Annotated in this window: 68 protein-coding genes, 1 tRNA gene and 1 pseudogene (2 of these 70 cut by a window edge); 66 read left to right on the top strand and 4 right to left on the bottom strand. The window is 70.9% G+C overall.

Annotated elements, in window-relative coordinates:
- The 3 genes from ACIQPR_RS18475 to ACIQPR_RS18465 all read left to right on the top strand — a co-directional run.
- Positions 1 to 886: the end of a HelD family protein gene (locus tag ACIQPR_RS18475; RefSeq protein WP_403649138.1), read on the top strand. Its footprint begins 1,427 nt before the window's first position; the window shows 886 of its 2,313 coding nt (coding positions 1,428-2,313); the start codon falls outside the window, past its left edge; it ends in the stop codon at positions 884 to 886.
- A 317-nt stretch (positions 887 to 1,203) separates the two neighbouring features.
- Positions 1,204 to 2,643: an NAD-dependent malic enzyme gene (locus ACIQPR_RS18470; RefSeq protein WP_403649135.1), complete on the top strand. Its 1,440-nt coding sequence runs from the start codon at positions 1,204 to 1,206 to the stop codon at positions 2,641 to 2,643.
- A 405-nt stretch (positions 2,644 to 3,048) separates the two neighbouring features.
- Positions 3,049 to 3,330, top strand: a complete 282-nt coding sequence (locus ACIQPR_RS18465; protein ID WP_019056394.1) for an HU family DNA-binding protein — start codon at positions 3,049 to 3,051, stop codon at positions 3,328 to 3,330.
- Between the two features lie 114 nt (positions 3,331 to 3,444).
- Here the strand turns inward: ACIQPR_RS18465 and murA are convergent, their stop codons facing one another.
- A complete protein-coding gene (murA, locus tag ACIQPR_RS18460; RefSeq protein WP_403649132.1) occupies positions 3,445 to 4,791 on the bottom strand; it encodes a UDP-N-acetylglucosamine 1-carboxyvinyltransferase in 1,347 nt (448 codons plus the stop codon).
- Positions 4,792 to 5,043: 252 nt separating this feature from the next.
- Between murA and ACIQPR_RS18455 the strand changes: the two genes are divergently transcribed.
- The 10 genes from ACIQPR_RS18455 (at position 5,044) to ACIQPR_RS18410 (ending at position 17,430) form a co-directional block, all read left to right on the top strand.
- Positions 5,044 to 5,619, top strand: coding sequence for a YqgE/AlgH family protein (locus tag ACIQPR_RS18455; protein WP_403649129.1), 576 nt, complete (start codon positions 5,044 to 5,046; stop codon positions 5,617 to 5,619).
- A 29-nt stretch (positions 5,620 to 5,648) separates the two neighbouring features.
- On the top strand, positions 5,649 to 5,936 hold the full coding sequence (locus tag ACIQPR_RS18450) for a DUF3039 domain-containing protein (RefSeq protein WP_026178118.1): 288 nt from the start codon (positions 5,649 to 5,651) through the stop codon (positions 5,934 to 5,936).
- Between the two features lie 236 nt (positions 5,937 to 6,172).
- Entirely contained in the window at positions 6,173 to 7,468 is a 1,296-nt protein-coding gene (locus ACIQPR_RS18445; RefSeq protein WP_403649126.1) for an extracellular solute-binding protein, read from the top strand.
- Positions 7,469 to 7,472: 4 nt separating this feature from the next.
- The gene (locus ACIQPR_RS18440) at positions 7,473 to 8,354 is read left to right on the top strand and encodes a carbohydrate ABC transporter permease (RefSeq protein WP_403649123.1); all 882 of its coding nucleotides are present in this window, start codon (positions 7,473 to 7,475) and stop codon (positions 8,352 to 8,354) included.
- Positions 8,351 to 9,205, top strand: coding sequence for a carbohydrate ABC transporter permease (locus tag ACIQPR_RS18435; RefSeq protein WP_403649121.1), 855 nt, complete (start codon positions 8,351 to 8,353; stop codon positions 9,203 to 9,205). The genes ACIQPR_RS18440 and ACIQPR_RS18435 overlap by 4 nt, the downstream gene beginning before the upstream one ends.
- Before the next feature lies 1 nt (position 9,206).
- Positions 9,207 to 10,832, top strand: coding sequence for a beta-N-acetylhexosaminidase (locus ACIQPR_RS18430; protein ID WP_403649118.1), 1,626 nt, complete (start codon positions 9,207 to 9,209; stop codon positions 10,830 to 10,832).
- Positions 10,833 to 11,066: 234 nt separating this feature from the next.
- Positions 11,067 to 11,960 (top strand): xanthine dehydrogenase family protein subunit M, encoded by an 894-nt coding sequence (locus tag ACIQPR_RS18425; RefSeq protein WP_262061091.1) that lies wholly within the window; start codon positions 11,067 to 11,069, stop codon positions 11,958 to 11,960.
- Positions 11,957 to 13,702 carry a 2Fe-2S iron-sulfur cluster-binding protein gene (locus tag ACIQPR_RS18420; RefSeq protein WP_403649115.1) on the top strand — a complete coding sequence of 582 codons (1,746 nt, stop codon included), beginning with the start codon at positions 11,957 to 11,959 and terminating at the stop codon, positions 13,700 to 13,702. Before ACIQPR_RS18425 ends, ACIQPR_RS18420 begins: the two co-directional genes overlap by 4 nt.
- Positions 13,699 to 16,014 (top strand): xanthine dehydrogenase family protein molybdopterin-binding subunit, encoded by a 2,316-nt coding sequence (locus tag ACIQPR_RS18415; protein WP_403649112.1) that lies wholly within the window; start codon positions 13,699 to 13,701, stop codon positions 16,012 to 16,014. The genes ACIQPR_RS18420 and ACIQPR_RS18415 overlap by 4 nt, the downstream gene beginning before the upstream one ends.
- A 261-nt stretch (positions 16,015 to 16,275) precedes the next feature.
- Positions 16,276 to 17,430, top strand: coding sequence for an SUKH-4 family immunity protein (locus tag ACIQPR_RS18410; protein ID WP_403649109.1), 1,155 nt, complete (start codon positions 16,276 to 16,278; stop codon positions 17,428 to 17,430).
- A 19-nt stretch (positions 17,431 to 17,449) separates the two neighbouring features.
- On the opposite strand, the gene ACIQPR_RS18405 is transcribed toward ACIQPR_RS18410, so the two are convergent.
- Both ACIQPR_RS18405 and ACIQPR_RS18400 read right to left on the bottom strand, forming a co-directional pair.
- Complete coding sequence (locus ACIQPR_RS18405; protein ID WP_403649106.1) at positions 17,450 to 17,881, bottom strand: AQJ64_40280 family protein; 432 nt, start codon at positions 17,879 to 17,881, stop codon at positions 17,450 to 17,452.
- A 102-nt stretch (positions 17,882 to 17,983) separates the two neighbouring features.
- Positions 17,984 to 18,055 (bottom strand) — tRNA-Cys (locus tag ACIQPR_RS18400).
- A gap of 190 nt (positions 18,056 to 18,245) precedes the next feature.
- Between ACIQPR_RS18400 and ACIQPR_RS18395 the strand changes: the two are divergent.
- Positions 18,246 to 18,407: pseudogene (locus ACIQPR_RS18395) on the top strand (MFS transporter); the annotation flags it as partial.
- A 35-nt stretch (positions 18,408 to 18,442) separates the two neighbouring features.
- Positions 18,443 to 20,005, top strand: a complete 1,563-nt coding sequence (locus ACIQPR_RS18390; RefSeq protein WP_403649103.1) for a recombinase family protein — start codon at positions 18,443 to 18,445, stop codon at positions 20,003 to 20,005.
- A 515-nt stretch (positions 20,006 to 20,520) separates the two neighbouring features.
- On the opposite strand, the gene ACIQPR_RS18385 is transcribed toward ACIQPR_RS18390, so the two are convergent.
- Positions 20,521 to 21,018, bottom strand: coding sequence for a hypothetical protein (locus ACIQPR_RS18385; RefSeq protein WP_403649099.1), 498 nt, complete (start codon positions 21,016 to 21,018; stop codon positions 20,521 to 20,523).
- A gap of 178 nt (positions 21,019 to 21,196) precedes the next feature.
- On the opposite strand from ACIQPR_RS18385, the gene ACIQPR_RS18380 reads away from it, so the two are divergent.
- From ACIQPR_RS18380 to ACIQPR_RS18130, 51 genes are all read left to right on the top strand, one after another.
- Positions 21,197 to 21,439 carry a helix-turn-helix domain-containing protein gene (locus ACIQPR_RS18380; RefSeq protein ID WP_403649096.1) on the top strand — a complete coding sequence of 81 codons (243 nt, stop codon included), beginning with the start codon at positions 21,197 to 21,199 and terminating at the stop codon, positions 21,437 to 21,439.
- Positions 21,436 to 21,600 (top strand): hypothetical protein, encoded by a 165-nt coding sequence (locus tag ACIQPR_RS18375; RefSeq protein ID WP_403649093.1) that lies wholly within the window; start codon positions 21,436 to 21,438, stop codon positions 21,598 to 21,600. The genes ACIQPR_RS18380 and ACIQPR_RS18375 overlap by 4 nt, the downstream gene beginning before the upstream one ends.
- An 89-nt stretch (positions 21,601 to 21,689) precedes the next feature.
- Positions 21,690 to 22,670 (top strand): hypothetical protein, encoded by a 981-nt coding sequence (locus ACIQPR_RS18370; protein WP_403649090.1) that lies wholly within the window; start codon positions 21,690 to 21,692, stop codon positions 22,668 to 22,670.
- Positions 22,667 to 23,332: a hypothetical protein gene (locus ACIQPR_RS18365; RefSeq protein ID WP_403649087.1), complete on the top strand. Its 666-nt coding sequence runs from the start codon at positions 22,667 to 22,669 to the stop codon at positions 23,330 to 23,332. The genes ACIQPR_RS18370 and ACIQPR_RS18365 overlap by 4 nt, the downstream gene beginning before the upstream one ends.
- The gene (locus ACIQPR_RS18360) at positions 23,329 to 23,853 is read left to right on the top strand and encodes a hypothetical protein (RefSeq protein ID WP_403649084.1); all 525 of its coding nucleotides are present in this window, start codon (positions 23,329 to 23,331) and stop codon (positions 23,851 to 23,853) included. Before ACIQPR_RS18365 ends, ACIQPR_RS18360 begins: the two co-directional genes overlap by 4 nt.
- On the top strand, positions 23,850 to 24,089 hold the full coding sequence (locus ACIQPR_RS18355) for a hypothetical protein (RefSeq protein ID WP_403649081.1): 240 nt from the start codon (positions 23,850 to 23,852) through the stop codon (positions 24,087 to 24,089). Before ACIQPR_RS18360 ends, ACIQPR_RS18355 begins: the two co-directional genes overlap by 4 nt.
- Entirely contained in the window at positions 24,089 to 24,298 is a 210-nt protein-coding gene (locus tag ACIQPR_RS18350) for a hypothetical protein (protein WP_403649078.1), read from the top strand. Before ACIQPR_RS18355 ends, ACIQPR_RS18350 begins: the two co-directional genes overlap by 1 nt.
- 67 nt (positions 24,299 to 24,365) lie before the next feature.
- Positions 24,366 to 24,959 (top strand): hypothetical protein, encoded by a 594-nt coding sequence (locus tag ACIQPR_RS18345; protein ID WP_403649075.1) that lies wholly within the window; start codon positions 24,366 to 24,368, stop codon positions 24,957 to 24,959.
- Positions 24,956 to 25,228 (top strand): hypothetical protein, encoded by a 273-nt coding sequence (locus ACIQPR_RS18340; RefSeq protein ID WP_403649072.1) that lies wholly within the window; start codon positions 24,956 to 24,958, stop codon positions 25,226 to 25,228. The genes ACIQPR_RS18345 and ACIQPR_RS18340 overlap by 4 nt, the downstream gene beginning before the upstream one ends.
- Positions 25,225 to 25,752 carry a helix-turn-helix domain-containing protein gene (locus ACIQPR_RS18335; RefSeq protein WP_403649069.1) on the top strand — a complete coding sequence of 176 codons (528 nt, stop codon included), beginning with the start codon at positions 25,225 to 25,227 and terminating at the stop codon, positions 25,750 to 25,752. Before ACIQPR_RS18340 ends, ACIQPR_RS18335 begins: the two co-directional genes overlap by 4 nt.
- A 215-nt stretch (positions 25,753 to 25,967) precedes the next feature.
- Positions 25,968 to 26,183: a hypothetical protein gene (locus tag ACIQPR_RS18330; protein ID WP_403649066.1), complete on the top strand. Its 216-nt coding sequence runs from the start codon at positions 25,968 to 25,970 to the stop codon at positions 26,181 to 26,183.
- A 13-nt stretch (positions 26,184 to 26,196) separates the two neighbouring features.
- Positions 26,197 to 26,640, top strand: coding sequence for a hypothetical protein (locus ACIQPR_RS18325; protein ID WP_403649064.1), 444 nt, complete (start codon positions 26,197 to 26,199; stop codon positions 26,638 to 26,640).
- On the top strand, positions 26,630 to 26,872 hold the full coding sequence (locus ACIQPR_RS18320) for a hypothetical protein (RefSeq protein WP_403649061.1): 243 nt from the start codon (positions 26,630 to 26,632) through the stop codon (positions 26,870 to 26,872). The genes ACIQPR_RS18325 and ACIQPR_RS18320 overlap by 11 nt, the downstream gene beginning before the upstream one ends.
- Before the next feature lie 6 nt (positions 26,873 to 26,878).
- Entirely contained in the window at positions 26,879 to 28,252 is a 1,374-nt protein-coding gene (locus tag ACIQPR_RS18315; protein WP_403649058.1) for a hypothetical protein, read from the top strand.
- A 23-nt stretch (positions 28,253 to 28,275) separates the two neighbouring features.
- Complete coding sequence (locus ACIQPR_RS18310; RefSeq protein ID WP_403649055.1) at positions 28,276 to 28,638, top strand: hypothetical protein; 363 nt, start codon at positions 28,276 to 28,278, stop codon at positions 28,636 to 28,638.
- 56 nt (positions 28,639 to 28,694) lie between these two features.
- Entirely contained in the window at positions 28,695 to 29,069 is a 375-nt protein-coding gene (locus ACIQPR_RS18305; protein WP_403649052.1) for a hypothetical protein, read from the top strand.
- Positions 29,066 to 29,245, top strand: coding sequence for a hypothetical protein (locus ACIQPR_RS18300; RefSeq protein WP_403649049.1), 180 nt, complete (start codon positions 29,066 to 29,068; stop codon positions 29,243 to 29,245). Before ACIQPR_RS18305 ends, ACIQPR_RS18300 begins: the two co-directional genes overlap by 4 nt.
- Positions 29,242 to 29,739, top strand: a complete 498-nt coding sequence (locus ACIQPR_RS18295; protein WP_403649046.1) for a hypothetical protein — start codon at positions 29,242 to 29,244, stop codon at positions 29,737 to 29,739. The genes ACIQPR_RS18300 and ACIQPR_RS18295 overlap by 4 nt, the downstream gene beginning before the upstream one ends.
- Positions 29,740 to 29,857: 118 nt before the next feature.
- Positions 29,858 to 30,088: a hypothetical protein gene (locus tag ACIQPR_RS18290; protein WP_403649043.1), complete on the top strand. Its 231-nt coding sequence runs from the start codon at positions 29,858 to 29,860 to the stop codon at positions 30,086 to 30,088.
- The gene (locus ACIQPR_RS18285) at positions 30,085 to 30,396 is read left to right on the top strand and encodes a hypothetical protein (protein ID WP_403649040.1); all 312 of its coding nucleotides are present in this window, start codon (positions 30,085 to 30,087) and stop codon (positions 30,394 to 30,396) included. The genes ACIQPR_RS18290 and ACIQPR_RS18285 overlap by 4 nt, the downstream gene beginning before the upstream one ends.
- Positions 30,393 to 31,499 (top strand): hypothetical protein, encoded by a 1,107-nt coding sequence (locus tag ACIQPR_RS18280; protein ID WP_403649037.1) that lies wholly within the window; start codon positions 30,393 to 30,395, stop codon positions 31,497 to 31,499. The genes ACIQPR_RS18285 and ACIQPR_RS18280 overlap by 4 nt, the downstream gene beginning before the upstream one ends.
- Positions 31,500 to 31,512: 13 nt before the next feature.
- The gene (locus tag ACIQPR_RS18275) at positions 31,513 to 32,004 is read left to right on the top strand and encodes a hypothetical protein (RefSeq protein ID WP_403649034.1); all 492 of its coding nucleotides are present in this window, start codon (positions 31,513 to 31,515) and stop codon (positions 32,002 to 32,004) included.
- Positions 32,005 to 32,226: 222 nt separating this feature from the next.
- Positions 32,227 to 32,463, top strand: a complete 237-nt coding sequence (locus ACIQPR_RS18270) for a MerR family transcriptional regulator (RefSeq protein ID WP_403649031.1) — start codon at positions 32,227 to 32,229, stop codon at positions 32,461 to 32,463.
- 172 nt (positions 32,464 to 32,635) lie between these two features.
- Complete coding sequence (locus ACIQPR_RS18265; protein WP_403649028.1) at positions 32,636 to 32,890, top strand: hypothetical protein; 255 nt, start codon at positions 32,636 to 32,638, stop codon at positions 32,888 to 32,890.
- A 15-nt stretch (positions 32,891 to 32,905) separates the two neighbouring features.
- Positions 32,906 to 33,190: an HNH endonuclease gene (locus ACIQPR_RS18260; RefSeq protein WP_403649025.1), complete on the top strand. Its 285-nt coding sequence runs from the start codon at positions 32,906 to 32,908 to the stop codon at positions 33,188 to 33,190.
- A 2-nt stretch (positions 33,191 to 33,192) separates the two neighbouring features.
- On the top strand, positions 33,193 to 33,420 hold the full coding sequence (locus ACIQPR_RS18255; RefSeq protein WP_403649022.1) for a hypothetical protein: 228 nt from the start codon (positions 33,193 to 33,195) through the stop codon (positions 33,418 to 33,420).
- 2 nt (positions 33,421 to 33,422) lie between these two features.
- Complete coding sequence (locus ACIQPR_RS18250) at positions 33,423 to 33,794, top strand: hypothetical protein (protein ID WP_403649019.1); 372 nt, start codon at positions 33,423 to 33,425, stop codon at positions 33,792 to 33,794.
- A gap of 23 nt (positions 33,795 to 33,817) precedes the next feature.
- Positions 33,818 to 34,258, top strand: coding sequence for an AAA family ATPase (locus ACIQPR_RS18245; protein ID WP_403649016.1), 441 nt, complete (start codon positions 33,818 to 33,820; stop codon positions 34,256 to 34,258).
- Positions 34,259 to 34,551: 293 nt separating this feature from the next.
- Positions 34,552 to 34,857 carry a hypothetical protein gene (locus tag ACIQPR_RS18240; protein ID WP_403649013.1) on the top strand — a complete coding sequence of 102 codons (306 nt, stop codon included), beginning with the start codon at positions 34,552 to 34,554 and terminating at the stop codon, positions 34,855 to 34,857.
- On the top strand, positions 34,854 to 36,410 hold the full coding sequence (locus ACIQPR_RS18235; RefSeq protein WP_403649010.1) for a terminase: 1,557 nt from the start codon (positions 34,854 to 34,856) through the stop codon (positions 36,408 to 36,410). Before ACIQPR_RS18240 ends, ACIQPR_RS18235 begins: the two co-directional genes overlap by 4 nt.
- On the top strand, positions 36,404 to 36,607 hold the full coding sequence (locus ACIQPR_RS18230) for a hypothetical protein (RefSeq protein WP_403649008.1): 204 nt from the start codon (positions 36,404 to 36,406) through the stop codon (positions 36,605 to 36,607). Before ACIQPR_RS18235 ends, ACIQPR_RS18230 begins: the two co-directional genes overlap by 7 nt.
- Positions 36,604 to 38,016 (top strand): phage portal protein, encoded by a 1,413-nt coding sequence (locus ACIQPR_RS18225; RefSeq protein ID WP_403649005.1) that lies wholly within the window; start codon positions 36,604 to 36,606, stop codon positions 38,014 to 38,016. Before ACIQPR_RS18230 ends, ACIQPR_RS18225 begins: the two co-directional genes overlap by 4 nt.
- Entirely contained in the window at positions 37,988 to 38,773 is a 786-nt protein-coding gene (locus tag ACIQPR_RS18220) for an HK97 family phage prohead protease (protein WP_403649001.1), read from the top strand. Before ACIQPR_RS18225 ends, ACIQPR_RS18220 begins: the two co-directional genes overlap by 29 nt.
- A gap of 70 nt (positions 38,774 to 38,843) precedes the next feature.
- Positions 38,844 to 40,097 (top strand): phage major capsid protein, encoded by a 1,254-nt coding sequence (locus ACIQPR_RS18215; protein WP_403648998.1) that lies wholly within the window; start codon positions 38,844 to 38,846, stop codon positions 40,095 to 40,097.
- Positions 40,098 to 40,170: 73 nt separating this feature from the next.
- Complete coding sequence (locus ACIQPR_RS18210; RefSeq protein WP_403648995.1) at positions 40,171 to 40,578, top strand: hypothetical protein; 408 nt, start codon at positions 40,171 to 40,173, stop codon at positions 40,576 to 40,578.
- A complete protein-coding gene (locus ACIQPR_RS18205; protein ID WP_403648992.1) occupies positions 40,578 to 41,024 on the top strand; it encodes a hypothetical protein in 447 nt (148 codons plus the stop codon). The genes ACIQPR_RS18210 and ACIQPR_RS18205 overlap by 1 nt, the downstream gene beginning before the upstream one ends.
- Positions 41,025 to 41,039: 15 nt before the next feature.
- Positions 41,040 to 41,864 (top strand): hypothetical protein, encoded by an 825-nt coding sequence (locus tag ACIQPR_RS18200; RefSeq protein ID WP_403648990.1) that lies wholly within the window; start codon positions 41,040 to 41,042, stop codon positions 41,862 to 41,864.
- The gene (locus ACIQPR_RS18195) at positions 41,865 to 42,344 is read left to right on the top strand and encodes a hypothetical protein (protein WP_403648987.1); all 480 of its coding nucleotides are present in this window, start codon (positions 41,865 to 41,867) and stop codon (positions 42,342 to 42,344) included.
- A 14-nt stretch (positions 42,345 to 42,358) separates the two neighbouring features.
- Complete coding sequence (locus ACIQPR_RS18190; RefSeq protein ID WP_403648984.1) at positions 42,359 to 42,691, top strand: hypothetical protein; 333 nt, start codon at positions 42,359 to 42,361, stop codon at positions 42,689 to 42,691.
- Positions 42,688 to 42,852 carry a hypothetical protein gene (locus ACIQPR_RS18185; RefSeq protein ID WP_403648981.1) on the top strand — a complete coding sequence of 55 codons (165 nt, stop codon included), beginning with the start codon at positions 42,688 to 42,690 and terminating at the stop codon, positions 42,850 to 42,852. Before ACIQPR_RS18190 ends, ACIQPR_RS18185 begins: the two co-directional genes overlap by 4 nt.
- Positions 42,852 to 43,337, top strand: coding sequence for a hypothetical protein (locus ACIQPR_RS18180; protein WP_403648978.1), 486 nt, complete (start codon positions 42,852 to 42,854; stop codon positions 43,335 to 43,337). The genes ACIQPR_RS18185 and ACIQPR_RS18180 overlap by 1 nt, the downstream gene beginning before the upstream one ends.
- A gap of 2 nt (positions 43,338 to 43,339) precedes the next feature.
- The gene (locus tag ACIQPR_RS18175; protein WP_403648975.1) at positions 43,340 to 43,849 is read left to right on the top strand and encodes a hypothetical protein; all 510 of its coding nucleotides are present in this window, start codon (positions 43,340 to 43,342) and stop codon (positions 43,847 to 43,849) included.
- 13 nt (positions 43,850 to 43,862) lie between these two features.
- Positions 43,863 to 44,309, top strand: coding sequence for a hypothetical protein (locus ACIQPR_RS18170; RefSeq protein WP_403648972.1), 447 nt, complete (start codon positions 43,863 to 43,865; stop codon positions 44,307 to 44,309).
- 141 nt (positions 44,310 to 44,450) lie between these two features.
- Positions 44,451 to 47,231: a hypothetical protein gene (locus tag ACIQPR_RS18165; RefSeq protein ID WP_403648969.1), complete on the top strand. Its 2,781-nt coding sequence runs from the start codon at positions 44,451 to 44,453 to the stop codon at positions 47,229 to 47,231.
- Positions 47,232 to 48,206, top strand: coding sequence for a phage tail protein (locus ACIQPR_RS18160; RefSeq protein WP_403648967.1), 975 nt, complete (start codon positions 47,232 to 47,234; stop codon positions 48,204 to 48,206). It begins immediately after the preceding gene.
- Positions 48,203 to 49,381, top strand: a complete 1,179-nt coding sequence (locus ACIQPR_RS18155) for a siphovirus ReqiPepy6 Gp37-like family protein (protein ID WP_403648965.1) — start codon at positions 48,203 to 48,205, stop codon at positions 49,379 to 49,381. The genes ACIQPR_RS18160 and ACIQPR_RS18155 overlap by 4 nt, the downstream gene beginning before the upstream one ends.
- Before the next feature lie 4 nt (positions 49,382 to 49,385).
- The gene (locus tag ACIQPR_RS18150; RefSeq protein ID WP_403648964.1) at positions 49,386 to 50,324 is read left to right on the top strand and encodes a hypothetical protein; all 939 of its coding nucleotides are present in this window, start codon (positions 49,386 to 49,388) and stop codon (positions 50,322 to 50,324) included.
- Positions 50,324 to 51,751, top strand: coding sequence for a hypothetical protein (locus ACIQPR_RS18145; protein WP_403648962.1), 1,428 nt, complete (start codon positions 50,324 to 50,326; stop codon positions 51,749 to 51,751). Before ACIQPR_RS18150 ends, ACIQPR_RS18145 begins: the two co-directional genes overlap by 1 nt.
- Before the next feature lie 12 nt (positions 51,752 to 51,763).
- Positions 51,764 to 53,083 (top strand): hypothetical protein, encoded by a 1,320-nt coding sequence (locus tag ACIQPR_RS18140; RefSeq protein WP_403648959.1) that lies wholly within the window; start codon positions 51,764 to 51,766, stop codon positions 53,081 to 53,083.
- A 74-nt stretch (positions 53,084 to 53,157) separates the two neighbouring features.
- Positions 53,158 to 53,586 carry a hypothetical protein gene (locus tag ACIQPR_RS18135; RefSeq protein ID WP_403648957.1) on the top strand — a complete coding sequence of 143 codons (429 nt, stop codon included), beginning with the start codon at positions 53,158 to 53,160 and terminating at the stop codon, positions 53,584 to 53,586.
- Positions 53,586 to 54,368: the 5' portion of a glycoside hydrolase family 25 protein gene (locus tag ACIQPR_RS18130; RefSeq protein ID WP_403648954.1), read on the top strand. The gene runs 294 nt beyond the window's last position; 783 of the gene's 1,077 nt are visible here — the first part of the coding sequence; the start codon lies at positions 53,586 to 53,588; its stop codon lies beyond the right edge, outside the window. Before ACIQPR_RS18135 ends, ACIQPR_RS18130 begins: the two co-directional genes overlap by 1 nt.

Genomic DNA, 54,368 nt, shown 5'->3' with positions numbered 1-54,368 from the left:
CGAGGTCCGCAGGGTCGCGCGCGCCCTGAAGCGGGACGGCCTCTCCGTCCACGACGTGGCGATCCTCGACGAACTCCAGGCGATCCTCGGCACCCCGGCCCGCCCCCGCAAGCGGCGCGACCTGGACCCGCTGGACCAGCTCACCGGCCTCGAAGAGCTGATGCCCGTACGCGAGGAGACACAGCGCGAACGCGCCGAGCGGCTCGCCCAGGAGCGCGTCGAGTACGCGCACGTCATCGTGGACGAGGCCCAGGACCTCACCCCGATGCAGTGGCGCATGGTCGGCCGCCGCGGCCGGCACGCCACCTGGACGGTCGTCGGCGACCCGGCCCAGTCCTCCTGGTCCGACCCCGACGAGGCCGCCGAGGCCCGCGACGAGGCCCTCGGCTCCCGCCCCCGCCGCCGCTTCACCCTCACGGTCAACTACCGCAACCCGGCAGAGATCGCGGAGCTGGCGGCCAAGGTCCTCGCCCTCGCCATGCCCGGCTCCGAGTCCCCGTCCGCGGTCCGCTCCACGGGCGTACGACCCCGCTTCGCCGTCGTACGGAACTCGCTGGCGGAGTCCGTCCGCGCGGAGGCCGCCCGGCTGCTCGACCTGGTCGACGGCACGGTCGGCGTGGTCGTCGCGATGAACCGCCGCGAGGAGGCCCGCCGCTGGCTGGCCGGCCTCGGCGACCGGGTCGTCGCGCTGGGCAGCCTGGAGGCCAAGGGCCTGGAGTACGACGCGACCGTCGTCGTATCGCCCGCCGAGATCGCCGACGAGTCACCGGCCGGCCTCCGTGTCCTCTACGTCGCCCTCACCCGCGCGACCCAGCAGCTCACGGTCGTCTCCGCCGAGCGGGACGAGCCGGACGCGGACGGGGTGCCGGATCTCCTCAGAGACTGACCGAGGGACCGGCCGAGGGTGCTTCCTATGAACTCTCGGGATGGGAATGGTCTTACGGGATCTGTTTGTTAGCCTGGATGTGACACCGGCCCGATCCAAGCCCCCGGGCCCAACCTTCGTCGCTACGAGCGACCACTTGCCGCGAGGCGAGCATGGCGGGTCGGTGTCATTGACCGTGAAAGAGGCCTCCATGACGGGGGCCTCTTTTTCTTGCGAACAAAACGTTCGCAATCGGGGGCGGCTAACGCCTACCGGGCAGTAGGTGCGACCATCGGAGCGCGTACTCAGCTCAACGGTGAAAGCAGAGGAAGTCGGCCATGGCTACGGCGCCCAGCGTCTCCTACTCGATCACGGTCCGTCTGGAGGTGCCCGCCAGCGGAACGGCGGTCTCCCAGATCACCACGGCCGTGGAGTCCCACGGAGGCTCGGTGACCGGCCTCGACGTGACCGCCTCCGGCCACGAGAAGCTCCGCATCGACGTCACCATCGCGGCGTCCTCCACCGCCCACGCCGACGAGATCGTCCAGCAGTTGCGCGGCATCGAGGGCGTCAGCCTCGGCAAGGTCTCCGACCGTACGTTCCTCATGCACCTCGGCGGCAAGATCGAGATGCAGTCCAAGCACCCGATCCGCAACCGTGACGACCTCTCCATGATCTACACCCCGGGCGTCGCCCGCGTGTGCATGGCCATCGCGGAGAACCCCGAGGACGCGCGCCGCCTCACCATCAAGCGCAACTCCGTCGCGGTCGTCACCGACGGCTCGGCCGTCCTCGGCCTCGGCAACATCGGCCCCAAGGCCGCGCTGCCGGTCATGGAGGGCAAGGCGGCCCTGTTCAAGCGGTTCGCGGGCATCGACGCCTGGCCGCTGTGCCTGGACACCCAGGACACCGACGCGATCGTCGAGATCGTCAAGGCCATCGCCCCGGGCTTCGCCGGCATCAACCTGGAGGACATCTCCGCGCCGCGCTGCTTCGAGATCGAGGCCCGGCTGCGCGAGGCCCTCGACATCCCCGTCTTCCACGACGACCAGCACGGCACCGCGATCGTCGTCCTCGCCGCGCTGACCAACGCGCTGCGGGTGGCCGGCAAGGGCATCGGCGACATCCGGGTCGTCATGTCCGGCGCGGGCGCGGCCGGTACGGCCATCCTCAAGCTGCTGCTCGCCGCCGGCGTCAAGAACGCGGTCGTCGCCGACATCCACGGTGTCGTGCACGCCGACCGCGAGGACCTGGTCGACGCCAAGGCCGACTCGCCGCTGCGCTGGATCGCCGAGAACACCAACCCCGACGGCCTCACCGGCACCCTGAAGGAGGCCGTGCGCGGCGCCGACGTCTTCGTGGGCGTCTCCGCCCCGAACGTCCTCGACGGCGACGACGTGGCCGCGATGGCCGAGGGCGCGATCGTGTTCGCGCTCGCGAACCCGGACCCCGAGGTCGACCCGACGGTCGCCCGTCAGACCGCGGCCGTCGTGGCCACCGGCCGCTCGGACTTCCCGAACCAGATCAACAACGTGCTGGTCTTCCCGGGTGTCTTCCGCGGTCTGCTGGACGCGCAGTCCCGCACCGTCAACACCGAGATGATGCTCGCCGCGGCGACCGCACTCGCGAACGTCGTGTCCGAGGACGAGCTGAACGCGAACTACATCATCCCCAGCGTCTTCAACGACAAGGTCGCCGGTGCGGTGGCCGGCGCGGTCCGCGAGGCCGCGAAGGCCGCGGGAGTGTCCGCGCCCTCCGCGACGCCCTCCGCGTCGTAGCCCGTCCGGCGTCGGGTGTGCGGCGGCTGTGAGGATCGCCACGGCCGCCCGCGCGTCGGCGCGTCGCGGAACCCGGGGCCTTCGGCGGCCGTTTATCGTGGCGGCCAGGCTTCGGGCCTTCCAGGCCCGGTCCGCGCTGCCGGGAGCCGACGGAGCGTCACCACACTGATGCAGTGGCGCTCTTCGTGTGACCCCCACGGGTGTTCTCACGACTCCTACGGGTGCCGGATTGGCTTTCCCGCCGCAGGTAGGGGCAGGATGCGTCTTCGGGCGCGAGGGTCTGGACGACGGACCCGGGTCCGGGGACTCAGTGAGGACCCTGGCAGCATCGGCTTCACCGTGCCCGATATGCGGCTCCGCCGCGTGGCACGCCTCAAACGGCAAGAAGAACACGGGAGTAACAACATGAACCGCAGTGAGCTGGTGGCCGCGCTGGCCGACCGTGCCGAGGTGACCCGCAAGGACGCCGACGCCGTTCTGGCCGCGTTCGCCGAGACCGTCGGCGAGATCGTCTCCAAGGGCGACGAGAAGGTCACCATCCCCGGCTTCCTGACCTTCGAGCGCACCCACCGTGCCGCTCGCACCGCGCGCAACCCGCAGACCGGCGACCCCATCAACATCCCCGCCGGTTACAGCGTCAAGGTGTCCGCGGGCAGCAAGCTCAAGGAAGCCGCCAAGGGCAAGTAGTCCTTCGCGTACGCGACGGGATTGCGTACGAGGCTCAACCAACGCGCATGGGGCGACCACCCGCCAGGGTGGCCGCCCCATCGTCGTACGACGACTGCTTCTGGACGACTGCTGCTATCCGAGCGCCTTGCCCGGGAGTTCGACCTTCGCGCCCAGCTCGACGAGCTTCTCCATGAAGTTCTCGTAGCCGCGGTTGATGAGGTCGATGCCGTGGACCCGGGACGTGCCCTGGGCCGCCAGGGCCGCGATGAGGTAGGAGAAGCCGCCTCGGAGGTCGGGGATGACCAGGTCGGCGCCCTGGAGCCGGGTCGGGCCGGAGACGACCGCCGAGTGGAGGAAGTTGCGCTGGCCGAAGCGGCAGTTCGAGCCGCCCAGGCACTCGCGGTAGAGCTGGATGTGGGCGCCCATCTGGTTGAGCGCGGAGGTGAAGCCGAGGCGGGACTCGTAGACCGTCTCGTGGATGATGGACAGGCCGGTGGCCTGCGTCAGGGCCACGACGAGCGGCTGCTGCCAGTCCGTCTGGAAGCCCGGGTGGACGTCCGTTTCGAGTGCGATGGACTTCAACTGCCCGCCGGGGTGCCAGAAGCGGATGCCCTCGTCGTCGATCGCGAAGGCACCGCCCACCTTCCGGTAGGTGTTGAGGAACGTCATCATCGAGCGCTGCTGGGCGCCCCGGACGTAGATGTTGCCCTCGGTCGCCAGCGCCGCCGACGCCCAGGACGCGGCCTCCAGGCGGTCCGGGAGGGCCGCGTGGGTGTAGCCGCCGAGCGAGTCCACACCGGTGATGCGGATGGTGCGGTCGGTGTCCATGGCGATGATCGCGCCCATCTTCTGCAACACGCAGATGAGGTCCTCGATCTCCGGTTCCACGGCCGCGTTGGCGAGTTCGGTGACGCCTTCGGCGAGCACCGCCGTCAGCAGCACCTGCTCGGTCGCGCCCACGGACGGGTACGGCAGCTGGATCTTCGTGCCGCGCAGCCGCTGCGGGGCCTCCAGGTACTGGCCGTCCGCCCGCTTCTCGATCTTCGCGCCGAACTGCCGCAGCACCTCGAAGTGGAAGTCGATCGGCCGGCCGCCGATGTCGCAGCCGCCGAGCCCCGGGATGAACGCGTGCCCGAGCCGGTGCAGCAGCGGACCGCAGAACAGGATCGGGATGCGCGACGAGCCCGCGTGGGCATCGATGTCGGCGACGTTGGCGCTCTCGACGTGCGACGGGTCGAGCACCAGCTCGCCCGGCTCCTCACCCGGACGGACCGTCACCCCGTGCAGTTGCAGCAGTCCGCGTACGACCCGAACGTCTCGGATGTCCGGTACGTTGCGCAGTCGACTTGGCTCACTGCCCAGCAGGGCGGCGACCATGGCCTTCGGTACGAGGTTCTTCGCACCGCGGACACGGATCTCGCCCTCCAGCGGGGTTCCGCCGTGGACAAGCAGTACGTCGTCTGAGCCGTTGACGGTCATGAATCTCGCGTTCCGTGGAGTTGGGCAGGGGCCGAAGACGTAAGCGTAATGGCCGCCCACCCCCCTCTCGAAAGCCCAAGGACCACCCAGCTACGTCATAGCTGTGTCACAACACGAACCGTTCCCTATCGGGCACATGGGGTCACGGAGCTGTGTGTGCGCCCTGCGCGCCCCTTTGCTCCCTGAGCTGCATTCACTCCCGAACCCGCATTGCCTCCCCCTTCCGCCGGAAGATGCGGGATCATGTCAGGCATGACCGAGGTGTCCTCGCTCACAGGGCGGTTGCTCGTGGCAACACCCGCCCTGGCGGACCCGAACTTCGACCGCGCGGTGGTGCTCCTTCTCGACCACGACGAGGAGGGCTCCCTCGGTGTCGTCCTCAACCGGCCCACCCCGGTGGACGTCGGCGACATCCTGGAGGGCTGGGCGGATCTCGCCGGCGAACCGGGGGTCGTCTTCCAGGGCGGCCCGGTGCAGCTGGACTCGGCCCTCGGCGTCGCCGTCATCCCGGGTGGCGCGTCGTCCGCCGAGCGCGCCCCGCTCGGCTGGCGCCGGGTGCACGGCGCGATCGGCCTCGTCGACCTGGAGGCCCCGCCGGAACTGCTGGCCTCCGCGCTGGGCTCGCTGCGGATCTTCGCCGGGTACGCCGGCTGGGGACCGGGGCAGCTGGAGGACGAACTGACGGACGGCGCCTGGTACGTCGTCGAGTCGGAGCCCGGTGACGTCTCCTCGCCGTCCCCGGAGAGACTCTGGCGCGAGGTGCTGCGGCGCCAGCGCAGCGAGCTGGCGATGGTGGCGACCTATCCGGACGACCCTTCGCTGAACTGATGCCGGTGGGCTTCAGTACCCTTGGCCGTATGAGCACTCTTGAGCCCGAGCGCGGGACTGGTACGGGGACCCTCGTAGAGCCGACGCCCCAGGTGTCGCACGGCGACGGGGACCATGAGCGCTTCGCCCATTACGTCCAGAAGGACAAGATCATGGCGAGCGCCCTGGACGGCACTCCTGTGGTGGCGTTGTGCGGGAAGGTCTGGGTGCCGGGCCGCGACCCGAAGAAGTACCCGGTGTGTCCCATGTGCAAGGAGATCTACGAGTCCATGGGCTCGGGCGGGGACGGCGACAAGGGCAAGGGCGGCGACAAGTAGCCGTTCGGCCGGTCTGACTTCGTAAGACCTCGTAAGGCCCTCGGGGCGCGCTTCGGCGCGCCCCGAGGGCCTTTTTTGCGTGTTTCGGCGGTTTTTCGACGGCCTTTCGCTGGTCACGAAGTGGTTGAGACCTCTTGTGGCCGCGTTCATCCACTCCTTAATCTCCGTGGTGTTGTGCAGAGCGAAACGCCCATTGCATATGTTGCAACGCACCCGGATTCCCGGAGGAACGCTCCATGAAGCTCGCCCCCAGATTCGCCGTACTCCTGGCCGCCGCCGCTGTCGTGGCCGGCTGCGCGCCCCAGACCTCGGACAACTCGTCCTCGGACAAGGACGATCAGAGCGGCACCCTGCGGGTGTGGCTGTTCCAGGAGGTCGGCAACGACCCGAAGGCGAAGGTCGTCGACTCCGTAGTGGCCGCTTTCGAGAAGGCACACAAGGGCACCAAGGTGGACGTCGAGTACATCCCGATCGACACCCGCGCCCAGCGCGTCAAGGCCGCGTTCAACGACCCGAAGTCCGCGCCCGACGTCATGGAGTACGGCAACACCGACACCGCCGGCTATGTGAAGGACGGCGGACTCCTCGACGTCACCAAGGAGTTCGGCGCCTGGAACGAGGCCAAGGACACCGACCCCACCGCGAAGCAGTCCGTCACGGTCGACGGCAGGCTCTACGGCTCCCCGTTCTACGTCGGCGTCCGCGCCCTCTACTACCGCACCGACGTCTTCAAGGACCTCGGCCTCCAACCCCCCAAGACCATGGCCGAGTTGGCGTCCACCGCCCGGAAGATCCACAAGGCCAGGTCCGACCTCTACGGCCTCGTCGTCGGCGGCGCCTACACCTACGGCGCGATGCCCTTCGTGTGGGCCAACGGCGGCGAACTCGCCACCGCCAAGGGCGACTCCTACACCTCCGCGATCGACAGCGCCGCCGCCCAGAAGGGCATCAAGGCCTACACCTCGCTCTTCACGGGCGACAACTGTCCCGCCGCCAAGTGCGCGGTCATGGGCGGCAACGACACCATCACCGCGTTCGCGGCCGGCAAGGCGGGCATGGCGATCGGCGGCGACTTCAGCCACACCGCGGTCGAGGCCGGCAAGGTCAAGGGCAAGTACGCGGTCGTCCCGCTGCCGGGAGTCGCGTCCGGCTCGATCGCCCCCGCGTTCGCCGGCGGCAACAACATCGGTGTCCTGAAGAGCACTTCGCACCGCACGCTCGCCGTCGACCTGATGGAGCAGCTCACCTCGAAGGCCACCCAGGCCTCGATGTTCGACGCCATGGGCTTCCTGCCGACGTTCACGGACGTCCGCGACACCGCCGCCGCGAAGGTCCCGTTCGAGAAGCCGTTCGTGCAGACCCTCGCCGCCGGCACCAAGTTCGTTCCCGCGTCGCCCGGTTGGTCGGAGATCGACTCCTCGCTGGTGGTGCCGACGATGCTCCAGGAGGTCATCAGCGGCAAGAAGAGCGTGGCGGCGGCCTCGAAGGACGCGGCGAAGAAGATGAACGACGCGTTCAGCTCCGCGGGTTGACCGGATGCGTACACGAACGGCCTGGACTCCCTGGCTCTATCTCGCCCCCGCCCTCGCCGTCCTCGGCGGACTGCTCGTCTACCCCATCTACCAACTCGGCCTGATCTCGTTCTTCCAGTACACCCAGGCCCAGGTCAGCGGTGGGGAGCCGACCACCTTCAAGGGGCTCGGGAACTACACCGAGTTGTTCTCCGACAGCCAGTTCTGGCAGGTGCTGCTGTCGACCGTGCTGTTCGCCGGGGCCTGTGTGGTCTCGACGCTCGCGGTCGGCTGCGCCCTCGCCGTGCTGCTCACCCGCGTCCGTGCCGTGCCCCGACTCGCCCTGATGCTGGCCGCGTTGGGGGCCTGGGCGACCCCGGCGGTGACGGGCTCCACGGTCTGGCTGCTGCTGTTCGACCCGGACTTCGGCCCGGTGAACCGGATTCTGGGCCTCGGCGACCACTCCTGGACGTACGGCCGCCTCAGCGCCTTCTTCCTCGTCCTGCTCGAAGTGGTCTGGTGCTCCTTCCCGTTCGTGATGGTGACGGTCTACGCCGGCATCCGCGCCGTACCCTCCGAGGTCCTGGAGGCCGCCGCCCTGGACGGCGCCTCCCAGTGGCGCATCTGGCGCTCCGTCCTGGCGCCGATGCTCCGGCCGATCCTCACCGTCGTCACCATCCAGTCCGTCATCTGGGACTTCAAGGTCTTCACCCAGATCTACGTCATGACCAACGGCGGCGGCATCGCGGGCCAGAACCTCGTCCTCAACGTGTACGCCTACCAACAGGCGTTCGCGTCCTCGAAGTACAGCCTCGGCTCGGCGATCGGCGTCGTCATGCTGCTGATGCTGCTCGCCGTCACGCTGGTCTATCTGCGACTGCTGCGCAGGCAGGGGGAGGAACTGTGAACCCGCAACGTCTGCCGCTACGCCTCGTACGGCGCCCCTGGCGGCTCGCGGCCGAGGCCTCCGCGCTCCTGATCGCGGTCGTCGTCGCCTTCCCCCTCTATTGGATGGTGCTCAGCGCCTTCAAACCGGCCGGGGAAATCGAGTCGAGCGAGCCCCGGCCATGGACGCTCGCGCCCTCCCTGGACTCCTTCCGGCGGGTCTTCGGGCAGCAGGAATTCGGCCGTTACTTCCTCAACAGCCTTGCCGTGGCGGGCACGGTCGTCATCGTCTCGGCACTGATCGCCTTTCTTGCCGCGACCGCCGTGACCCGATTCCGGTTCCGCTTCCGGACCACCCTCCTGATCATGTTCCTGGTGGCCCAGATGGTGCCCGTGGAAGCGCTGACGATCCCGCTGTTCTTCACCATGCGGGGGCTCGGCCTGCTGAACACCCTGGGGTCGCTGATCCTGCCCCAGATCGCCTTCTCGCTGCCGTTCGCGATCTGGATGCTGCGGGGGTTCGTGAAAGCCGTACCGGACGCGCTGGAGGAGGCCGCGTACATCGACGGAGCGAGCCGGACGCGATTCCTGTGGCAGATCCTTTTCCCGCTCGTCTTCCCCGGGCTGGTCGCCACGAGCGTGTTTTCCTTCATCTCGGCCTGGAACGACTTCCTCTTCGCCAAGTCGTTCATCATCAGCGACACTTCCCAGTCGACCCTCCCGATGGCCCTGTTGGTCTTCTACAAGCCCGACGACCCGGACTGGGGCGGGGTCATGGCGGCCTCCACGGTGATGACGATTCCGGTGCTGGTGTTCTTCGTACTCGTACAGCGACGCCTGGTCTCGGGACTGGGCGGAGCGGTTAAGGACTGACGTGACTGACAAGGTGGATGTGATTCCCGCTCCGGCGCGCTGCTCGTCGGACTCCGCCGGACGCACGGGCATCGGCGACCGGACGGCCCTGGAGGCGCGGCCCGGCACCGAGGGCGTCGCACGCTGGCTGCGCGCCACGGTCGGCGCGGCGACCGGCCTGCCCTTTCCGCAGGCCGACGGCCGGGACGACCGCCTCGTGCTGAGCATCGACCCCGGGCTGCCCGCCGAGGGGTACCGCCTCGTCACCGACGCACTCCCGATGCGCGTCGAGGGCGGCAGCGCGGCCGGTGTCTTCTACGGAGCCCAGACCTTCCGTCAGTTGCTCAGCCCCGACGCGTTCCGCCGCGCGCCGCTGCGGTCCGGCCGGGAGTGGGAACTGCCCCGGATCACCGTCGAGGATTCCCCCCGCTTCCGCTGGCGCGGCCTGATGCTCGACGTGGCCCGGCACTTCATGCCCAAGGAAGGCGTCCTGCGCTACCTGGACCTGATGGCGGCGCACAAACTCAACGTCTTCCACTTCCACTTGACGGACGACCAGGGATGGCGCGTACAGATCAAGCGGTACCCGAAGCTGACCGAGATCGGCTCCTGGCGGGCCCGCACGAAATTCGGCCACCGCGCCTCACCCCTGTGGGACGACAAGCCCCACGGCGGCTACTACACCCAGGACGACATCCGCGAGATCGTCGCCTACGCCGCCGAACGGCATATCACCGTGGTCCCCGAAATCGACGTACCGGGACACTCGCAGGCCGCCGTCGCCGCGTATCCGGAACTCGGCAACACCGACGTCATCGACACCAACTCCCTCTCCGTCTGGGACAACTGGGGCATCAACCCGAACGTACTCGCCCCCACTGACAACACCCTGCGCTTCTACGAGGGGGTGTTCGAGGAACTCCTCGACCTGTTCCCCTCGGAGTTCATTCACGTCGGCGGCGACGAATGCCCCAAGGACCAGTGGAAGCAGTCGCCGGCCGCGCAGGCCCGCATCGCGGAACTCGGGCTCGCGGACGAGGACGAGTTGCAGTCGTGGTTCATCGGACACTTCGACAAGTGGCTCTCCGCGCGCGGGAGAAGGCTCGTCGGCTGGGACGAGATCCTGGAGGGCGGTCTCGCGGACGGCGCCGTCGTGTCGTCCTGGCGCGGCTACGAGGGCGGGATCACCGCCGCCCGCGCGGGCCACGACGTCGTCATGTGTCCTGAACAGCACGTGTACTTGGACTGGCGGCAGGACGACGGCGAGGACGAGCCGGTGCCGATCGCCCACGTGCGCACCCTGGAGGACGTCTACCGTTTCGAGCCCGTTCCCTCCCAGCTCACCGAGGCCGAGGCCCGTCATGTGCTGGGCGCGCAGGCCAACGTGTGGACCGAGGTGATGGAGGATCACGCGCGCGTGGACTACCAGACGTTCCCCAGGCTGGCCGCGTTCGCCGAGGTCGCCTGGAGCGCGCTCCCGGCGCCCGGGGAACGGGACTTCGCCGACTTCGAGCGCCGGATGACCGCCCACTACGCGCGGCTCGACGCCCTGGGGGTCGGCTACCGCCCGCCCACCGGACCGCTGCCCTGGCAGCGCCGCCCCGGAGTGCTCGGCCGCCCCAAGGACGGCCCGCCGCCGAACGCCTAGGACCCGGAAGGGAGAAAGCCCCCAGGAGTCACCGATGAGTGGCAATTCCCGCATGCCGGTGATGCCGTACCAAAACGGACCATCTCCCGGATGAGACGGGCGAATGCCTCCTAGCGGACCCCCGCGTTCGGGTCTTGCGAAGATGTGCCAGAGTTGCCACGTCCGCCCTGTCAGCACGTACCGTACGGCAGCAACAGGTGGGACCAGGTGGGGCAGCGGGAAGGGGCAGCCGGTTTGACCACGCACGCACCGCAGGCGGGGCAGTCCGTCACGCTGCCCACAACGCTGGACGAGGCCGTGGCGGCGCTCACGGCCCTGCCCACGGCCGTTCCCGTGGCCGGCGGCACCGACCTCATGGCGGCCGTCAACTCGGGTCAGCTCAGGCCCAGCGCGCTGGTCGGTCTCGGGCGGATCAGCGAGATCCGCGGCTGGCAGTACCAGGACGGCCACGCGCTGCTCGGCGCGGGCCTCACGCACGCCCGCATGGGCCGCCCGGACTTCGCCGCGCTCATCCCGGCGCTCGCGGCCTCCGCGCGCGCCGCGGGCCCGCCGCAGATCCGCAACGCGGGCACCCTGGGCGGCAACATCGCCTCGGCCGCGCCCACCGGGGACGCGCTGCCCGTACTGGCCGCCCTGGAAGCGACGCTGATCATCGCGGGCCCCGGCGGAGCCCGCCGGGAGATCCCGGTGTCGCACCTCCTGGCCGGCGTCGAGATGCTGCGCGGCGGCGAACTCATCGGCTTCGTGCGCGTGCCCCTGCTGCACGCCCCGCAGGTCTTCCTGAAGGCGACCGGCCGCACCGGACCCGGGCGCTCCGTCGCCTCCGTCGCGGTCGTCCTCGACCCCGCCAGGCGCGGGGTCAGGTGCGCCGTCGGGGCCATAGCGCCGATGCCGCTCAGACCGCTGGACGCCGAGCAGTGGGTGGCCCGGCTGATCGACTGGGACAACGGCCGCGCGATCGTCCCCGAGGCACTCAGCGCCTTCGGGGAGTACGTCGCCGCGGCCTGCATCCCCGACCCGGCCCCGGCCGAGGACGGCTCCGTGGAACAGCTTCCGCCCGCCGTACTGCACCTGCGGCGCACCGTCGCCGCACTTGCCCGACGAGCACTCGGGAGGGCGCTGTCGTGACCGACGACCAGCACGGAGAGGGCACCCCCCAGGGCGGCGGACGCTGGGACCCGCTGCCCCAGGGCGACTACGACGACGGCGCCACGGCCTTCGTCAAACTCCCCGAAGGGGGCATCGACGCGCTGCTCGCCGCCCCGGGCCACGGCTATGTGCCGCCACCCATCGCGGCCGGCCCCGCCCAGGACACCGACCCCTCGGGCACCGGCTCCTGGGCCGTGCCCGCCGAGGGCGTCCAGTGGCCCGACCCGAACGCCGTACCGCAGCAGGGGACGGCCGGAGGCGACCAGTTCGCGTACCACCCCGGGGCCACCGGCCAGTGGACCTTCCAGGACACCAACACCCCGGCCCCGGGCGGCACGTCCGGGCACGACGTGACCGGCGAGTGGTCGATCCCCGTCGCCGGGGGCGATCTCCCGGACGAATCGGGCGAGTTCACCACCTCCGCCCTGGTCGAGCAGTGGGGCGGCACCCCGCCCGCCACCCTGCCCGGCGGCGCGCCCGCGCCCTGGGCGACGGACGGCGCGGGCCAGAACTGGGCCCAGCAGGCATCCGGCACGGACGTCACGGAGCGGCCGGGCACGACACCGGGCGGACAGCCCGCCCCGCACACGGACGGCCACGGCACGGCCTACCCGGCGACCGGCACCGACGGCCGCGGCACGCCCTACCCCACGAGCGGCACCGACGGCCGGGGCACGGCGTATCCGGCGACGGACACGGACGGGCGCGGTACGGCCCACCCGGCCGACCGGTCCGGCGAGCACCCCGCCGAGGCCACCCACCGGCCCTACGAGGAACCCCAGGGCGCCGACCCGTACGCGCACGCCCGCACCGAGGCCGCCGCCGACCCCTACGGCGACGCGCGCGGCGACCGCCACGACGACACCGCCGCCGAACTCGCCGCGGCCGACGCGCAGTCCGACGACGAGAACCGCCCGGCGGCCGACGATGCCGAAGGGGCCGAGGAGGCCGCTGAGAGGCCCGCTGAGCCCTCCGCGGCACCCGATACGGCCGACGGTGCCGAAACCGCCCCGGAGGCCGCCGAGGCGCCCGTGACGGCCCCCGACACCGACGCGCCGGACGAGAGCGCCGAGCCCGGCCCGAAGCTCCCCGGCGACGAACACCCGCTCGCCTCCTACGTGTTGCGGGTCAACGGCGCCGACCGGCCCGTCACCGACGCCTGGATCGGCGAGTCGCTGCTCTACGTGCTCCGCGAACGCCTCGGCCTCGCGGGCGCCAAGGACGGCTGCTCCCAGGGCGAGTGCGGAGCCTGCAACGTCCAGGTCGACGGCCGGCTCGTCGCCTCCTGCCTGGTGCCCGCCGTCACCGCCGCCGGCTCCGAGGTCCGCACGGTCGAGGGCCTGGCCGTCGACGGACAGCCCTCGGACGTGCAGCGCGCGCTCGCCAGGTGCGGGGCCGTGCAGTGCGGCTTCTGCGTGCCCGGCATGGCGATGACCGTGCACGACCTCCTGGAGGGCAACCCCGCCCCCACCGACCTGGAGGCCCGCCAGGCCCTGTGCGGCAACCTGTGCCGCTGCTCCGGCTATCGGGGCGTCCTGGACGCCGTCCAGGAAGTCGTCGCCGAACGGGAGGCGCACGCCGCCGCCGAACCTGAGTCGGACGGCGACGAGGCACGTATTCCCCACCAGGCGGGTCCCGGGGGCGGTGGCGTCCACCAGTCGGCCTTCGAGTCCCCGCGCACGCAGGACCAGGCGTACGGCCAGGACGGAGGCCAGGCGTGAGCAACGAAGCCGCCACCGCGACCACGGAGGCCGCACCCGCCCCGGAGCACCCGGGCCACGGCCTGGGCGCCTCGCTCCCGGCCGCCGACGCCCGCGCCAAGACCGAGGGCACCTTCCCGTACGCCGCCGACCTGTGGGCCGAGGGCCTCCTGTGGGCCGCCGTCCTGCGCTCACCGCACCCGCACGCGCGGATCGTCTCCGTCGACACGTCCCACGCCCGCGACATGCCCGGCGTACGGGCCGTCATCACCCACGAGGACGTGCCGGGCCGGGACCGCTACGGCCGGGGCACCGCCGACCGCCCGGTGTTCGCCTCCGACGTGGTGCGCCACCACGGGGAGCCCATCGCCGCCGTCGCCGCCGACCACCCGGACACCGCGCGGATGGCCGCCGCCGCCATCATGGTCGAGTACGAAGTACTCGACCCGGTGACCGACCCCGAGCAGGCCTTCGAGGCCGAACCGCTGCACCCCGACGGCAACCTGATCCGGCACATCCCGCTGCGCCACGGCGACCCGGACGCGGCCGGCGATGTCGTCGTCGAGGGCCTCTACCGCATCGGCCGCCAGGACCCCGCCCCCATCGGCGCCGAGGCCGGCCTCGCCGTGCCCCGCCCGGACGGCGGCGTCGAGCTGTACATCGCCTCCACGGACCCGCACACCGACCGCGACACGGCCGCCGCCTGCTACGGCCTGGAGCCCGACCGCGTCAAGGTCGTCGTCACCGGCGTCCCCGGGGCCACCGCCGACCGCGAGGACCAGGGCTTCCAACTCCCGCTCGGACTGCTCGCGTTGAAGACCGGCTGCCCGGTCAAACTCACCGCCACGCGCGAGGAGTCCTTCCTCGGCCACACCCACCGCCACCCCACGCTCCTGCGCTACCGCCACCACGCGGACGAGGAGGGCAGGCTGGTCAAGGTCGAGGCCCAGGTACTGCTCGACGCGGGCGCCTACGCCGACACCTCCTCGGAGGCCCTGGCCGCCGCCGTCTCCTTCGCCTGCGGCCCCTACGTCGTCCCGAACGCCTTCATCGAGGGCTGGGCCGTGCGCACCAACAACCCGCCCTCCGGGCATGTGCGCGGCGAGGGCGCCATGCAGGTCTGCGCCGCCTACGAGGCGCAGATGGACAAGCTCGCCAAGAAGCTCGCCATCGACCCGGCCGAACTGCGCCTGCGCAACGCCATGGCCACGGGTGACGTCCTCCCCACCGGCCAGACGGTGACCTGCCCGGCACCGGTCGCCGAACTCCTCCAGGCCGTACGGGACTTCCCGCTGCCGCAGCTCCCCAAGGACACCCCCGAGGACGAGTGGCTGCTGCCCGGCGGCCCCGAGGGCGCGGGCGAACCGGGCGCGGTGCGCCGGGGCGTCGGCTACGGCCTCGGCATGGTCCACATGCTCGGCGCGGAGGGCGCCGACGAGGTCTCCACGGCCACCGTGAAGGTCCACGACGGCATCGCGACCGTCCTGTGCGCGGCCGTCGAGACCGGCCAGGGATTCACCACGCTGGCCCGCCAGATCGTCCAGGAGACCCTGGGCATCGACGAGGTGCACGTGGCCCCCGTGGACACCGACCAGCCGCCCGCCGGACCGGGCTGCCGAGGCCGTCACACCTGGGTCTCGGGCGGCGCCGTCGAACGCGCCGCGAAAATGGTCCGCACCCAGTTGTTGCAGCCCCTGGCACACAAGTTCGGGATGTCGACCGAACTGCTCCAGATCACCGACGGCAAGATCACGTCCTACGACGGCGTCCTCTCGACGACCGTCACGGAGGCCCTGGACGGCAAGGAACTGTGGGCCACCGCCCAGTGCCGCCCGCACCCCACCGAGCCCCTGGACGAGGCGGGCCAGGGCGATGCCTTCGTAGGGCTCGCGTTCTGCGCGATCCGCGCGGTGGTCGACGTCGACATCGAACTGGGCTCGGTCCGCGTCGTCGAACTGGCCCTCGCCCAGGACGTCGGCCGCGTCCTGAACCCGACCCAGTTGGCCGCCCGCATCGAGGGCGGGGTGACCCAGGGCGTCGGCATCGCGCTGACGGAGAACCTGCGCACCGCGCGGGGGTTGATCCGCCACCCCGACCTCACCGGCTACGCCCTGCCCACCGCCCTGGACACCCCCGACATCAAGATCGTGAAACTCGTCGAGGAGCGTGACGTGGTCGCCCCCTTCGGGGCGAAGGCGGTCAGCGCGGTACCGGTGGTCACCTCCCCGGCGGCCATCGCCTCCGCGGTACGCGCCGCGACCGGCCGCCCCGTGAACCGCCTCCCGATCCGCCCGCAGGCGGCGGTCGTGACGAACGGGCAGTACGGCCAGTAGGCGCGCCGCCGACGGCGGAGCGGTCGCCGAGGGACGGGAACGTTCACGGGGACCCGAGCGTCTGACGGGACGAGGATGTCTCGAACACTCCGCGTCCGTCCGCGCCCCACGAGGCGTTTCCACTGCGGGTTCACCGTGTTTTCGCCGGTCAGGGCCATTGTCAGTGGTGCCGCGTAGTGTTCTGGGCAGTGGGGACGACAGCGGGACACCGGTGCCGCACGGGGAAGATTCACGCACGGGGGAACCATGCACGGGGGAACGATGAGCAGGGCCGACGCCGGATCCACGGCGACCACGATCACCTTGACCGAGGACGACCTCGATCCGTACGTCACGCACGCGTCCACGCGCCGCTGGCTGACCGGCCCCGGACTGCCGGGCGACAGCGGCCTGTTGACGTTCGAGGAGCTGCGCAGGGAGGGCCTGCGGACGGTCGCCGACTCGCTGGGCGACCCCGACCCGCTGGCCGAGGAACTCCGGGACCAGTTGGTGATAGGCGCGCTGTGGGGACCCGACGGCGGGGAGGCGGAGTCGATCCTGCTGGACGGCGGGACGGGCGAGATCGCCACGACGTACTTCTTCCACGACCGCCCGGACCTGATGGAGAGCGGCCCACTGGCCCCGTCGATCGAGACGCTGGCCCGCTTCACCACGACCACGGACGAACTGACCGGCCTGCGCGGCCAGTTCGCGTCCTACGAGGGCCGCCACGGCCCGAAGACGGTGGCCGAGGCGTCACGCCAACTGCTCTCGGTCTTCGAGTCGGAGACGGACGGCGAGGTGCCCCCGTTCTGGAAGGCGGCCGCCCTCATCCGCCCGCTGGCCCTGGTCGCCGGCCCCGGCACCACCTCGGGGCTGACCCTCGACATCCCGGCCCGCCTGCTGGACCAGGAGTTCGGCCAGGGCGCGGTGGCCCGCTTCGAGGAGGTCGACTTCCCCGCCACCCTCACCCACGAGCCGACCCGTCGCTTCCTGTGCGAGACGGGCCTGCCCGAGGACGCGCTCCTCTTCCACCTGGACACGGACGTCCCGCTCCCCACCCTGGCCGAGTTCTACGAGGACGAACCCGCCGACGAACTCCCCGCCCGCTCGCAGGAGTTGATCCGCCTCGGCCATCTCGTCGAGGACAACAGCCTGGTGGTGGACGGCGCCACGGGCGAGATCCTGACCTGGAGCGAGCCGGAGGCGACGCTCGCTCCCCTGAACACGGACGTCTCGACCCTCGCCTTCACCCTCTGGCTGCTCCACCGGGAGAGAGCGATCGACGCGGACCTCTCGGGCGAGCTGACAGCCGAGGCGTACGACCAACTGGCCACGACGATGCTCCAGACCCTGGCGACGGTGGACCCGACAGGCCTCCGCCACCCGCACTACTGGACGGAGGCGTTCCAGGACGAGGCGGGAGGCGTGCTCTGAGGCAGCGGGTGGTGGCAGGTCAGGTACGGGGCCTGTCCCCCCAGACACGCTGAAGAGCCACCTGAACACCCTCCCCGAGAACCCCCCGGGTCGTCATCCCGCCCGGCAGGGTGGGCAGTTCGGCCCAGTGGGTCACGGTCTCGGCACTACCGAGCCCGTAAGGCAGCCGGACGACCCCGTCGGAATCCACGAAGCAGTCCCGGTACTCGGTCCCGTCCGCACCGAAGTGCAGCGCGGCGAAGCACATGGGCCGCACCAGCCAGAATTCCTCACCGGCAGCGGATCCACCCTCGACGTCACGGCCTGCGCCATCAGCACCGCCCGCACCGTCAGCATGGCTTCCACCGTCCGCCGGATACCGCCCGGTGATCGCCGCCGCCACCGGCACACCACTCCGAGGCAGCCTGTCGCGTGCGTCGACCCATGTCACCAAGGTCTCCAGATTCCCCATCTCCACGCCCGAGAAGACGACCGAAGGCCGACGGGGGTTGAGCCGCACACGAACGGAAGGGCGACACCCCGAGGGGATGCCGCCCTTCCGACACAGCAGCGGAGGCCGTGGCGGGAATCGAACCCGCGTAACTCGCTTTGCAGGCGAGTCCCTGAACCACTCGGGCACACGGCCGTGGTTGGTGAGTTGACCGTATGGGGGGAGGGCGGGGCCGGACAAGAGGGCCTGTGGTGTCGCAACGGGACTGCCATACCGCGTTCATGAATGGGCGGGTGGTGGGGCCGCGGTCGTACGACCAAGGACTTAGCGGGGGACCGTCTTTCGACAGGGGTCAACCCGGTGGATGAGCCTTACGCTGGCCCGCATGACCGTCCTCGAACCGCGTGACGCCGACGTCACGGATACCGCTTCCGACCTGGCCGTCGAGTGTCGTGGTGGGGTGCTCGGGCGGTCGTATCGGGCGCTCAGCGTCGGGATCGTGTCCGTGGTGCTGCTGATCGCCTTCGAGGCGACCGCCGTGGGGACTCCCATAGATGGGTTGGGACATGCACAATGCGAGGCATGACACCTCCCACCGTGGCGCTGATACGAGAGCGCCTGGACGTTGCCTACGCCCGTGTATCCGACGACGACCGTGGTGCAGCCGAGGGCGTCGATTCGCAGCATGAAGAGATCGAGGAGGATGGCGAGGAAGCGGGCCGGCCGATCGGTGCGCGCTATACCGATAACTCAATCTCTGCCTGGAATGGAAGCGAACGGGCTGACTATCAACGCCTCTTGCGTGATGCCGCGCAGGACAGGGTTGCATCGGTTCGGGTAACCGCCGCAGACCGCTTGTGCCGTGACGTCCGTGAGGGCCTCGACCTGGTCGATGTCTTCAACGCACACGAGGTGCGACTGTTTAGCGTCGCCAGAGGTGAGTACAACCTGAGGCGTGCGCAAGGACGTGCCGATTTCATCGCAGACATCAACATCGCGAACAAAGAATCGGGCATCAAGTCAGAGCGCGTCGCTCTGGCTCGTAAGCGCCAGGCCCGCACCGGTGCTTATGGAGGTGGCATCCGTCGCTTCGGTTGGGGTGTTCCTACTGGCCGTGTGCGTAGCAAGTGTCTTAATCCCAAGGCGCCTCTGGACGAACGCGAGTACGTCGACGTGCCCGTGCTCGACATGGGCAAACACCGCCCGGACGAGGCCAAAGAGATCCGCCGGTGGGCGAAGGAGCTGCTGGCCACCCGCGGCAACATGGCCCAGCTCCTCGCCAGCATCAACGCGCGCGGCGTGCTCACAGTGAGTCAGGCCGATGGCCGCACGCTCAAGCGCGGTGGCAAGAAGGTGGAACACGGTGGTTGGCAACAGAAGACCGTGCGCCGGATCCTCATTGCTCCGCGGGTGTCCGGGCATGCCGTGAACAACGGCCAGATCATCAAGTGGAACGCGTGGCCGGCGATCATCCCGGAGGAGACCAGGCAGGCGTTGATCACGCTGCTGGAGGACCCGGCCAGAGTCACGAGCCCGGGTAACACGCCGAAGTGGCTGATCTCGAAGTCGCGCGGCGCGGAGTGCGGGCAGTGCGACAAGGGCGGGATGGTGACGGTCCGCCACAACTCCAAAGGAGCGGTGTACCGGTGTAACACCTGCCACAAGGGCAACCAACTCGCCGAACTGGTCGACGAGTACGTGGGGGCGGTCGCGTGCGAGCGGCTGTCCCGCCCGGACCTCGTTGAGCTGATCACGCCACCTCGGCCTGACATCGACGTGGCCGCGCTGCGTGAGGAGATAACGGGACTTCAGCAGCAGAAGACCGAGGCGAGTCTGTCGTATGCCCGCCGCTCGATCGACCTGGAGATGCTGGAGACGGTCAAGGCGGAGAGCGATCGGCAGATCTCGGTCATCCGCAGTCAGCTCGCAGAGGCTATCTCGGACAGTCCCCTCGCCGACTTCCTCGGCGCCGCCACCGTGGAGGGCGCCGCCAAGCTGTGGACGGCCAAGAGCATCGGCCAACGGCGCGAGATCGTACGGCTGCTCATGAACGTCGTCGTCCTCAAGGGTGACCCCTACAGGCTCGACCCCGACACGCTGCTGATCACACCGAGGCGCACGGCCCAGGACGTCAGTCCCGCCTGACCGGGCGATGTGTCCGTGCCGCAGCGTCTGCCGGGTAGCCCAGGGGTCGGCGTGCTTCGCTCGCTGGAGTCGAGGAGGAACGTTTCTTCCCTGGTCTGGAGGGGCGCGACACCAGGGTCAGGTGCGCTTTCGATCGTCCGATCTCGCCCTCCGCGGTGGATCCGGGATCCGGATCCTGATCTGCGAGGTCGAAGCGGTGTGCGGCTAGCCGGGCAATCGCCTCAACGGGATCGACGGGATCAGCGCCGCCTTCCGCGACCGGCTCCTGGGGCCCGGCGGGGTGGCGCCCTGTCTGGCTCCGCCGCCTCAGCCGGTGCACCTCGACCGCCAGCAGGGCTGTCACTGGCAGCATCGCCCCCGTAGCCATCGCCGCGACCACTTGCGCAACGCTGATCACCACTCTGAACCCCCCAGTCCATGTCGGTGACATATGCATACATGTGCGTGGAGTGATCAGCCTGTTACGCAAGCGATTGCTTTTGGTTGAATATTGGCCAGCCGTAATCCAATCGTGACTAGCTGGCACGCCCCCGCTGGGCGTCGCCACCGCCACCCGCTCGCGACGCCCGACGCTCCATCACCAGCTGCCGAGCGCGCGCCATGGCCGCATCCAGCTGTTCGGGGGTCAGGTCGAAACCCTCCGCCGCAGATGCGACCATCTCGGCCAACATCTCCTGCTCGCGCGTCGTGAGCGCCTCGGAGTTCGCGGGCGTTTCGCCGTCGCTGCGCAAGATCTCCCGGAGGATGTTGGCGGCATCTGGGCGGTCGACGTCGTCCAGCCTTTCCGGCGATACGCCGACCACGTGTGCCATGTGGGCCAGGGTGGCGTCGGGTGCCCGGACGGACTTGAGCGGTACGCGCCGCTCGTAGCCCTTTTCGATCTGGCGCCATCGGTTGCCGCTGAGCTTGATCGGCAAGAGGGCGGCGGCGGCTTCCGGGCTGAGCCCCTTGGCCTGGCGTGCGAGACGGATGAGCAAGGCCTCGGGTGGAGCCTCGCCTTCCTGGTGACCCACTGCGCCCTCCTGGAGCTTCAGTCGACTTCAGCAAACTTCAGCTAACTGTACTTGGGCTAGCGCCCCGTTGTGGCGCGAGCGTGCATGCACGTCACTGGCGGCATTGAAGCTTCCCACTCGGCATTGAAGCTTCACTCGTCTACTTGAAGTTTTCTGAAGTCTTCAGTACGTTTCAGCCATGAGCACCGCAGGACACAACCAAGACCCGGCGCGAGTGCGCCGTCGACGCGTGGAAGCGGGCCTCTCTCAGGTATCCCTCGCTCGCCGCGTGGGCGTCACCAAGGGGCATCTGTCGCTGGTTGAGAGCGGCGGCCGTGGCGCCTCTCCGGAGTTGCTCGGCCGCCTTGCGAACGCACTGAGCTGTGAGATCGCCGACCTGATGCCGCCTCTCGAACGAGAGATGGCCGGGAGTACGGCGTGATCCGCCCGGAGTGGCAGGAACGCATCCGGCGCATGGTCGACGACTGGCCGCCCGTCACGCCTGAGACCTACGCGCAGCTCGCGTTGCTGCTGGCCCCGGAATCGGGGCCAGCCTCCTCGCCCTCCGAACGCCAGCAGCAGGGCCGCCCGATGGCCGCCTGACCACATGAGAACGGGGCCGCCCCGGGCTGGACCCCGGCACGACCCCTCGGCACACCCACCCCCGCACCTACTGAAGGAGTGGATCACCCGTGACCGCATCATCCCAGACCCCGGGGCCTATGCCCCCTGAGTCCCCGCCCGCCGCGACACGGGAGCAGGCCGCCGCGGTGTTCGCCGCGTACGGCGCCGTGTTGCCCGTACCGGTCGGCCCCTCGTACGTCGATCCGGTCGGCGCTGCGGCGGGCGTCATCGCTGCGGCGATGGCCGGCGGTGCGGCGACCGCGAAGGAGCTGGCGCAGGCCGAGGCCGACGCCGGTCTGTTGTTCGACCCGCAGCGGGCCCGCGACATCGCGACTGCCTCCGCCGAGCAGGCCCATGCCGAGGACGCGGCGGAGATGGCCGAGCGTGGCCGTCAGCTCGCCCGCATGGCGGGCGCGCAGCGTCAGGTCGAGGCCGTGGGCCGTCTGATCGAGGGCCGCCCCGGCTGGCACCATGTGCCGGTCGCGGAGGTCGCGGCGGCCGTCGAGTTCGCCAAGACCGCGTACGACGGCAGCCCGCCGATGACGCTGACGTGGACGGGTCGCGCGCAGGTGCCCGAGGCGGGGTCCGCCCGCACGGATGCCGTCGTCGAGTGCGTCTCCTCCTACGGTGGCCGCGCCGACCTCGTCGTCGACGGCGAGCAGCGCGCGGCCCTCGCGAGCCTGGTCGACTCCGTGATCCGTGACATCCGCGCGAAGTGCCCCACCCCGAACTGCGGCACCGATCACGACCTCGACCCCGGCGACCTGTTCGGCTGGTCCCGTCTGGAGATCGCCAGTCTCGGCGACGGCCCGCGCTGGTACTGCTGCGACGTGTGCGTGGTCGACGCCCTCGCCCGCGCCGGCCACGAGATCGCGGCCGAGGACCGTGCCGCCGCTGGTGACCCCGGCGAGCAGGTGTACGACGAGGCCTCCTACCTCGACGCGCAGTACGGCCCGGGCGCGTCCGACGAGTACATGGTGCAGGTGGCCGAGGCGACCGAGGCCGGGTTCGCGGACGAGCGCGGCGAGGCCACGGGGGGTGCGGTGTGACGTCGGCACTCGACTCCTACCTGGGTTGGGAGAAGCCCGAGCACCTGCGCGACTGCAAGAGGCCCGCGTGGGACGTCTCCTTCCGCACCGAGGAGAAGGCGTACCGGCACGTCGGCTACGGCGAGGAGCGGCCGAAGCACGAGTGCGCGGACAAGGAGTACTGCGGACACGGCAACAGCTTCGACAAGTCCGTGGTGCGGATCGTGTGCCGTTCGTGCGGCGTGGCCCGGGTGATCACCGGTGAGCAGACCGAGGACACCGGTGAGTCGGTGACGTCCACAAAGTGGCTCGGGTACGGGTTGGCGCCCCGTCAGGCGGCCGGTCTGCTGCTCTGGCCCGGCACTCCCTGGCTCGATCTCGGCCGCTTCCGGGAGGCCGAGCCGCACGACTTCGTCGTCACCCGTCTGAAGGTGAAGGAGATCACGGAGGCCACGGTGGTCGGGCAGATCAGCCAGAGCCGCGGTGACCGTGGCGGTGTGGTGTGGACGGCGCTCGCCGTGCCGGGCCCCGACGGTCAGTTCGGCTACGTGCAGCGCATCCGCTTCGAGCACGCGAACGACGGCCGAGGCCGTGGCGGCCGTCCGCTGCGCACGGTGAACGCTGCCGCGCGGTGGATCGGTGAGCGCCTGGCCGAGCAGCCGGTAAAGCGGGGTGTGGCGTGAGCGCCATCGAGGAGACCCGTAGGCCCGCGGTGGCCGGGAAGGACACCAGCGTCGGCGCCCAGCCGTCTGCCGGCGAGTCCACCCGGGCGCTTCCGGGCGTGCCGCAGCTCCCGTACGCGGATGCCGTGCACGCCGAACTCCTCGCGGTGTGCATGCCTCCGGCCGCCGTCGAGACCGGTGTCCGCGACGGCCGGAGCGGCGCCCCGGAGTTGTTCCTGCGGGCGGTGTGGCCGGCCGGCACGGCGCTCCTGGACGAGGCCGTGCGCGACCGTGGGCTGACGCTCGCGTGGTCGCACGTGACCGGGTGGAGTGCGCACGACGCCTACGACACCTGCCGCCTGCTGGCCGTCGACGTCCTCGCCGATCCCCGGCTGATCGCGCACGCCGCGCTGCACCTGGCCGAGGAGCCCCTCGACGAGGGCGCGACGTGGTCGCCCCCGCCCGGGCTGGACCGCTGGTCCGAGGCCGTCTATCTCGACATCGCCCTGGCCCAGTACGACGAGCGGGGCGTGATCCGGTGAGCGTCGAGGTCTGGCTGATCCTGGGCGTGCTGGCCGTGTTCGTCCTGTTCGTGGTCGCGGGGTTCATCGAGACGCTCGATGAACGGCGCCCGCCCGTCCGCGTCGTGCAGCCCCCGCGCCAGCCGATGCGTCCGTACCCGGACCTCTCGCCCCGGGCGCCGTGGCATCCCGAGTTCGCCCTCGCCCGGGGCCGTCGTGTCCGTGCGGCCCGCGGCCGTCACCACCTGGAGGACTAGTGCCCCGTACCGGCATCGTCGTGGAAGCCGCGGTCGACGTCCTGGCCGCCGGCCTGTCCGTCGAACTCCGCCTGGAACAGAGCGAGTTGCGGCGCATCGCCGCCCGCCAGGCCGACCAGCTGGTGGCCGCCGGGTTCCGCGTCACCGTGCCGGTCGAGGCCCTCGCCACCGCGCGCCGCCGGCGCGCCAGCTCCGAGACCACCACCTGATCTCCGGGCGGGCGGGACGTGCCCTGACACCCGTCCCGCCCGCCCGGGCCAACCGAAGGACTGCACCATGAACCGGTCTGTCGAGCGACAGATCATCACCGAGGCCCTGGCGAAGATGGGTCCGCACGTCCCGGCCACCCGTATCTGGGGCCGCGCCCCGAGTGCGACCGGGGACATGGGCGCTGAGGGCAACGTCTGGGCAGGCGATGTCCACGACGTCGCCGTGCACATCGCCACCGCCCTTTACGTCCGTCTCGGCGAGCGGCCCCTCAGCCCGCTGGCCGAGGCGGACGAGGCCAAGCGCCGCCGCGACATCGGCGCCGAGGTCGGCGCACTGACGGCCGGCTATGCCCGGCTCACCTCCGCGCCCTGGTACCCCGCGCGCCCTGGCGACCTGGTCCTGATCGCCTACGAGCTGGCTGGGGAGTTCCCCCCGTTCGGGGAGGCGTATGCCGTCGAGGCTGGCCAGCACAAGGGCATGCTGTCGCTGCGTCTGCTCCATGCCTCCGCCAACGGCGGGCAGCCCGTCGAGGGCGTAGCCGGTGTGTTCGCGGTCGAGGACGCCCTGGACCCGCTGTCGGAACCGTGGATGGAGGCCGGCCCGCACCGGCTGACGATCGTCCGCGACGGCCGCCCCGTCCACATCGGCGGTGCGTGGTGAGCGAGGACACCTACGTCGACGAGGCCGTCCTCGGCGTCGACGAGTCGTGCGGCGAGGGCATGTGCCGCTGCTCGTGCGACCGGGGCTGTGCGTGCGGCTGCGAGTGCGCGGGCGATCCGGACGAGTGGCAGCCCGGTGAGTGCGACCACTGCTACGGCGAAACCGTCGACGGACCGCTCGGCCCGATCTACTGCGCCTGCGAGATCGGCCAGGGCGCCGTCGACGGGCACTGCGTGTGCGGACCGCCGACTGGGGTGGTGGCGCAGTGACGCGTACGGATCGGCGCACCCTGGTGCGCCAGTTGCACGACGAGGGCATGAGCCAGCGCGCCATCGCGAAGCGGCTGGGCGTAGGCAAGGACACGGTGCGCCGCGACCTGATGGAGGACGCGCCGGATGCCGCGCCGGGCGATGCGCCACCCGCTGAGCCGGAATCGGCGCACGCGCCGCAGGCCAGCGAGGTTGATGCCGTCGAGGCCGCGCTGCCTGGTGCGCCGGACGATGCGACGGGCGCGAAGGCGGCGCTCCCGCGCCGGTTCCTGGCCGATCCGCTGGCGGGCATCGACGTGCGCCAGGCGCCGGCGCTGCGCCGCGACCTCGCCGTACTGGCGCAGTCCGGCATGTCGCCCGAGGCCCTGGTGCACCTGGCGGTCGTCTGCCTGGCACACCAGTACCGCCAGGAGCTCGCGGCCGGACGGATCGCGCCGGGGCAGCGGTTCGTCGTCCGCTCCGTGGACATGCGCCCGTCCGGCCCGACCCCGCCCCCGGCTGACCGCCCGGCCGAGGGCGCCTGAGACCGGGTCCGGCCGCCTAGCCGCGCGCCCTCCCCTCGGGGCGGCCGGACCCACCCCATACCGAACATCCGTACGAATGAGGTGGTCGCTGTGTACCGCTGGTGGTTCCTGATCTCGCTGGCCCTGCTGCTCGCGGCGGGCTGTAGCCCGGTCTGCGGCGAGGTGCCGGCACCGTCCCCGGCCGCCGCGCCCGCCGCGAGCCGGTAGGTACGGCGGTGGCCGGGTGGGCGCCCGTCGAGCAGTTGTTCGGGCTGCACGTCGACTTCGGCCACTGCACCCGCGACGGCCGCTGGCTGAGGCCCCCGGCCGTCCGCTTCACCTGCCTCTACGGCTGCGACTGGGCGACCTCCGGAGCCTTGCGCGTCGCCCACTTCACCCGCGTCATCACCAGCCACCACGCCCTGCACTGCCCCGGGCCACCCCTCACCTGACCAGGAGACATCCGTGGAACTCGCCAGAAGATCTGTTCCGACCCCGGGCGACCTCATGACCGCGCGCTGTCCGGCCGCCGCCGACCCTGCACCCCCCGCGGACCCCCGGCCGGTGGCGCCGTACGACCGGCACCGCTGGGAGGAGGCCGTCATGTCCGGCGACCTCTACCGTGACGCGCGCCTGCTCGCGCTCGTCCTGGCCCACCACGCCGGCGAGTCCGGCGTGCTGCCCGAGGACGGCATTCAGTACCTCCGTCCTCTGTCCCGTCTGACCGATGTGACGCCGCGCCTGGTGAAGCTGGCGCTGCGCGACCTGCAACGGGGCGGCTACATGTGGCGCCCGCCGCTCGCCCCGGGCGCGCAGACCCAGATAGCGCGGCCGATCACGCTCACCCTGCCGCCCGTGGCCGCCCGTACGGAGCCTCCGCATACCGGCGAGGTGCCAAGTGCCCGGTGAGCAGGACCAGTTATCGCTGCTGCCCGAGGATCCGCCCCGCTGGGGCGGCCCCGCCGCCGTGCACGCCGATCCGATCGTGACGTCCGGCCGCACCGAGTACACGGTGCGCTGCGACGGCACGGGCGGCTGCGGTGCGCTCCACCGCCACACCGGCCCCGGTATCCGCACCGGTCCGTGCGGCGCGACCTACACCGTTCCCGCCGGCGACGCGCTCGCCGGCGACACCAGCTAGGACCCCGTGACCCACCTGCCCGAGCAGCTGCCTGCCGAGCCCCGCCGCACCCGCGGCGGGGCCGGTGGTGCTGCCCGCGGGCAGGACGAGCCGTCCTGGTACCGGCAGAAGGTGAAGGTGCCCAAGCGCGTGTGGGGCAGCGCCAGTTACTCGCCGGGCGCGGTCGCGTATCACGCGCAGGTGACCGCGCTCGGCCAGCGTTCGGACGGCTGCCGCGCCGGCGTGCTCACCCTCGCCGGGTACATGGGCGACTCGAAACGGACGGCCGAGCGGTACCTCGCCGAGCTGTCCGCGCCCGGCCCGGACGGCATCCCGGAGATGACGACCGTCCGCCGTACCGATCGCGCCGGCGACGGCGAGACCGCCGAGCGCCGCACCCGCGCCCTCGACCGTGGCGAGCACTTCGCGTTCGTGTCGGTCCTCGCGGCGAAGGTCATGCGGCACCCGCTGTTCGTCCTGTACGCCGCGCTCGCGTACGCCGTGGCGACCAGGACGCCCGTCACGGCCGCCGAGCTCGGCGCGCTCCTGGACGTCACCGAGCGCTCCGCGCGCCGTATGACGGACGAACTCGAAACGCTCGGGTGGATCACCGTGCACCGGCGCGCCGGGGACCACGGCCGCCACGAGTACGAGGTCCACGATCACCCCTTGCACCTCCTCGTCGACGAGCCCCTGCCACCGGACACAGATGGCGGATCGGGAGCGGACGCGACTGGCGGATCCCTCGCGTCTAAGGAAGACCCAGAACTGACTGACGTGAGAACCACGCAGGTGGGGGGTTCTTTCCGCCGTAGGCGAGATGACCGTAAGTGGGTCGGCCCCTCTGTGGATACCGCCGGTAACGCGGCGAGTGTCCCGGCCGCCCTCCGGGGCCGTGTGCGCCCCTCTGCGCGCCCCGCGTACGCCGGACCCGAGCTGACCCTCTCCCCGCGCGTCTGGGCCGCCCTGGAGCCCGTCGCGGATCTCCTGCCCGGCGTCACACCCTTCGCTCAGCGGCGCATCGCCCGCGAGATCGGCGCCCAGCTCGACTCCGGGATCTGGCCCGAGGCGATCCGCGACCAGATCACCCGCCTGCGCGCCTGGACCCCCGCCGAGGACATCCGCGACCCCGGCCGCTGGCTCCTCGGCGCCGTCCTGCCCGTCCGCACCAAGTGCGGCATGACCAGCTGCCACTTCGGGTTCGTCGCCCACACCGGTGCACCGTGCAAGGCCTGCGCTGAACTCCGGACCGGCCAGACGGTACCGCGGCCCGCGCGACCCCCTCGATCCGCGCACCCGCCCCATATCGGCCGCCCCTGGCACGAGTGCACCCGATGCCAACGCCCCGCCCGCATCCCCCTGCCAGCCGGCCTCTGCGCCGCCTGCCGACCCACCGCCTGACCAGGAAGGACACCCCAACTGCCATGTACCCGAGCCCCACCCCACGCCGGACCACCACCGGCTACGGCACCTGCGACGACTGCGGCCGACGCGTCCTCTACGCCCTCACCACCAAGCACCGGCGGATCATCCCGATCGACCCGCCCGAGGACCCCACCGGCAACCAAGCCGTCTCGGTGAAGGACACCGACTACTGGACGCGGCAGCTCAGCAACGACCGCCCCGTCGCCGAGGACCGCGAGGTCCTGCGACAGCCCCACTTCGCCAGCTGCCCCGTCGCCCTCGCCCGCAGGCAGGCCGCCGCCCGCGCCCAGGCCGCAGCAGCACGACGCACCGCCGCCCGCGCACGCACCGGCGTGCGACCCGCACCCTGGCGGCCCCGGTGACCCACACGCGAACCGATCGCACGTTCGAATCCATCCCCCGACACCGGAGCCACCCCATGAGCCACCACTCGCCCCAGCCCGTCACACCCCAGGACGCGATAGCCGCCGCCCTCGACAACTACTGGATCACCAGCGACCCCGGCGGCCCCTTCCACACCACCCAGGCCGCCGAGCACATCGAGGCCAGCCTCACCGGATACGGCTACGCCGTCACCACCCTCGCCGCAGCCGCCGCCCGCCGCTGCACCTGCCCGCCCCCCAGCCGCGGATCCATCGCCTTCACCGCCCTGCTCGCCCTCGTCTGCCTCCTCGCCTGCCTCGCCTGTCTCCTCAACGGCGAACCGGGCTGGGCCGTGAGCGCCCTCATCGGCGCCGGCGCCCTCGCCCACGAGACCGCCACCAACCTCCGCACCCGCCGGAACACCAGATGAGCACCGGCACCCTCCTGGTCGAGGCCCTCACCACCCTCGCCGTCCTCGTCCACGCCTACTACGGCTGGGCCCTCGCCATCATCGCCACCCTCACCGTGCTGCTCCTCGCCCTCGTCGGCGCCCTCAACACCCTCTACGACCACCTCACGCGCGCACGCAAGGACACAAGGCCATGATCATCACCGAGCACGCCGGCCCCTACGGCACCGCCCACCGCGTCCCGGAGTCGAACTACCGCGCGGTCACACCGGCCGGCCTCGACAGCTGGATCATCACCGCCCCCTGCTGGCACCCCGCCTGGACGCAGTACGCCCTGGCCCTCGTCTCCCTCGCCCACATCCCCGACGTCCCCCCGGCCAACCTGCACCGGCCCGGCATGACCCACGAGATCAACCTCGTCGCCCTCAACCCGGAGTACGGCCCGTACGACGCCCGCACCCTCAGCCCCGGCCGGCTCCGCTACCTCCTGCCCGTCAACGTGGCCGAGCAGTTCACCACCACCGACGAGCGGGCCCGCGACCTCACCCAGATCTGCGCCCGCGCCGTCGTCGACGGCCGCCTCTGCCCCGAGACCGACAACGCCCGTGACCGCATCCGCGCCTACTGGCGCCAGACCATCCGCAACACCCTCAACCACGACCGCGACCCCCACCACGGCCACCTCACCTGACCCCACGCCTCGCGCGCGCACGCGCCTGCGTTCCGCGCGCGCGAACGCAGGCGCGCGAGACCACCGGTATTACTATCCAGTAGCCATGGCCGGGCGCTCCCGGCCGGAAAGAACGATCATGAGCAGCCGATCCAACGGCGCCGACCCGGCAGGAAACCTCGTCTGCCCCTCCTGCGCCCTGCCGCGCGAGGTCGGCCATTACCTCTGCCTGGCCTGCTGGAGAGCACTTCCCGCCCGCGCCCAGGCCTCACTGAAGCGCCGCGACCGCCTCGCCCGCAGCAGGCTCCGCGAACTCCTCGACCAGCTCCACGACGGCACACCCCTCGACCGGATCGAGGTCGCCCCATGATCAAGGTCCGCGTACGCGACCGCGCCGGCGACCCGCTCGTCCTCCTCGGCCTCACCCGCGAGAACACCACCCGGCTCCTGGCCGACGAACCGATCCTCGTCGACCTCGCCGAACTCGGCCTCCCACCCCTGCGCATCGCCCTCGTCGGCGGACACGACGAGCAGCACGTCGCCCAGCAGCTGGAACGGTACTGCGGGCCGCTGCCGTTCATCTGCCCCCGCTGCACCCGCACCTCCCACCACCCCGACGACAAGCGCTACGGCTACTGCGGCGCCTGCCACGCGTACACCGGAGCACCCACCCTGTGAGCAGCTGCCCCCTCTGCCCCCGCACCGCCCCGGACGGACAGCACCTGTGCCTCGTCCACTCCGGTGAACTCCGCGGTTGGCTCGCCGAGATCCCGCAACAGGCGCGCCTCCTGGAGGAATTCGTGGCCGCCGCCGGACGGCCCGCCGAGGGCCGCCTCGGCGGTACCGGCCGCGCGCACGCCCCGCTGCCCGTCGACCTCCGCGTCCTGGTCCTCCTCGGCCCCGGCCACCCCGTACCGGGCGGCCCCGTCGACGACGACGAGGACACCACCGTGCCCATCCGCGTGCTGCTAGGCAGCTGGGCCGGACACATCGCCTACGGTTACCCGTCCGCCGGACGCGACGCGTACGGCACCGCCCGCACCCAGCCCTGCGACCAGGCCTGGCCCACCTACGGCGAGACCGTCCCCGGCTGGTGCCGCTGGCTCCTCGCCTACCTGCCGTTCACCCTCACGCTCCCCGTGGCCGGCGAGTACCACCGCCAGGTCGGCGACCTCGTCCGCCGCCTGCGCAACCTCACCCACACCACCCCGCAGCAGCACCCCCGCGCCGCACCCTGCCCCGCCTGCGACCTCTGCACCCTCGTCCGCACAGACGGCCGCTGGGACATCCACTGCCTCAACTGCGGCCACAAGCTCACCCCCGACCAGTACGACGAACACGCCGCGCGCTACCTCGCCCTGCGGCAGGCTGAACAACCGCCCACAACCAAGGAGAGCGACTTGAGCCCCGTGCGCACCTTCGACCTGGCGCCCGTCCTCGCCGTCACACACCACCTCCCCATCGAGGCGCAGGCCTTCCGCGCGATCCTCCGGCACCTGACCGGCCTGGACTTCGACGGACCCCTGGCCGCCGCGATGTACCAGCCGTGCTGCTCGGCCTGGCTCGTCGAACAGCACGAGCAGCTGCGCGCCATCGTCCGCCCCGCCATGGCCGAGGAGGACCACGCCGCACAGGACCGGTGGGTCGCCGACGTCGCCGAATCCCTCGGCACCCGCACCCTCGACATCGCCCCGCTGCCCCCGGAGCGCCTCCAGCCCACCGACGTCTTCGACTACCTCGCCGACGCCGGCGCGCTCCACAAGACGTACGTCATCAGCTGAGAGGAACCCCGACATGCCCGAGCAACTGCCCCACGACCCGTACGCCGACGCCGTCATGGAGGCGCTCGGCGACCGGTACGACCCCGCCGAGTCATGGACCGCCTACGACTCCGACAACGGCGAGGTGATGTTGATGGAGCTGGTCGTCACCCTCGACGCCGACCGGGCCCGCGCCGCGGGCTGGCATCACGGACTGGTCCTGCACTGGAACCAGATCACCGGATGGGAGTGGATGGCCCTCGACCGGGACGGACGCGGCAACAACAGCTCCCCGCTCGCCTCGCCCACCGTCTGCACCCCCGAGACCGTGACCCAGGCCGTCGACCAGGTCCTGGCCCCCGACGGCTGGCGCAGCCTCCCCACCACGGGGCGGCACCGGGACGCCCCCAGCGTGCTCCCCGAGCCCTTCACCCAGCTCCTCGCCGAGGTCGACGAGTACGTGTCGGACCAGGACACGGCCGCCGACATCGCCGACGCCGTACGCGCGCTCGCCTCGTACGCCTGATCGTATGCGTGTTCGAGCTGGACAAGATCGCAACTTAGCGTCACACTCCTGCCAACGGCACACGTGTGCCCACCACGGAATTCACGGACGCGGGAAACCGCCCAGCGCAGGAACAGCCGGACTCGCGCCCCGGCAACCGCGGGCCGAAACCACCCGCCCGCAACCGCAGCCCCGGACCACACAGGCCCGGGGCTGCGGCACACCCAGGCGGGAAGGACGACCGTGCTCTACACCACCACCCAGGCAGCCGACCACGCCACCAAGTGGCGCCGGTTCGGCACCGGCACCCCCGCCACCGTCACCCCGGCCGCCATCCGCAAGTGGGCCTCCCGCGGCCACCTCGACCCCGCCGGACTCGACGACCAAGGCCACCCCCTGTACGCCCTCGTCGACATCGCCCGCGCCGAGAAAGCCACCCGCAAGCGCGCCCTGCGCCTGGTCGGCGTCGGCGCCCACTGACTCCCGCTGCCCGGCGAGGCGGCCGGAACCCCTACGGGCGCGCCAGCGACCGCAGCGTGGGACCGGGGCCGGGCAGCGGGACCGACGTCACGGAACAGCCACACACGCGCCACGCACCGTGTACGCCACGGCATGATGCCCCTCAGCCGACCGATCGTCCTTGGGGGGACACATGAGCGACTACCGCGCCGTCCAGTCAGCCGTACGCGTCGAGAAGTTCCGTATCTGGTTCGCCTGGGCCACCGGCAACGTGATCATGTTCTTCCTCGCCAGAGGCACCCAGCACGTCCACATCGTCAGCGCCGTCACGCAGGTGCTGTTCGTCGTCGCGTTCCTGCTGCTGACCTTCACCGCCGTACGGATGAGCAACGCCCTCAACCGCAAGGCCACCGCCGCACGCCGCGAGGTCCTCGGCGACGACCTGTAGCCCCAGGAGGCGCCCGTGGCCGGCAACCCCCGCAACGGGCGCCCCTACCGCCGCCTCACCGTCTGGCAGCGCGCCCTGCACCTGCCCTGCTGGTGGTGCGGCAACGAGATCGACTACACCCTCACCGGCTACGCCGCACAGCGCAGCAAGTGGGCCTTCACCCTCGACCACGCCATCCCGCTCACGCGCGGGGGCGACCTCCTCGACCCGGCCAACGCCCGCTCAGCACACCGCAAGTGCAACTCGGCGCGAGGCAACCGCATCGTCCAGGCACAGCCCCGGGCGTCGAGGAGGTGGTGACCATGCCGAGCGACCCCCGCGTGCAGCTGCGCATCCGTACCGGCCCGCGTCCGCCGCGCTGGTACGAGTACAGCCACAACGCCACCGGCCTGGCCTACTGGCTCCGCTTCCTCCTCGGCGAGCCCCGGGAGTTCGCCTACGTCGTGCCCCGCCGGATCGCCTGCCGCCTCTTCCGCCGACACAACGCCACGTGCGTGGGGCGACGAGCACCGCACCCGAGGAGTTGGTGACCATGAGCGACGACGAGCAGAGGTACGAAGCGCAGCGGACTGGACGGTTGCGTGAGGCCCAGGAACGCGCAGTCTTCTGGGCCTGGACGGCGAACGGCGAGTACGTGGAAGCGATCGGGCACGAGGACCGCTCGCGCGCCGCCTACAACCCCGCCATCGCGCGGCAGGGCGACCGCATAGCCCAGGAACGCCGTCTCGCCGACTTCCACGGCGTACGGTCCACCGAGGCCCTCAAGCTGGCTGAGATGTGGGCCCGCGTCGCCCAGGCCCTCGCCACCGGCGAACTGCCCGTGACCGGCATGGTGGAAGTCCCCGACCCTGCCCGGCCCGGAGACAGCGCGGACGTGGTCCCCGCAGGCCGTCCGCACCCGTAGCGGTCAGCGGGAGGTGACACGCCGTGCTGTACGTCATCACCGGGCCACCAGCTGCGGGCAAGAGCACGTGGATCCAGGCGCACGCCCAGGCCGCAGACATCGTCATCGACCTCGACCGCATCACCCAGGCGCTCACCGGCCCGGGCGCCCCGCAGTGGTCGCAGGACCGCGTCCACGTACGTGTTGCCCAGCGGGCCCGGTATGCGGCCATCGACGAGGCGTTGCAGCACGTCGACGACGTCGACGTCTGGTTGATCCACACCATGCCCAGCCCCAAGGCGCGGGCCCGCTACCGGCGCCTGGGCGCTCAGGTCGTCACGGTCGATCCGGGCGAAGACGTCGTGCGCGAGCGTGTCGCGGCCATGCGCTCACCTGCCATGGACGGTGTGGTCACCAAGTGGTATCGGGACTACCGCAAGGGTGGGTCACGCCCCGTCACTGCCCAGGCCTCACGCGAGTGGTGACGCGCCGCGCTCGGCCCGTCGACGAGGCTCGAACGCGCGTTGTCGATCTTCAATTGCGGCTCGCGAGCGGCCCGGCCGGACGCGAGGGGCGGAGAGTGGATCGTAAGTTCGGGAGGCAGCCGGGCGACCCAAAAGCCCTTGTCGCCCGTTTCTCTCCCCGCGGCGATCGATCTTGCACGCGAACTGAGTTCGAGTGAAAAGTGACGCGCTGTCACCCGATCCTCGTGACGCTCGGTAACTGATCATCTGTCACGTTGTGTGACCCTCTGCCTGGTTACGGGGGGTGATGTCCGATGGATGACGCTCCGAAGCGCCGCGTGCTGCGCGCCGGCGCGGTCACCAGGGCGACGCTCGCCGAGCTGTCCGACCTCGGGGTCTCCCCGACCGAGAACGCACAGGCCGCAGTTGCCGCACGCCTCGCGAAGGAACTCGACTCCGCGCCCGACCCCAAGGCCGCAGCCGCCGTGGCCCGCGAGCTGCGCCAGGCCCTGGGCGTCGTACGGGCCGCCGCTCCCCCCAAGGAGCGCGGCGACCGCATCGACCAGCTCACCGAGAAGCGGCAGGCGCGTCTCTCCCGGCTCGCCAAGGGCTCCGGATGATCGGCTGCCAGACACCACGCATCCTGTCCGTCCCGTGGCGGCGGCGCGTCGACACCGGACGGTGGGACGGCACCGAGGACCAAGAGGCACTCGACTTCACGTCGCCCGCCGGCCAGGAGTGCATCGACCTCGCCGAGGACTCGGGCGTCAACCTCGACCCGTGGCAGCGCCTCGCCCTGCACCACTCCCTGGTCGAGGACGACGAGGGCCGCTGGGCCGCGCTGGACGCCGTCCTCAACGTCACCCGCCAGAACGGCAAGGGCGGTTTCCTGGAGATCAGGCAGCTGGGCGAGGTCATCCTGTTCGGCGGGAAGCTCGTCATCCACACCGCCCACCAGTTCAACACCGCGGCCGAGTCCTTCCTGCGGCTCGACCAGATGATCGAGGGCTCCTACGCCCTGTCCCGCCGTGTGAAGAACGTCCGCCGCTCGCACGGCGAAGAGGGGTTCACGTTCTTCAACGGGGCGCGCATCCGCTTCCTGGCTCGCGGCGGTGACAGCGGCCGAGGGTTCTCCGGGGACCTGGTCCTCATGGACGAGTGCATGAAGCTGCGCGCCGCTCCCATCGGCGCCCTCATGCCGGTTCTCTCCGCCCGCCCCAACCCGCAGCTGGTGTACACCGGCAGCGCCGGTCTGGGCGAGGAGAGCGAGCAGCTGGCACTGCTGCGCGCCCGGGCCCTGGCCGGCGGTCAGCCCGACCAGTCGTTGTGCTACATCGAGCACTCGATCGCGCAGCACGCGAAGGAGTGCCCGACCGACGCCGAGGGCCGCATCGTGTGCGACGCCCACGACGACCGCGGTGAGGAACGCTCCTTCGCCCGCGCCAACCCGGCGCTGGGTATCCGGATCAGGACCGCGTACGTGTTGCAGGAGATGCGCAGCATGCGGCCCGACCTGTTCGACCGCGAGCGCCTGGGCGTGGGCGACTACCCAGAGGTCACGGACGAGACCTGGCAGGTCATCCCGAAGGACAAGTGGGAGGCCTGCGAGGACGCCAAGTCGCAGCCCGGGGACCCGGTGGCGTTCGCCATCGACACGAACCCCGAGCGGACCTGGACAGCCATCAGCGTGGTCGGCGCGTCGGGGAACGGACGGCACGCCGAGGTGGTCGCGCACCGGCCCGGTACGGACTGGGTCGTCGACTACGTCATCGAGCGCGACCGGAAGTGGAACCCCTGCGCGTGGGTGATCGACGAGGGCGGCCCGGCCGGCTCGCTGGTGCCGGCGGTGCGCAAGGCCCTGATGTTCGAGGACGACCCCGATCGGCCGGACCGCTCGGAGCGTCTGCACTGCCCCAAGGTCCGCGAAGTGACGCAGGCCTGCGGGATGTTCCACGACCACGTCATGGACACCGCCACCCTCTACCACCTCGGCCAGGCGCCGCTGACGGCCGCGCTGGCGGGCGCCAAGAAGCGCGAGGTCGGCGACGCGTGGGCCTGGGCGCGCAAGTCGGACGGCGTCGACATCAGTCCGCTCGTGTCCGCGACGAACGCGCTGTGGGGGTGGGAGATGTTCCACGACGCCGAGGACGAGGGAGCGCCGAACGTATGGTGAAGATCGCGAAGCTGTCGAAGCCGCAGGTACTGCTGGTGCTGGACGTCGCGTTCGTCGTCCTGTTCCTGGCCGGCGTCGGCATGCTCTACGTGCCCGCCTCGCTGATGCTGGGGGGCGTCCTGGGGGTCGTGGCCGTCGAGCGGGAGACGGCCCGGCAGGCGCCCAGGCAGCCCCGGCGGAAGGGGCGTGAGGAATGAGCCTGTTCGGTCTGTTCGAACAGCGGAGTCTGGAAAGCCCGGCGCTGCCCCTGACCTCTGAGGCGGTGGGCGCCTACCTCGGCGCCGTCGAGAACGAGTCGGGGATGCCGGTCACCGAGAGGTCCTCGCTGCACATGCCAGCGGTGTGGCGCTCGGTCGGCCTGATCTCCTCGGTGTCCGCGAGCCTGCCCCTGCACCCGTACGTCCGCGGTACCCGCGACAGCGTGTCGTCCCCGCTGCTGGACGATCCGCACCCGGACCTGACCCCCCTGGAGCTGTGGCGGCTGCTCTACGTGCACCGCTCGCTCTGGGGCAACGGCTACGGCCAGAAGATCCGCAACCGGGCCGGTGTGATCACCGAGGTCTGGCCGATCATGCCCGACCGCGTCCGGGTGGGGAAGGTGCCGCCGGACGACCTGCTGCCCAGCGGCAAGGTGTTCGAGGTCACCGACGACTGGGGTGTCCAGCACGCGCTGACCTCCCGGGAGATCCTCCACATCCCCGGGCTGGGCTACGACGGCGTCACCGGCTGCTCGCCCGTGCGCCTGGCGGCCGAGGGCATCGGCCTGGCCCAGGCCGCCGAGAAGAGCGCGGCCCGCCTGTACGGCAAGGGCAACGTCATGGCCGGCGTCCTTCAGACCGAGCAGCGGCTCAAGCCCGACCAGGCCGCCGCTCTCAAGGCCCAGTGGCGGGCCAAGATGGGCGGCTGGCGCAACAGCCAGGAGATCGCCGTCCTGGACTCCGGCGCCGAGTTCAAGACCGTCACGATGCCCTACAAGGACGCCCAGTTCCTGGAGTCCCGCGAGTTCCAGATCACCGAGGTCGCCCGCATGTTCGGCGTGCCGCTGTTCCTCCTCATGGAGACGGCGAAGTCCACATCGTGGGGGACCGGGCTGGAGCAGCAGGCGGGCGCCTGGGTCGTGTTCGACCTTGGCCCGACGTGGCTCCAGCCGACCGAGCAGCGCATCACGAAGGAACTGCTGCCGGCGAACCAGTACGCCAAGTACTCGGTGCAGGGGCTGCTGCGCGGTGACAGCTCGGCGAGGGCGACGTTCTACCGGGCGATGCGCGACGTCGGAGCGTACTCCGCGGACGACGTACGCGGGTTCGAGGACATGTCCCCACTGCCGGCGGGCAAGGGCGGAGACGTCTACCTGCAACCCACCTACATGGCGCCCCTCGGCGTCAACCCGCTCGCCCCCGACCCGGTACCGGCGGCCCGGGCCCGGGAGTCGATCACCCTCCTCGGGGGGCACGAGCAGCTGCCCGCGGCCGTGCGGGCGGCGGCGCATCTGGCCGAGGCCCACCGCCTCCTGGCCCTGCCCGTAGCGCCGCTGGAGATCGAACCAGCACCTGAGCCCCAGGAAGGGAGCGAGGACGATGAGGACCCTGACGAGGACGACGACTGAGGAGCGCCGCCGCCTGCCGCTGTCCACGGCAGGCCTCGCCATCCGCGCCGCTGGCGACAACGGCGCCGAGCGGTTCACCGGGTATGCGGCCAAGTTCAACTCCCGGACCAGCATCGGCAATCCGCTGCGCTGGGGCTTCTACGAGGAGATCGCCGAGGGCTGCTTCACCAAGACCCTGGACGAGGGCGACAGCCGGTTCCTGATCGACCACGACACCTACTACGTCGTGTCCAGGGTTTCCGCCGGCACCCTCGACCTGGCCCAGGACGATGTTGGTCTGCCGGTCGACTCGGCCCTCGACCCGGCCCTGTCGTACGTCGGCGACCTCAAGGCCAACGTGAGGAACGGCAACATCACGGGCATGAGCTTCGGCTTCCAGGTCGTCAAGGACGACTGGCAGCTGATCGACGTCGAGACCACGGACGGTGACACCGTCCAGGCCGAGCTGCGGATCCTGCGCGAGGTCAAGCTGTTCGAGGTCTCCGCCGTCACCTTCCCCGCGTACGACGACACGGAGACCGGCCTGCGGGCCGTGGCCACCGCCCTCGTCCGCCGGGGCGACAAGACCGCGATCGAGAAGCGGGCCCAGTACCGGCCCGAGCTACTCGATCTGCTGACGGCGATCGACCGCGAGCCGGGTGAGTCCACTCGCGGCGCCGACACCGACACCGAGCCGGCCGCTGCCACTCGGCTGTCACGCGATTCGGTCGACCGCAGGATGCAGGCCCTGGCGGCGCGTTTCCGCCTGGCCCGCTGACCCACTCACCCCGCCGCCCCCGGACCCCATGGGCCCCGGGGGCGTTCGGCATGCCCACAAGGAGCAACACATGGCCACCGAGACCCTGGTCAGGCGCCAGCGCCTGGTCGACGAGCAGAACACCATCTGGACCCGCATGCAGGAGATCAACAACAACGCCGAGGCCGAGGGGCGCGCGCAGCTGACCGAGGAGGAGCGGACCAACTGGGACGCGGCCGAGGCCGACCTCACCCGCGTCTCCGAGGACCTGGAGCGGCTGGAGCGCATGGCGCAGCTCGGCAGCGTCGACCGCGGCCAGATCCTCCAGACCTCCGACCGAGGCGACGACGCCGAGGAGCAGCAGGCCCGCTACGCCGAGGCGTTCGGCCTCTACCTCCGCTTCGGCCTGGAGGGACTGAAGGGCGAGCAGCGCCAGCTGCTCCAGGACGGGTTCAGCCAGTTCGACCGCCGTGCCATGGGCACCGCCCCTGACACCGCCGGCGGCTACCTGGTGCCGGAGACGTTCCGCGCCACGATGACGGAGACGATGAAGGCGTTCGGCGGACTGCTGAACATCTGCAACGTCATCACCACCGCGGACGGCGGTGATCTGTCGTGGCCGACCAACGACGACACCGGCAACGAGGGCGCGCTGCTCTCGGAGAACACCCAGGTCCCCGACCAGGACATGACGGTCGGGCGCCGCGAGCTGGGCGCCTACATCTTCACGTCGAAGATGGTGAAGCTGTCGTGGAAGCTGATGCGCGACGAGGCGTTCGGCCTGGAGGCGTGGCTGCCGCGCAAGCTCGGCGAGCGCATCGGCCGCGCGGTGGCCGGCTACCTCGTCACTGGTACCGGGGTGAAGCAGCCGGAGGGACTGACCACCCAGATCCGGGTGGGCAAGCAGGGCGCGTCCGGTCAGACGACCTCGGTGATCTTCGACGACCTGGTCGACCTGGAGCACAGCATCGACCCCGCCTACCGGGGCCCGAACTGCAAGTACCTGATGCACGACACGTCGCTGAAGGTGATCCGCAAGCTGAAGGACGGTCAGCAGCGCCCGCTGTGGGTGCCGGTCCCCGCACCGGGCTTCTCGCCGACCATCAACGGCTGGTCGTACACGATCGACAACAAGATGCCCGAGCCCGCCGCCAACGCGAAGTCCATCGCGTTCGGCGACTTCCAGGCCGGCTACGTCGTGCGCCAGGTCCAGACCGTCACCACGATCCGCCTCAACGAGCGCTACGCCGACTATCTCCAGTCCGGGTTCTTCGGCTACGCCGAGGTCGACGGCATGGTCGACGACCCGGCCGCAATCGCCTCGTACCAGAACGCCGCTTCCTGACCCACCCCGCGCCCGGGGCCGCATCCGGCCCCGGGCGCACCCCTGAACTCCCGCCCTCCGGAAGGGACTTGCCATGCACCCCAACCCGTACAACAACCTGTCGACCCGGCAGATCCTCCCGCCGGCCGCGCGGACCGCCACCGCGACCGGCAGCAGCGTCGACCGTGTGGCGTCCGGTGCCGCGTTCCAGGACGCCCTGATCGTCATCTCCACCGGGACCATCACCGACGGAACCCACACCGTCGACGTCCAGGAGTCCGCCGACAACTCGACCTGGACGTCCGCCGCAGCCTCCGACCTCCAGGGCACCGAGCCCGTGATCGGCGCCGCCGACGACAACAAGATCTTCGAGATCGGCTACCTCGGCAGCCTGCGGTACGTGCGCGTCGTGGTGACCGCCGCCGGCACCACGACCGGCGGCATCTACGGCGTCGACGTCGTCCTGGCCAACCCGCGGCGCGCCGCAGTGGTCCACAGCTGATGACCATCATCCGAGTCTTGCAGGGCATCAGCGGCATCGACTTCTCCTGGCACCCGGGCCAGCTCGTCGACCTCGACGAGGACGAGGCAGCCAAGTGGACAGACGGCCACCGCGCCGAACTCGTCGACGAACTCCCGCCGCCGCCCCCGGCCACGCAGCCGGCCGGCGACCCGCCGCAAGTGAAGGACCCGGGCGACGGGGACGACGCGTTCGACCCGGGCGCCCACAACATCAAGGACGTCCGGGCCTACCTGGACGGCGTCGGCGAACAGGAGGCACTCCGCGTGCTGGAGATCGAGGACAACGCCCAGGCCCCCCGCAAGGGCATCACCGAGGACCGCGCAGCGATCCTGGCCCAGGCCCGCGCGAAGGACCAGGCCGACGCCGAGATGGCAGCCGAGGCCTCGCGCGGCGGCGGGCGCGGCGACGTCGTCGAGACCCGGTGAAGGAGCGGTGATCCGGTGCCGTACGACCTCGGCGCGACCGCGCGCCTGACCGCCCCGTGCCGGGACCCCGGCGGCACCCTCACCGACGCCGGCGCCGTGCAGCTGACCGTCACCCTCCCGGACGGCAGCACGGACGCCCCGGTCGTGGCCAACCCGCCCGAGCAGACCGGCCGTTACTACGCCGACTACGTCACCGTGCAGGCCGGACGACACCTGGTGAACTGGACGTTCACCGGGCCCGCCTACGCCTTCACCGACGTCCTCAACGTGCGGCTGCCCGCACTGCCGGCGATCTCGTCCCTCGCCGACGCCAAGAACCAGATCAACATGACCAGCGAGCCGGACGACGACGAGATCAGGTTCTGGCTCAACGCCTCGGCGTTCGCCGTCGAATACTTCGTCGGACCGGTCGGCATCCGCGAAGTGACCGAGGAGCATGACATCACGGTGGCCGAGCGCCTGTCGCTGCGTCAGGTCCCCGTGCTCTCCCTCACCGCCCTCACTCCGGTCCTCGACGGGCGCACTTCCTACGACCCCGGCACCCTCCACGTCGACGGCGCCACCGGCATCGTGCGCCGCCTCGACGGAGGCCTGTTCACCGGACCGCTCAACGCCCTCTACGAGGCCGGGCGCCGCGTCGTGAAGGAGAACATCAGCGCGGCCGACCTCCTGATCTTCCAGCACCTGTGGCGCACCCAGCGCCCCGGGCGCAGCGGTGGCCTGCCCGGCGCCAGCGACGACTACAGCGTGACCGAGCCCATCCCCGGCCTCGGCTACGCGATCCCCAACCGGGCGGTACAGATGCTCGCCCCGGACCAACTCCCCCCAGGGATGGCATAGATGGGCTCACGAGTCCCCGAAGTGATCGACGCCCTGGTGGCGCTGGGCAAGGCCGAGCCCGTCTACGAGCCGGACGGCGACGGCACGCCCGGTGTCGTGGTGGCGGACGGCCCGCAGGTCACCGACAACTCGATGCCGGACTGGCTGGTCGTCGGATTCGACGGCGACCCCAACGGCGACTTCGAGGCCGCGACGTCGGTGGGCGGCTGGGCCGACTTCAGCACCGGCCGCGAGGAGGAGTTCCAGATCACCGTCGCGGCGATCGCCAGCCGCGGTGACACGGACATCGTCACCGCCCGCCGGCGCGTGTACGAGATCGCCGCACCGGTCGAGGCGTGGCTGCGCGCCGACCCGAGCATCGGCCTGCGCTCCGTCGAGGCAGCCATCGTCGGGACGCGCCTGACGCAGGACCAGACGGACCAGGGCGCGCAGGCCGTACTGCTGCTGTCGGTCGCCGGCCGCGCCTTCACCCTCCCGTAGGAAGAGACGGACACATGGCTGCACTTTCCACACAGGTCCCGCCGCTTGCGGGCCTGGCCATCAACTTCGGGTCGGCGGCTGCGGGCGGGGACACCTGCCTGACCGGGGCCGGTGTCGTGCTCCTCGTGAAGAACGGCGACGCCTCCAGCCACACCGTGACCCTCGTGACGCCCGGCACGGTCAACGGGCTGGCGATAGCCGACCGGCCGGTCCCGGTCGCGGCCGGCGCGATGGAGGCGATCCCCGTCACCGCGGACTACCGCGACCCCGCAACGGGCCGCGCCAGCATCACCTACGACGCGGTCACCTCGATGCAGGTGGCCGTGCTCCGGGTGAACGTCTCATGAGCACCGTCACCATGACGCACCCCGACCTCGACCAGACGATCGAGGTCCGCGAGGACGCGGTGCCGCACTACCAGGCATCGGGCTGGGAGCCCGCCGAGAACCCCCCGGCCAGACGTAAGAAGGCCCCGGCGCGTCGCCGGCAGACAGGAGATGAGAGCTGATGTCAGCAACGCCGATCAACGCGTCCGTGCGCTACTACCGGCGCGGCACGACCAAGGTCCTCTGGGCCCCCGCCGTAGCGAACAAGAACGCGATCTCCAGGGCGGAGATCAACGCCTCCACCGCGCTGGAGGGCGAGACCGGGGCCATGGGCGGCTGGCAGACCACGTCCGCCACCGTGGGCACGCCGGCGCTCGGCTCCCGCTTCACGCCGGTGGTGGGGGGCGAGATCACCGCGGCCGACTCGTCGCTGACGTTCTGGGCGTCCAAGGACGGCGACGACGTCCGCACCCTCTTGCAGCGCGAGGACGTCGGGTTCGTCGTGTGGATGGACGAGGGCGACGTCGAGGGCCAGACCTGTGACATCTACCCGGTCACGGTCACCTCGCAGGCCAAGATCCGCGAGCTGGACAGCGCCGCGCAGATCATGGCGCAGTTCGCGATCACCTCGGAGCCCGCCGAGAACGTCACGATCCCCGCGGCCTGACCATGCCGAGGTCAGTCCAGATCCTCGGCACGGGCCAGCTGCTGGAACTGTCCAGGAAGCTCCGCGCGGCCGGCGGCCCGCGGCTGCGGGCGAACACGGCCCGCCGGATCCGGCGGGCCGCCGAACCGCTCCAGAAGGACCTGCAACAGGCGATCCGCACGGTGGAGCTCCCCGGGTCGGGGCGCAAGGGACGCGGCGGCCCGTCGCCCACCCGCAGGCCTCTGCGGGCGACGCTGGCCGGCGCCGTGCGGATCAGCGTCCGCTCCGGCGCCAGCCCGGGCGCCCGGGTGTGGCTGGACCACTCCCGGCTGCCGGACGACATCACCGCCGGGGTCGCGGCCCGTATCGACGACGGGCGGCTGAGGCACCCCACGTTCGGCAACAGGAAGCGCTGGGCGAACCAGTGGGCACGGCCCTCGGGCTGGTGGTCCAAGACCGTCCAGGACGGCACGCAGCGGATGCGGGACGAGGTCGCCCGGGTCCGCGACGACGTCCGCCGAGACCTTCAGTAAGGAGAGACAACAGATGATCATCACGTACACGGACGCCAACGGCATCGAGGAGCGGTACTCCACCGACGACCTGTCGGCGAAGGAGGCCGCGGCCGTCGAGGACGCCCTCGACGGCACGCCGTGGCGGGCGATCGAGGACCGGCTGCGCGGGCAGTCCCCGACCGCGATGTGTGCCGTGCTGTGGGCGTTCCGCCGCAGGGGCGAACCGGGTCTCGTGTTCGGCGAGTTCGACGTTCCCGGGTGGAAGCGGCGGCTGAAGGTCCGCATCGAGCGGGCCGAGATCGACGACGTCCTGGGCAGCCTGGTCGCCGAGGCCCTCGCGAACAGCGAGGACGCCGCGATCGATGCGATGCTGCCGCACCTGCGCAAGCTCGCCGAGGACCAGGCCGACGTCGACGCCGCGCTCGACGCTCTGGGAAAAGGCCACCTGGTAGCGGGCCGGGAGGACTCCGCGGCCTGATCGAGCAGTACGAGCCGCTGTTCTTCCACTACCTGCACATGCAGCCCAGCGAGTTCGACCAGCTGGGCGTCGACCGGTTCCTGCGCCTGGTCGCCTGGACCGAACGGCACGTCGCCACGAGATAGCCCAAGGGGGTGAGTCGTGGTCGACCGCCTCACCTTCACTCTCGCCGGCCGCGATGAACTGAGCCGCGTCCTCAACAACACCGCCGACGCGTCCGACCGGCTGCGGCTGCGGATGGCCGGCATCACCGGCGACGCGGACGGCCGGCTGCGCGACCTCCAGGGCAACCTGATCACCACCGCCGACGCGCAGCGCCGCCTGGACGACCGCACCGGGCTGCTCCGGAGCCGGTTCGACGAGTTGTCCACGGCGAGCAGCAAGCTGGGCGAGCACCTCAAGGCGAACCTGATCTCGCTGGTGCCGGCGGCGATCCCCGCCTCGGCAGCGCTGGCACAGTCGGCCGGTGTGCTCGCCGGGCAGTTCGGTGCGGTGGCCGTGTCGGCGGCTGCCTACGGGCTGGCCCTGGCGCCGCAGATCGCCGCGCTCGGTGAGGCCGTCGACGCGCAGGCCAAGTACGAGGACGCCGTCCGTACCAGCGGCGCCACCTCGGATGAGGCGATCAAGGCGCAGGCCGCCTATCAGGAGTCCCTGGACAAGCTGCCGCCCGCCACCCGTGAGGCGGCGGTCGCGGTCGGCCTGCTGAAGGACAACTACCAGAAGTGGTCCGACGCTGTGTCGGGCGACGTCATGGCCCCGTTCAACAAGGGCGTGGCGGTCGCCAACGCGCTGCTGCCCAAGACCACGGGCCTGGTCGAGTCCGCGTCGACCCAGTTCGACCGGCTGATCACCGAAGTGGGCGGCGCCGTCGAGACGCCCGGGTTCGACAAGCTCGACGGCAAGTTCAACGCTTTCGCCGACAAGACGATGGACCACGCCGTCGACGAGCTGAATGTGTTCCTCGCCAAGCTCGACGCCGGCGAGATCGGCGGCGACGTCGAGAAGTTCCTCGACTACGCCCGGGCCAACGGACCCGCGGTGTGGGAGACCCTGGAGAACATCGGCGACGCGTTGCTGAACCTCCTGCAAGCCGGATCTGACGTCGGTGTCGGGATGCTCGACGTGGTCAACCTGCTGTCCGGGATCGTCGCCGCGGTGCCGCCCGAGGCGATCGGCGAGATCCTGCAACTGGCCATCGCCATCAAGGCCGTGCGCCTGGCCGCGGCCGGCGTCGGTGCGGCCAGAGCCGCGTTCCTCGCGCTGGGCCTACAGATCGCCGTCATGAACACCACGGCCGCCGCCACACCCGGATTCCTCGCCGGGGCGAGGGCCGCGATCATGGGCCTGTCCACCACCGCCAAAGTCGCGATGGCGGGCACGGGGCTGGGGCTGCTGCTGATCGGGTTGAGCGAGTTGTCCAGCCGCAGTCAGGACGCGCCGCCGGACGTCGACAAGCTGACCACGAGCCTGAAGGATCTCGCCACGACCGGCAAGGTCTCCGGCGAGGCCGCACGGTCCTTCGGGAAAGATCTGTCCGGGCTCGGGGACAGCCTGGAGAAGATCACCGACCCCAAGGGGCTCGACAACGTCCAGCAGTCGATCATCTCGTTCTTCGGCACGGACTCGACGCCGATCAAGAACGCGAAGGAGGACGTCGATGCCTTCGACAAGTCGCTGGCGAGTCTGGTGTCCAGCGGCAACGCGAAGATGGCGGCGGACGCGTTGCAGGACACCATCACCAAACTCGACGCGCAGGGCAAGGACACCAGCAAGCTGCGCGGCCAGCTCGACGACTACAACGACGCGCTGGCGGGGCAGGCCCTCGAACAGCGGCTCGCGGCCGAGTCGATGGGGTTGTTCGGCGAGCAGGCCCAAGCCGTACAGGCGAAGCTCAACGACCAGAAGGAGAGCGCCGACGGGCTGCGCCAGTCGATCCAGGCGCTCAACGACGTCCAGCGCCAAGGCCTCTCCGGCATGATCGGGTTCGAGGCCGCGATCGACGCGTCGACGAAAGCGGCGCAGGAGAACGCCGGCGTCCTGGACATGCGCAACGGGCAGCTGACGCTGACCACCGACAAGCAGCGTGCCGCCGCCACGGCGCTCAACGACCTCGCGGCCAAGACCGATGAGGCCACCGCGTCCGCGCGGCAGTCGGGGGCGTCGTGGCAGGAGGTCAACGGGATCTACGAGCGCGGCCGGCAGCAGCTCATCAAGAACGCCGAGCAGATGGGCCTCAACACCAGCCAGGCCAAGAGGCTCGCGGACCAGATCCTCAGCACCCCCGACAAGACCGCCCGGTTGCGGGGCAACATCGAGGACCTGGCCGCGAAACTCGCCGACGCCAAGAAGCGGCTTGCCACGGTGCCCGACTCCCGCAAGGCCAAGGTCCGTGCGGACATCGCCCAGTTGCAGGCGCAGATCGCCGAGGCGAAAAAGCAGCTGGCGATCCTCAACGGCTCGACCGTGACCGTCTACATCAACGGCAAGGCCACCGGCGTCAACGCCAGCGAGTACTACTCGCAGGGCCCGCACAAGGCTGGCGGCGGACTCCTGCGGCGCGCGTTCGGGGGACCGATCCCCGGATTCGCGGACGGCAGCGGCCTGTTGAGCGGACCGGGCACGCCGACGTCGGACTCGATCCTGCTGTGGGGCTCGACCGGCGAGTACATGGTCAAGGCCGCCGCCGTCGACAAGTACGGCCTGAAGTTCATGGACGCCCTCAACGCCGGCGTCCTGCCGGTCGGCAAGGCGGCGCCCAGGGCCGGGCTGCCCGCCGCGGCGACGGCGGCCGTGCGGGCGGGGAGCGACCTGCCGGCAGTGACCTACAACCTCTACCCGCGCGCCTCGGTGATCGACGTGGAGGACCTGCGGCTGATCCAGCGGCAGGAGGAAGCGCGGCAGCGCGTGGGGAGGCCGAGATAGATGCCCCTGATCACAGCACCGGTCACCACCACCCCGGTCGATCCGACCCCGCCGCCCGTCGAGATCCCCGAGATCGGGTATGCGGTCATCACCTACATCGACCCGACCGGCACACGGTGGCCGATGACCGACCTGTCCGCCGACTGGTACACCCTCGCCGAGGGGGTGTCCGGTCTCGGCGCGGCCCCGTACGTGCTGACGTCGGACGACCACCCGCGCGGCGGTGCGCGCCTGCGGCACGTCCAGCCGCAGGCCCGCACCATCGTGTGGCCGCTGCTCGTCAAGGGCGCTGACCACACCGCTTTCACGACGAACTGGCGGGCGCTCGCCACGGCGTTCACGCGCACGCTGCGCCAGCAGGCGGACGGCTCCTGGCCGCCGGGCGTGCTGGAGGTGGCGCGCCCGGACGGCAGCGTCCGCACGATCAACGTCTTCTACTCCAGCGGCTGGGACGGCCGCGGCCAGACCGCGACCGGCATTACCTGGGACTCCGCCGTCCTCACCCTGTGGTGCGAGGACCCGTACTGGGAGGATGCCGAACCCGTTGTCGTGCACCGGGAGACCGGGACGTCGGACGACTACCTCGACCCGTTCCCGTCCGTGTCCTCCAGCCAGGTCCTCGGGGCGACCACCGTCGACAATCCCGGCGACGTCGACGTGTGGCCGACCTGGGTCATCACCGGCCCGGCCACGCACATCGAGTTCACGCGCGAGGACACCGGCGAGGCTTTCACTCTCGACATGACGGCGACCAGCCACGGCGCCCTCCTGGACGGCGAGACGGTGACGATCTCCACCGACCCGCCGCGCGTGCGCTCCGGCACCGGCGAGAACCTCGTCACGGGCCTGAACTGGCCGGAGGCCGTGCTGTGGGGGCTGCCGCCCGGGCCGACACCGGTCACCTTCCAGCTCGACGGCGCCGATGCGGGCAGCGCCGTCGACCTCGTCTTTCACCCGAGGTACGAGACGGCATGACGATTCAGCTCCTGGTCACCGACCGCAACCTGAACTTCCTCGGCGACCCGATCGACGGGTGGACCAAGCTGTCGGTCGACCTGAATTTCAACGCGCCCGCGTCCGGGTCGGTCACGCTGCCGGCGCGCCCGCAGTACGTGAGTCTGTTGCAGTCCGGCAGGCGGCTCGTCGTCATCCGCGACAACGCGATCTGGTGCGCGGGCCCGCTGGAAGAGCCGCAGAACTTCACGTGGGACCTGACCACGAACTCCGGATACGGCACGGTCACCGCCAGCTTCACCGACGACCTCGCACGGGTGGCCGGCTACGTCACCTACCCGCAGCCCGACCACGCCTTCACCGACCAGCTGACGGCCGTCAACTTCACCCGGGACCTCAACACCACGAACGCCGAGGTCATCATCCGCACACTCGTCAACGAGAACTGCGGCCCGGGCGCCCTGACCGCCCGGCGGATTGAGCGCCTGGTCCTCGACGACGTCGCCGGGGTCGGCGGCACCCGCACCCTCAGCACCCGGTTCGAACCCCTGCTCGATGCCTGCCGCACCGCAGCCGCCACCGACCGGCTCGGCTTCCGCACCCGGCAGGTCGGAGACGAGATCAAGTTCGGGGTGTACGCGCCCGCGGACCGCACCGCAACCGCCCGGTTCTCCAAGGGGCTGGGGAACCTGCGGTCGGTCAGCTTCACGCTCGGCGCCCCGCTGGCGACGAGCGAACTCGTCATGGGCGGCAACGACCCGGCCCAGGCCGCGACGCCTCCCAACACCCGCGTGTACGTCGAGGTCGACGCCATCGATGCCACGACCAACTGGTGGCGCGTCGAGAAGCTGATCGACATGACCGGCACGGAGGACGACTCCAAGGGCCAGCTCACCCAGGCCGCCGTGCTCGCCCTGGGCGACGACGGCCCGCAGGCCAGCCTCGCCACCGTGACCGTCGACACCGCCGACCTCAGGGCCGGCCGTGACTACGGCCTCGGCGACAAGGTCACCGTCGTGCTGCCCACCGGCCTACAGATCGCGGACATCGTCCAGACGATCCGGCTGGAGGCCACCCCCGATGACGGCGAGGTCGTCACCACCGTGATCGGCGACTCAGACAAGACCACCAGCTCGGCGATGGTGCGCCTGGTGCGCAACCTGGAACGCCGCCTGGGACGACTGGAAGCGAGGTAGCAGCGTGGCCCAAGACAGTTGGCCGAGCCCGGGCCACAACAGCAGGGCCGTCACCGATTCCGAGTACGAGCAGATGGCGAGCCGGTTCAGTGACGACGGCGTCGACGGCAGCCCGGCCGGCACCCAGGTGGTCACGGCCGGATCCGGCCTGACCGTGACGGTGCGCTCGGGCGTCCGCGCCTCGCTGCGCGGGCACGCCTGGTACTCCGGCACCAGCGACAGCACCCTGAACATCGCCGCGAACAGCTCGGGCTCGACCCGGGTCGACTGGGTGGTGCTGCGGCTGGACCGCTCCGACTGGACCGTCAACGCCGCCATCCGCCAGGGCGCCGCCGGCAGCGGAGCGCCCGCGCTCGTTCAGGACCTCGGCAGCACCGGGGTGTACGAGATCCCCCTCGCGCAGGTGACGCTGGTGTCGGGCGCGTCCTCGGTCACCGTGACCCGCGCCGAGCTGTACGCCGGTACCCGCATGCGGCCCTGCACCTCGACCACGCGCAACCCCACGCCGCGACGCGGTGAACTGGGGTTCGAGACCGACACCGGCCGCATGGTGCTGTGGACGGGGTCCAGCTGGACCAGGGTGTTCGACAACTCCGGCATCGTCAGCGTCAACTCCACTCTCTCGACCTGGAGCAACGAGACAGAGTCCGTCCTCGAAGCACGCAACGGCAGCGTGCACTTGCGGATGGGGTCCTTCACCCGGCTCGGGAACGCGTTCACCGGGGCCTCCACCTCGCGGCTGCCGGTGCTCATCCCGTCCGACTACCGCCACCCCACCCGGGACCAGTACGCGATCTGCTACATCACCGGCGTGGCGATCGGCCGCATCACGATCTACTCGGCCGCCTCGACCACACCGGGACAGGCCTTCCTCACCCAGCACCCCGACATTCACACGGGCGACTCCGTCCTGGCAGGGGCGATCAGTTGGGCGGTGAGCTGATGAGGTACCAGTTCGGGGGAGGCATCGCCGACTTCGTTGTGACACCGTCCGACAGCCTGTGGGCGGTCGGGCAGAACGTGACCGTCACCTTCTGGTCGGCGGCCCAGGACGGCACCCAGTACACCGACCTCCTGGACGCGTCCGGCAACCCCGCCACCTCGGTCACCTCCGACACCTACGGCGCGGTGCCCGCCTTCTCCGGCCCCGACGAGGTGGCCGGCATGTGGGCCGACGCAGGCGGCAGCACCCGGGCATGGATGACCGCCCGCGGCGCCTACGCCACCGCCTCCAGCACCGCCCTGGAAACCACCGGCCTGTACGTGCGGCCCGGCTGGGGGCAGTTCTGGCGCGCCGCGCGCAGCTCGGCGGCAAGCGCCCCCGCCACCGTGGCCGTCATCGGCGGCAGCAGCGCGGTGGGGTTCTACGCCTCCGACCTCGTCACGCTGAACTGGCCCGCCCGCCTCGCCGCCTCCTTGCAGTCCATGTACGGCGACGGCGGCTCCGGCTACCGCTCCAGCATGTTCTCCGCGAACGGGATCGCCGGACAGGACGCCGCAGCCATCACGGCCTGGACGGCGACGGGCAGCCTGATCACCCAGTCCGGGACCTGGACGAACGGCGGCTACCAGATCGGCCCCGGCTGGAACTACACCTACGCCTCGGCCAACGGCGCCTACCTCCAGTTCAGCGTGCGCGGGACCTCGGCCACCATCTACGTCCTGGGCGCCGATGGCGGGCGCGCCAGCTGGGCGTACAGCGTGGACGGCGGCAGCGAGACCACGGTGACCGACACGGCCACCACCGGCCTTACCGTGATCACCCGCACGATCACCGGCCTGTCCGCCGGCACCCACACCGTCAAGGTCCGTCACGCCGGCAGCGCCGGACAGTACCTGTCCGTCCTCGGCGTCCTGGCGAAGAACAGCGCGGGCGTCGTGCTGAACAACTTCGGCCGCAAGAACGGGACCGCAGACGTCTACACGCAGCCCCTGCGCGTGGGCTGGAACGGCGGCTCGTCTCTCCCGGCGGACCTGGTGGTGTACGCGGTCAGCCCCGACGACCTCCTCAACGGGACCAGCGCGGACGCCTGGGCATCGACCGTGCGCCAGCACTTCGCGGACATCCGCGACAGCGGCACCCTCACCGGCGCCACCGACCTGGTCATCGTCCTGCCGCACATCGGCAAGGCCGACACCAACCTGAGCATGCAGGACTACGCCGACCGCGCTCACGGCCTGGCCATCGCCCACGAAGCCGCGCTCATCAACCTCTGGGCGCTGGGCCGCACGTCCTGGAACTACTGGAACGGCCTCGGCTACTGGGCCAACCCCACCTCGCCCGGCACCGCCGGCACCGACCTGCTCCACATGTCGGACGCCGGCCACGCCTACACCGCGTCCGTCATCGGCGCCCTGCTGAAGAGCTGAAGGAGAAGACGGATGGCGACAACGCAGGTCGCACAGGTCATCGCCGTGGCCCGGTCGCAGATCGGCTACCGCGAGGGCTATGCCGAGGGCGGCTGGACCAACATCGAGCGGTACGCGCTGGAGGTCCCGGGCCTGAGCGGTTTCCAGGGCCAGGCCTGGTGCATGATCTTCACGTCCTGGGTCGCCATGCGCGCCGGCGTTCCGAGTATCTTCCCGCGCACCGCCGACTGTTCGGCAGGGGTCACCTACTTCGTGAACGCCGGCCGCTGGTCCGACTACCCGGCGATCGGCGGTCAGGCGTTCTACGGGACCAGTGGGCAGGACCACAGCGAGATCGTCATCGCCTACGACGCGACCTACATCTGGGCGGTAGGGGGCAACACCTCCGACACCGGATCGGCCGAGGGCGACGGCGTCTACGTCCGGCGCAGGCGCCGTACGGACGCGGTGATCTACGGGTATGGCTTGCCGAACTACGCGGAGGGGATCACCACCGCCGACCCTTCCCTCAAGGGGGTGTCCGGCTACAACTACGCTGCCGCCGACGCGGGCCCCGGGCCCGGCACTCTGCTGCGGGCCGCGCTGCTGGCGCCGAACGTGGTGACCGACGCGGTATCTGTCGGGGGCCCGCTGACCGCGGGCGGAGTGGCAGTTCAGCAGGACAGCCTGACCCGCATCGGTCTGGACGTCATCGGCTACTCCGGTGCGGCCACCGCGCCGATCGTCAGATTCCGCGATGCCGACGGCAACCCGGTGTTCCAGATCGACGGCGCGGGACGGATCGTCTCCGCGGTCAACGCCAACGCGTGGCGGCCGGCCGATCAGGGGCTCATCGCCTGGACGATGGACCCCGCCTCCTGCACCCCGGCCGGCAGCAGTCTGTCCGCCGGATACATCTACTTCATGGAGGTGATCCTGCGGAACGCGGCCACGATCACGAGCCTCTGCGCGGTCATCGGAACGGCGGGCAGCGGGCTCACCTCCGGCCAGTGCCTCGCCGGTCTGTACACCGCGGCGGGTGCCCGGGTCGGTGTCACCGCGGACATGTCGACGACCTGGAACAGCGCGGGCGACAAGACCATGAATCTCACCTCCTCGTACGCCGCGGCGGCGGGGAAGTACTACATCGCGTACTTGCACAACGGGACGACGAGCCCCGTGTTCGCCGCGGGCAGCTCGCTCGGCGCCAACTTCACCCCCGGCAACGCGCACCTGGCCAGCGGGAGTTACCGCTTCTGCCGCTCGGCATCCGGGCAGACGTCGCTCCCCACCAGCTACACGATGACCAGCGCGACCCCGGACGCCAACAACATCTGGGCCGCCGCCGCCTGAGCCACGGCCGTACATCACCCGCAGCCTCGTGCCACCGGCCGGGGCTTCTCTCATGTCTGGAGTCCTCTATGGCCATGCCCACCACCCTGGAGTTCGCGGAGACCGGCTACACCGCCTACGGCCAGTCCACGGGCCTGCTCACCCACGACGGCGCGCCCATGCCCGGCTGGGACGAACTCTCCGACCGGACCCGGGCAGCCTGGGTCCAGGCCGCTGGCGCCGTCGCCCTGGCCGCCATCGCCGGACTGACCGGTGCAGATGTCGGCGGCAGCGGGCCCGATGTCGGCGACGTCGTCCTGGTCCCGGTCGTCCCCGACGAGAACAACGGAGCATCCGTTGCCCCGGCGATCGTCACCCGCGTCTGGAGCAAGAGCGTCGTCAACGTCCGTGTGCTGGGCGACGGGAACACCATCACCTGGCGGACCTCCCTGTCGTACGTCGAGAGCCTCGACGGCGCGCTGCCGGGTGCCGCGGTGTGGACGTGGACGGGAGGGGAGCGCTGATGGCGACCTCCCGTGGCATGGACGTCTCCGCGTACCAGGGCACGCAGGACTGGGCCGCGCTCCGCAAGGCGGGCCTGGTCTTCGCGTTCGCCAAAGCGTCCGAGGGCCAGCACTCCCGGGACGCGAAGTTTGACGCCCACATCGGCGGCATCATCAAGGCTGGCCTGGTGCCGGGTGGCTACCACTTCGCGTGGCCCAACCAGGACGTCAAGGTCGAGGCCGCGAACTACATCGCGGCCGTCAAGCCGTACGCCAAGACCGGGTCGGGGTTCACCCACTGGCTCGACCTGGAGCGGTACTCAGACGGCCGCAACTACAGCGGGCGGTCCGCCGCGCAGATCAAGGCCTGGGCGGTCGCATGGATTGCCGCTGTCCAGGCCGCGTTCCCCGGACAGCGGGTCGGCGTCTACACCAGCGCGTCCGACCTGTCCGCCGGGCACGTCCCGGACGGCGTCCCGCTCTGGTATCCGGCCTACCCCTGGGGCCCGGCCGCCTACAGCCTGGCCGAGGCCGTAGACCAGCCCAAGCCGTCCGGGCGGGCCGCCCTGATCTGGCAGTTCACCAGCCAGCCGGTTGACCGTTCCATCGCCTACCTGTCCGAGGCCGCACTGCGCGCCTGGGCCACAGGCGACACCACCAAGGAAGAGGAGGGCGATCCTGTGCCCCAGTACGTGAACCTCGGGCTGGTCAAGCCGTACACGCTCAAGCCCGGGGCGTGGGACTCGATCGAGTTCACCAAGGAGTGGTCGGACGAGGCCGGCGACCACGGCACGGGCGGCAGT

Origin of the sequence: Streptomyces sp. NPDC091280 (assembly GCF_044768565.1) — a bacterium.
Taxonomy (GTDB): Bacteria; Actinomycetota; Actinomycetes; order Streptomycetales; family Streptomycetaceae; genus Streptomyces.
This window is presented reverse-complemented; position numbering and strand designations above follow the sequence as displayed.

What these genes read in the sequence shown, in the direction of transcription:
- ACIQPR_RS18470 (WP_403649135.1), top strand. Translation starts at nt 1,204, where the DNA reads ATGGCTACGGCGCCCAGCGTCTCCTACTCGATCACGGTCCGTCTGGAG.
- ACIQPR_RS18465 (WP_019056394.1), top strand. Translation starts at nt 3,049, where the DNA reads ATGAACCGCAGTGAGCTGGTGGCCGCGCTGGCCGACCGTGCCGAGGTG.
- murA (WP_403649132.1), bottom strand. Translation starts at nt 4,791, where the DNA reads ATGACCGTCAACGGCTCAGACGACGTACTGCTTGTCCACGGCGGAACC.
- ACIQPR_RS18455 (WP_403649129.1), top strand. Translation starts at nt 5,044, where the DNA reads ATGACCGAGGTGTCCTCGCTCACAGGGCGGTTGCTCGTGGCAACACCC.
- ACIQPR_RS18450 (WP_026178118.1), top strand. Translation starts at nt 5,649, where the DNA reads ATGAGCACTCTTGAGCCCGAGCGCGGGACTGGTACGGGGACCCTCGTA.
- ACIQPR_RS18445 (WP_403649126.1), top strand. Translation starts at nt 6,173, where the DNA reads ATGAAGCTCGCCCCCAGATTCGCCGTACTCCTGGCCGCCGCCGCTGTC.
- ACIQPR_RS18440 (WP_403649123.1), top strand. Translation starts at nt 7,473, where the DNA reads ATGCGTACACGAACGGCCTGGACTCCCTGGCTCTATCTCGCCCCCGCC.
- ACIQPR_RS18410 (WP_403649109.1), top strand. Translation starts at nt 16,276, where the DNA reads ATGAGCAGGGCCGACGCCGGATCCACGGCGACCACGATCACCTTGACC.
- ACIQPR_RS18405 (WP_403649106.1), bottom strand. Translation starts at nt 17,881, where the DNA reads ATGGGGAATCTGGAGACCTTGGTGACATGGGTCGACGCACGCGACAGG.
- ACIQPR_RS18390 (WP_403649103.1), top strand. Translation starts at nt 18,443, where the DNA reads ATGACACCTCCCACCGTGGCGCTGATACGAGAGCGCCTGGACGTTGCC.
- ACIQPR_RS18380 (WP_403649096.1), top strand. Translation starts at nt 21,197, where the DNA reads ATGAGCACCGCAGGACACAACCAAGACCCGGCGCGAGTGCGCCGTCGA.
- ACIQPR_RS18345 (WP_403649075.1), top strand. Translation starts at nt 24,366, where the DNA reads ATGAACCGGTCTGTCGAGCGACAGATCATCACCGAGGCCCTGGCGAAG.
- ACIQPR_RS18310 (WP_403649055.1), top strand. Translation starts at nt 28,276, where the DNA reads ATGTACCCGAGCCCCACCCCACGCCGGACCACCACCGGCTACGGCACC.
- ACIQPR_RS18305 (WP_403649052.1), top strand. Translation starts at nt 28,695, where the DNA reads ATGAGCCACCACTCGCCCCAGCCCGTCACACCCCAGGACGCGATAGCC.
- ACIQPR_RS18300 (WP_403649049.1), top strand. Translation starts at nt 29,066, where the DNA reads ATGAGCACCGGCACCCTCCTGGTCGAGGCCCTCACCACCCTCGCCGTC.
- ACIQPR_RS18295 (WP_403649046.1), top strand. Translation starts at nt 29,242, where the DNA reads ATGATCATCACCGAGCACGCCGGCCCCTACGGCACCGCCCACCGCGTC.
- ACIQPR_RS18290 (WP_403649043.1), top strand. Translation starts at nt 29,858, where the DNA reads ATGAGCAGCCGATCCAACGGCGCCGACCCGGCAGGAAACCTCGTCTGC.
- ACIQPR_RS18285 (WP_403649040.1), top strand. Translation starts at nt 30,085, where the DNA reads ATGATCAAGGTCCGCGTACGCGACCGCGCCGGCGACCCGCTCGTCCTC.
- ACIQPR_RS18275 (WP_403649034.1), top strand. Translation starts at nt 31,513, where the DNA reads ATGCCCGAGCAACTGCCCCACGACCCGTACGCCGACGCCGTCATGGAG.
- ACIQPR_RS18265 (WP_403649028.1), top strand. Translation starts at nt 32,636, where the DNA reads ATGAGCGACTACCGCGCCGTCCAGTCAGCCGTACGCGTCGAGAAGTTC.
- ACIQPR_RS18255 (WP_403649022.1), top strand. Translation starts at nt 33,193, where the DNA reads ATGCCGAGCGACCCCCGCGTGCAGCTGCGCATCCGTACCGGCCCGCGT.
- ACIQPR_RS18250 (WP_403649019.1), top strand. Translation starts at nt 33,423, where the DNA reads ATGAGCGACGACGAGCAGAGGTACGAAGCGCAGCGGACTGGACGGTTG.
- ACIQPR_RS18240 (WP_403649013.1), top strand. Translation starts at nt 34,552, where the DNA reads ATGGATGACGCTCCGAAGCGCCGCGTGCTGCGCGCCGGCGCGGTCACC.
- ACIQPR_RS18235 (WP_403649010.1), top strand. Translation starts at nt 34,854, where the DNA reads ATGATCGGCTGCCAGACACCACGCATCCTGTCCGTCCCGTGGCGGCGG.
- ACIQPR_RS18230 (WP_403649008.1), top strand. Translation starts at nt 36,404, where the DNA reads ATGGTGAAGATCGCGAAGCTGTCGAAGCCGCAGGTACTGCTGGTGCTG.
- ACIQPR_RS18225 (WP_403649005.1), top strand. Translation starts at nt 36,604, where the DNA reads ATGAGCCTGTTCGGTCTGTTCGAACAGCGGAGTCTGGAAAGCCCGGCG.
- ACIQPR_RS18220 (WP_403649001.1), top strand. Translation starts at nt 37,988, where the DNA reads ATGAGGACCCTGACGAGGACGACGACTGAGGAGCGCCGCCGCCTGCCG.
- ACIQPR_RS18215 (WP_403648998.1), top strand. Translation starts at nt 38,844, where the DNA reads ATGGCCACCGAGACCCTGGTCAGGCGCCAGCGCCTGGTCGACGAGCAG.
- ACIQPR_RS18210 (WP_403648995.1), top strand. Translation starts at nt 40,171, where the DNA reads ATGCACCCCAACCCGTACAACAACCTGTCGACCCGGCAGATCCTCCCG.
- ACIQPR_RS18205 (WP_403648992.1), top strand. Translation starts at nt 40,578, where the DNA reads ATGACCATCATCCGAGTCTTGCAGGGCATCAGCGGCATCGACTTCTCC.
- ACIQPR_RS18195 (WP_403648987.1), top strand. Translation starts at nt 41,865, where the DNA reads ATGGGCTCACGAGTCCCCGAAGTGATCGACGCCCTGGTGGCGCTGGGC.
- ACIQPR_RS18190 (WP_403648984.1), top strand. Translation starts at nt 42,359, where the DNA reads ATGGCTGCACTTTCCACACAGGTCCCGCCGCTTGCGGGCCTGGCCATC.
- ACIQPR_RS18185 (WP_403648981.1), top strand. Translation starts at nt 42,688, where the DNA reads ATGAGCACCGTCACCATGACGCACCCCGACCTCGACCAGACGATCGAG.
- ACIQPR_RS18180 (WP_403648978.1), top strand. Translation starts at nt 42,852, where the DNA reads ATGTCAGCAACGCCGATCAACGCGTCCGTGCGCTACTACCGGCGCGGC.
- ACIQPR_RS18175 (WP_403648975.1), top strand. Translation starts at nt 43,340, where the DNA reads ATGCCGAGGTCAGTCCAGATCCTCGGCACGGGCCAGCTGCTGGAACTG.
- ACIQPR_RS18170 (WP_403648972.1), top strand. Translation starts at nt 43,863, where the DNA reads ATGATCATCACGTACACGGACGCCAACGGCATCGAGGAGCGGTACTCC.
- ACIQPR_RS18160 (WP_403648967.1), top strand. Translation starts at nt 47,232, where the DNA reads ATGCCCCTGATCACAGCACCGGTCACCACCACCCCGGTCGATCCGACC.
- ACIQPR_RS18155 (WP_403648965.1), top strand. Translation starts at nt 48,203, where the DNA reads ATGACGATTCAGCTCCTGGTCACCGACCGCAACCTGAACTTCCTCGGC.
- ACIQPR_RS18145 (WP_403648962.1), top strand. Translation starts at nt 50,324, where the DNA reads ATGAGGTACCAGTTCGGGGGAGGCATCGCCGACTTCGTTGTGACACCG.
- ACIQPR_RS18140 (WP_403648959.1), top strand. Translation starts at nt 51,764, where the DNA reads ATGGCGACAACGCAGGTCGCACAGGTCATCGCCGTGGCCCGGTCGCAG.
- ACIQPR_RS18135 (WP_403648957.1), top strand. Translation starts at nt 53,158, where the DNA reads ATGCCCACCACCCTGGAGTTCGCGGAGACCGGCTACACCGCCTACGGC.